Origin of the sequence: Photobacterium sp. DA100 (assembly GCF_029223585.1) — a bacterium.
Taxonomy (GTDB): Bacteria; Pseudomonadota; Gammaproteobacteria; order Enterobacterales; family Vibrionaceae; genus Photobacterium.
Genome location: NZ_CP119423.1, coordinates 1,841,553 through 1,899,223, shown reverse-complemented (window position 1 = coordinate 1,899,223; position 57,671 = coordinate 1,841,553). Strand labels below are relative to the sequence as shown.

General features: G+C 46.7%; 50 protein-coding genes (2 of these 50 cut by a window edge). 23 read left to right on the top strand and 27 right to left on the bottom strand.

The genetic code is table 11. The annotated features are described in order from the left end of the window. The 3 genes from PTW35_RS08855 to pepN all read right to left on the bottom strand — a co-directional run. Positions 1-4,490 carry the 5' portion of an NAD-glutamate dehydrogenase gene (locus PTW35_RS08855; RefSeq protein WP_281027362.1) on the bottom strand. The gene continues 340 nt to the left of window position 1, outside the view, so 4,490 of the gene's 4,830 nt are visible here — the first part of the coding sequence; the start codon lies at positions 4,488-4,490; its stop codon lies off the left edge, out of view. A gap of 419 nt (positions 4,491-4,909) precedes the next feature. After that, on the bottom strand, positions 4,910-5,131 hold the full coding sequence (locus tag PTW35_RS08850; RefSeq protein ID WP_281027361.1) for a DUF2835 domain-containing protein: 222 nt from the start codon (positions 5,129-5,131) through the stop codon (positions 4,910-4,912). A gap of 70 nt (positions 5,132-5,201) precedes the next feature. Then, positions 5,202-7,823, bottom strand: a complete 2,622-nt coding sequence (gene pepN / locus PTW35_RS08845; protein WP_281027360.1) for an aminopeptidase N — start codon at positions 7,821-7,823, stop codon at positions 5,202-5,204. Positions 7,824-8,256: 433 nt separating this feature from the next. Between pepN and pncB the strand changes: the two genes are divergently transcribed. After that, complete coding sequence (gene pncB / locus PTW35_RS08840) at positions 8,257-9,456, top strand: nicotinate phosphoribosyltransferase (protein ID WP_281027359.1); 1,200 nt, start codon at positions 8,257-8,259, stop codon at positions 9,454-9,456. Between the two features lie 95 nt (positions 9,457-9,551). Here the strand turns inward: pncB and PTW35_RS08835 are convergent, their stop codons facing one another. The 4 genes from PTW35_RS08835 to PTW35_RS08820 all read right to left on the bottom strand — a co-directional run bounded on the left by PTW35_RS08835 (position 9,552) and on the right by PTW35_RS08820 (position 13,643). Further along, complete coding sequence (locus PTW35_RS08835) at positions 9,552-10,214, bottom strand: lipocalin family protein (protein WP_281027358.1); 663 nt, start codon at positions 10,212-10,214, stop codon at positions 9,552-9,554. A 205-nt stretch (positions 10,215-10,419) separates the two neighbouring features. Then, a complete protein-coding gene (gene prc / locus PTW35_RS08830) occupies positions 10,420-12,420 on the bottom strand; it encodes a carboxy terminal-processing peptidase (RefSeq protein WP_281027357.1) in 2,001 nt (666 codons plus the stop codon). Between the two features lie 17 nt (positions 12,421-12,437). After that, on the bottom strand, positions 12,438-13,082 hold the full coding sequence (proQ, locus tag PTW35_RS08825) for an RNA chaperone ProQ (RefSeq protein ID WP_281027356.1): 645 nt from the start codon (positions 13,080-13,082) through the stop codon (positions 12,438-12,440). Between the two features lie 108 nt (positions 13,083-13,190). Further along, entirely contained in the window at positions 13,191-13,643 is a 453-nt protein-coding gene (locus PTW35_RS08820; RefSeq protein WP_281027473.1) for a GAF domain-containing protein, read from the bottom strand. 88 nt (positions 13,644-13,731) lie between these two features. On the opposite strand from PTW35_RS08820, the gene PTW35_RS08815 reads away from it, so the two are divergent. The 5 genes from PTW35_RS08815 (at position 13,732) to PTW35_RS08795 (ending at position 22,037) form a co-directional block, all read left to right on the top strand. After that, positions 13,732-15,561 carry an ABC transporter ATP-binding protein gene (locus PTW35_RS08815; RefSeq protein WP_281027472.1) on the top strand — a complete coding sequence of 610 codons (1,830 nt, stop codon included), beginning with the start codon at positions 13,732-13,734 and terminating at the stop codon, positions 15,559-15,561. A 45-nt stretch (positions 15,562-15,606) separates the two neighbouring features. Then, positions 15,607-16,803: a paraquat-inducible protein A gene (locus PTW35_RS08810; RefSeq protein ID WP_281027355.1), complete on the top strand. Its 1,197-nt coding sequence runs from the start codon at positions 15,607-15,609 to the stop codon at positions 16,801-16,803. After that, a complete protein-coding gene (locus PTW35_RS08805; RefSeq protein WP_281027354.1) occupies positions 16,784-19,411 on the top strand; it encodes an MlaD family protein in 2,628 nt (875 codons plus the stop codon). The genes PTW35_RS08810 and PTW35_RS08805 overlap by 20 nt, the downstream gene beginning before the upstream one ends. 113 nt (positions 19,412-19,524) lie before the next feature. Beyond that, positions 19,525-20,955 (top strand): 16S rRNA (cytosine(1407)-C(5))-methyltransferase RsmF, encoded by a 1,431-nt coding sequence (rsmF, locus tag PTW35_RS08800; RefSeq protein WP_281027353.1) that lies wholly within the window; start codon positions 19,525-19,527, stop codon positions 20,953-20,955. A 494-nt stretch (positions 20,956-21,449) separates the two neighbouring features. Further along, a complete protein-coding gene (locus tag PTW35_RS08795; RefSeq protein ID WP_281027352.1) occupies positions 21,450-22,037 on the top strand; it encodes an FMN-dependent NADH-azoreductase in 588 nt (195 codons plus the stop codon). A gap of 86 nt (positions 22,038-22,123) precedes the next feature. Here the strand turns inward: PTW35_RS08795 and PTW35_RS08790 are convergent, their stop codons facing one another. Then, positions 22,124-23,383 carry a MipA/OmpV family protein gene (locus tag PTW35_RS08790; protein WP_281027471.1) on the bottom strand — a complete coding sequence of 420 codons (1,260 nt, stop codon included), beginning with the start codon at positions 23,381-23,383 and terminating at the stop codon, positions 22,124-22,126. A 279-nt stretch (positions 23,384-23,662) separates the two neighbouring features. Next, positions 23,663-23,971: a DUF496 family protein gene (locus tag PTW35_RS08785; protein ID WP_039461131.1), complete on the bottom strand. Its 309-nt coding sequence runs from the start codon at positions 23,969-23,971 to the stop codon at positions 23,663-23,665. 456 nt (positions 23,972-24,427) lie between these two features. On the opposite strand from PTW35_RS08785, the gene PTW35_RS08780 reads away from it, so the two are divergent. Together PTW35_RS08780 and PTW35_RS08775 are read left to right on the top strand one after the other, a co-directional pair. Further along, on the top strand, positions 24,428-24,637 hold the full coding sequence (locus PTW35_RS08780) for a cold-shock protein (protein ID WP_039461130.1): 210 nt from the start codon (positions 24,428-24,430) through the stop codon (positions 24,635-24,637). A 453-nt stretch (positions 24,638-25,090) separates the two neighbouring features. Continuing rightward, positions 25,091-25,300, top strand: coding sequence for a cold-shock protein (locus PTW35_RS08775; RefSeq protein ID WP_036830632.1), 210 nt, complete (start codon positions 25,091-25,093; stop codon positions 25,298-25,300). Between the two features lie 192 nt (positions 25,301-25,492). On the opposite strand, the gene PTW35_RS08770 is transcribed toward PTW35_RS08775, so the two are convergent. After that, positions 25,493-26,878, bottom strand: coding sequence for a short-chain fatty acid transporter (locus PTW35_RS08770; protein ID WP_281027351.1), 1,386 nt, complete (start codon positions 26,876-26,878; stop codon positions 25,493-25,495). A gap of 360 nt (positions 26,879-27,238) precedes the next feature. On the opposite strand from PTW35_RS08770, the gene PTW35_RS08765 reads away from it, so the two are divergent. Next, positions 27,239-28,249, top strand: a complete 1,011-nt coding sequence (locus PTW35_RS08765) for a DUF2860 family protein (protein ID WP_281027350.1) — start codon at positions 27,239-27,241, stop codon at positions 28,247-28,249. Between the two features lie 97 nt (positions 28,250-28,346). Here the strand turns inward: PTW35_RS08765 and PTW35_RS08760 are convergent, their stop codons facing one another. The 3 genes from PTW35_RS08760 to umuD form a co-directional block, all read right to left on the bottom strand. Then, entirely contained in the window at positions 28,347-29,726 is a 1,380-nt protein-coding gene (locus PTW35_RS08760) for a hypothetical protein (RefSeq protein ID WP_281027349.1), read from the bottom strand. 262 nt (positions 29,727-29,988) lie between these two features. Next, the gene (locus PTW35_RS08755) at positions 29,989-31,245 is read right to left on the bottom strand and encodes a Y-family DNA polymerase (RefSeq protein ID WP_281027348.1); all 1,257 of its coding nucleotides are present in this window, start codon (positions 31,243-31,245) and stop codon (positions 29,989-29,991) included. A 64-nt stretch (positions 31,246-31,309) separates the two neighbouring features. Next, positions 31,310-31,720, bottom strand: coding sequence for a translesion error-prone DNA polymerase V autoproteolytic subunit (umuD, locus tag PTW35_RS08750; RefSeq protein WP_039461121.1), 411 nt, complete (start codon positions 31,718-31,720; stop codon positions 31,310-31,312). A 347-nt stretch (positions 31,721-32,067) separates the two neighbouring features. Here umuD and PTW35_RS08745 point away from each other — a divergent pair, with 347 nt between their 5' ends. The 3 genes from PTW35_RS08745 (at position 32,068) to PTW35_RS08735 (ending at position 34,538) form a co-directional block, all read left to right on the top strand. After that, positions 32,068-32,505 (top strand): hypothetical protein, encoded by a 438-nt coding sequence (locus PTW35_RS08745; protein ID WP_281027347.1) that lies wholly within the window; start codon positions 32,068-32,070, stop codon positions 32,503-32,505. A 169-nt stretch (positions 32,506-32,674) separates the two neighbouring features. Continuing rightward, a complete protein-coding gene (locus PTW35_RS08740) occupies positions 32,675-34,006 on the top strand; it encodes a hypothetical protein (protein ID WP_281027346.1) in 1,332 nt (443 codons plus the stop codon). A gap of 64 nt (positions 34,007-34,070) precedes the next feature. Continuing rightward, positions 34,071-34,538: a hypothetical protein gene (locus tag PTW35_RS08735; protein WP_281027345.1), complete on the top strand. Its 468-nt coding sequence runs from the start codon at positions 34,071-34,073 to the stop codon at positions 34,536-34,538. 338 nt (positions 34,539-34,876) lie between these two features. Here the strand turns inward: PTW35_RS08735 and PTW35_RS08730 are convergent, their stop codons facing one another. From PTW35_RS08730 to PTW35_RS08695, 7 genes are all read right to left on the bottom strand, one after another. Beyond that, a complete protein-coding gene (locus PTW35_RS08730) occupies positions 34,877-35,314 on the bottom strand; it encodes a GNAT family N-acetyltransferase (protein WP_281027344.1) in 438 nt (145 codons plus the stop codon). A gap of 282 nt (positions 35,315-35,596) precedes the next feature. After that, positions 35,597-36,397, bottom strand: a complete 801-nt coding sequence (locus PTW35_RS08725; RefSeq protein ID WP_281027343.1) for a class I SAM-dependent methyltransferase — start codon at positions 36,395-36,397, stop codon at positions 35,597-35,599. A 114-nt stretch (positions 36,398-36,511) separates the two neighbouring features. Beyond that, positions 36,512-37,258: a hypothetical protein gene (locus PTW35_RS08720; protein WP_281027342.1), complete on the bottom strand. Its 747-nt coding sequence runs from the start codon at positions 37,256-37,258 to the stop codon at positions 36,512-36,514. After that, positions 37,255-37,710 carry a hypothetical protein gene (locus PTW35_RS08715; protein ID WP_281027341.1) on the bottom strand — a complete coding sequence of 152 codons (456 nt, stop codon included), beginning with the start codon at positions 37,708-37,710 and terminating at the stop codon, positions 37,255-37,257. The genes PTW35_RS08720 and PTW35_RS08715 overlap by 4 nt, the downstream gene beginning before the upstream one ends. Positions 37,711-37,878: 168 nt before the next feature. Then, on the bottom strand, positions 37,879-39,054 hold the full coding sequence (locus PTW35_RS08705; protein ID WP_281027340.1) for a hypothetical protein: 1,176 nt from the start codon (positions 39,052-39,054) through the stop codon (positions 37,879-37,881). Positions 39,055-39,270: 216 nt separating this feature from the next. Further along, positions 39,271-40,356 carry a hypothetical protein gene (locus tag PTW35_RS08700; protein ID WP_281027339.1) on the bottom strand — a complete coding sequence of 362 codons (1,086 nt, stop codon included), beginning with the start codon at positions 40,354-40,356 and terminating at the stop codon, positions 39,271-39,273. A 163-nt stretch (positions 40,357-40,519) separates the two neighbouring features. Further along, complete coding sequence (locus tag PTW35_RS08695; protein WP_281027338.1) at positions 40,520-41,023, bottom strand: hypothetical protein; 504 nt, start codon at positions 41,021-41,023, stop codon at positions 40,520-40,522. 460 nt (positions 41,024-41,483) lie between these two features. Between PTW35_RS08695 and sbcB the strand changes: the two genes are divergently transcribed. The 8 genes from sbcB to PTW35_RS08655 all read left to right on the top strand — a co-directional run bounded on the left by sbcB (position 41,484) and on the right by PTW35_RS08655 (position 49,442). Then, positions 41,484-42,905 (top strand): exodeoxyribonuclease I, encoded by a 1,422-nt coding sequence (gene sbcB, locus PTW35_RS08690; protein WP_281027337.1) that lies wholly within the window; start codon positions 41,484-41,486, stop codon positions 42,903-42,905. 213 nt (positions 42,906-43,118) lie between these two features. Beyond that, entirely contained in the window at positions 43,119-43,658 is a 540-nt protein-coding gene (locus PTW35_RS08685; protein ID WP_281027336.1) for a hypothetical protein, read from the top strand. Positions 43,659-43,745: 87 nt separating this feature from the next. Then, the gene (locus PTW35_RS08680; RefSeq protein WP_281027335.1) at positions 43,746-44,087 is read left to right on the top strand and encodes a CidA/LrgA family protein; all 342 of its coding nucleotides are present in this window, start codon (positions 43,746-43,748) and stop codon (positions 44,085-44,087) included. Further along, positions 44,084-44,764 (top strand): CidB/LrgB family autolysis modulator, encoded by a 681-nt coding sequence (locus PTW35_RS08675; protein WP_044623278.1) that lies wholly within the window; start codon positions 44,084-44,086, stop codon positions 44,762-44,764. The genes PTW35_RS08680 and PTW35_RS08675 overlap by 4 nt, the downstream gene beginning before the upstream one ends. A 189-nt stretch (positions 44,765-44,953) precedes the next feature. Then, positions 44,954-45,841 (top strand): cytidine deaminase, encoded by an 888-nt coding sequence (gene cdd / locus PTW35_RS08670; RefSeq protein WP_044623277.1) that lies wholly within the window; start codon positions 44,954-44,956, stop codon positions 45,839-45,841. Between the two features lie 119 nt (positions 45,842-45,960). Next, positions 45,961-47,292 (top strand): IS4 family transposase, encoded by a 1,332-nt coding sequence (locus PTW35_RS08665; RefSeq protein ID WP_281025016.1) that lies wholly within the window; start codon positions 45,961-45,963, stop codon positions 47,290-47,292. 122 nt (positions 47,293-47,414) lie between these two features. Further along, positions 47,415-48,305 (top strand): DMT family transporter, encoded by an 891-nt coding sequence (locus PTW35_RS08660; RefSeq protein WP_044623276.1) that lies wholly within the window; start codon positions 47,415-47,417, stop codon positions 48,303-48,305. 162 nt (positions 48,306-48,467) lie between these two features. Next, complete coding sequence (locus PTW35_RS08655) at positions 48,468-49,442, top strand: TAXI family TRAP transporter solute-binding subunit (RefSeq protein ID WP_281027334.1); 975 nt, start codon at positions 48,468-48,470, stop codon at positions 49,440-49,442. A 94-nt stretch (positions 49,443-49,536) separates the two neighbouring features. Here PTW35_RS08655 and PTW35_RS08650 read toward each other — a convergent pair whose 3' ends face one another. Continuing rightward, positions 49,537-49,941, bottom strand: coding sequence for a hypothetical protein (locus tag PTW35_RS08650; protein ID WP_044624475.1), 405 nt, complete (start codon positions 49,939-49,941; stop codon positions 49,537-49,539). Between the two features lie 324 nt (positions 49,942-50,265). Between PTW35_RS08650 and purT the strand changes: the two genes are divergently transcribed. Beyond that, the gene (purT, locus tag PTW35_RS08645) at positions 50,266-51,441 is read left to right on the top strand and encodes a formate-dependent phosphoribosylglycinamide formyltransferase (protein WP_044623274.1); all 1,176 of its coding nucleotides are present in this window, start codon (positions 50,266-50,268) and stop codon (positions 51,439-51,441) included. 73 nt (positions 51,442-51,514) lie between these two features. On the opposite strand, the gene PTW35_RS08640 is transcribed toward purT, so the two are convergent. Beyond that, positions 51,515-52,159 carry a thiopurine S-methyltransferase gene (locus PTW35_RS08640; RefSeq protein WP_281027333.1) on the bottom strand — a complete coding sequence of 215 codons (645 nt, stop codon included), beginning with the start codon at positions 52,157-52,159 and terminating at the stop codon, positions 51,515-51,517. Positions 52,160-52,659: 500 nt separating this feature from the next. Beyond that, positions 52,660-52,953: a hypothetical protein gene (locus PTW35_RS08635; RefSeq protein WP_039461086.1), complete on the bottom strand. Its 294-nt coding sequence runs from the start codon at positions 52,951-52,953 to the stop codon at positions 52,660-52,662. A 231-nt stretch (positions 52,954-53,184) separates the two neighbouring features. Here PTW35_RS08635 and PTW35_RS08630 point away from each other — a divergent pair, with 231 nt between their 5' ends. Then, positions 53,185-53,580: a nitrous oxide-stimulated promoter family protein gene (locus tag PTW35_RS08630; RefSeq protein ID WP_281027332.1), complete on the top strand. Its 396-nt coding sequence runs from the start codon at positions 53,185-53,187 to the stop codon at positions 53,578-53,580. A gap of 4 nt (positions 53,581-53,584) precedes the next feature. Here the strand turns inward: PTW35_RS08630 and PTW35_RS08625 are convergent, their stop codons facing one another. From PTW35_RS08625 to PTW35_RS08615, 3 genes are all read right to left on the bottom strand, one after another. Next, the gene (locus PTW35_RS08625) at positions 53,585-53,938 is read right to left on the bottom strand and encodes a spore gernimation protein (RefSeq protein WP_281027470.1); all 354 of its coding nucleotides are present in this window, start codon (positions 53,936-53,938) and stop codon (positions 53,585-53,587) included. A gap of 181 nt (positions 53,939-54,119) precedes the next feature. Beyond that, entirely contained in the window at positions 54,120-55,628 is a 1,509-nt protein-coding gene (locus tag PTW35_RS08620; protein ID WP_039461074.1) for a peptide MFS transporter, read from the bottom strand. Positions 55,629-55,983: 355 nt separating this feature from the next. Continuing rightward, complete coding sequence (locus PTW35_RS08615) at positions 55,984-56,493, bottom strand: GNAT family N-acetyltransferase (protein ID WP_281027331.1); 510 nt, start codon at positions 56,491-56,493, stop codon at positions 55,984-55,986. Positions 56,494-56,705: 212 nt separating this feature from the next. Between PTW35_RS08615 and pdxY the strand changes: the two genes are divergently transcribed. Further along, positions 56,706-57,560, top strand: coding sequence for a pyridoxal kinase PdxY (pdxY, locus tag PTW35_RS08610; RefSeq protein ID WP_281027330.1), 855 nt, complete (start codon positions 56,706-56,708; stop codon positions 57,558-57,560). An 84-nt stretch (positions 57,561-57,644) separates the two neighbouring features. Here pdxY and PTW35_RS08605 read toward each other — a convergent pair whose 3' ends face one another. Continuing rightward, on the bottom strand, positions 57,645-57,671 hold the end of the coding sequence (locus PTW35_RS08605) for an EAL domain-containing protein (protein ID WP_281027329.1). 2,277 nt of this gene lie beyond the right edge of the window; 27 of the gene's 2,304 nt are visible here — the last part of the coding sequence; its start codon lies beyond the right edge, outside the window; its stop codon occupies positions 57,645-57,647.

Genomic DNA, 57,671 nt, shown 5'->3' with positions numbered 1-57,671 from the left:
TAAACACGGGCGATAAAATCTAGATCTTTATCCGCACCTGTTGCAATCTGGGCAATATCCATTGCCGAGTAGAGGCTGCTCAAGCGTGCAATATTGTGTGCCAAATCATCAGGGATCCCCTGCTTGATCATCTCCTCAGCCTGCTCGTTATGCTCCTGGACCTCTTCCGTGACAAGGTAACGCTCTAAGTTCTCACGCAAATTGTTCACAATCGGCTGATAGAAAGCAATCAACTGCTCGATACCCAGCTTTCTGTCGCGGTTACGCAAGATCCAACGAGTCGCGCGGCGAAGCATGCGGCGACAGCGGTAAAGCACTTCATACTGCACTTCCGCCGGGATTACATTGTCCAGCGAACGAACCTGGTTAAAGTACTGTTCGAAGTTAAACACTTCCCGTCCAACAGAGTATGCCGAAGAAATTTCTGCAACCGTTGCGCCAGTCTCTTCCTGCAGACGAGTGACAAAGTTGCATCCCATTTCATTGGACATTTGGTTGGCCAACGAAGTCGCTATCAGTTCCTTGCGCAGCGGATGGAGCTCCATATGGCTTCGGTAGCGCTCTTGCAGCTCTTTCGGAAAGTATGCCGGCAATAGTCGAGCATGGTAAGGATCATCGGCAACTTCTTCGGTTACCAACTCTTCTTTCAATACCATCTTGCCGTATGCCACCAGCACTGCGAGTTCCGGACGGGTTAACCCCATTCGGGACTTTTCACGTTCTGCCAACGTATCGTCATCGGGCAAGTACTCCAGCATACGATCCAACTTACCATTTTTCTCCAGGTGGTGGATAAAGCGGATCTGCTCCTTGAGCAGTTGCACTTGTTGCTGCTGGGTCACCGAAATGGACTCGCTCTGGCAATACGCATCATCAAGGACGATATCACCAACTTCATCCTCCATACTCTCAAGCAGTTCATTTCGCTGCTTGTAAGTAAGATCGCCACTGGCGACCAGTGAGTTGAGCAGGATCTTGATATTGACTTCGTTATCCGAACAATCCACACCGCCAACGTTATCGATGAAGTCGGTATTGACCAAACCGCCTTTCTTCGAAAACTCAACCCGGCCTAGTTGGGTCATGCCCAAGTTACCGCCTTCGCCAACAACACGGGCGCGAAGCTCGCTACCGTTGATACGAAGCGCGTCATTCGCACGGTCGCCAACATCGGTGTGGGTTTCTGATTCGGATTTCACGTAAGTACCGATACCGCCGTTCCATAGGAGATCTACTTCCATTTTCAGGATCAAGCGGATCACCTCGTTTGGTGTCAGGCTCTGTTTGCGAGTACCGAGTAATTTCTGGATCTGCGGAGTAAGTTTGATCGACTTGCTACGGCGGGAGAAAATGCCCCCTCCCTCAGAAATCAGTTTGGCATCATAGTCTTCCCAACTGGAGCGAGGCAGATTGAACAACCGTTCACGTTCTTTCCAGCCGGATTCTGCATCTGGATTCGGATCCAAGAAAATATGCATATGGTTAAAAGCTGCGACCAAACGAATATGCTTAGACAGCAGCATACCGTTACCAAACACGTCCCCTGCCATATCACCGATACCGGCGCAGGTGAAGTCCGTGGTCTGGCAGTTGATACCCAACTCGCGGAAATGGCGTTTTACCGACTCCCAACCACCTTTGGCTGTAATACCCATTTTCTTGTGGTCGTAACCGTTTGAACCACCAGAGGCAAAGGCATCACCCAGCCAGAAGTTGTAATCCTCAGAGACTGAGTTGGCCAAATCGGAGAATGTCGCGGTACCTTTATCCGCCGCAACGACCAAATACGGATCATCTTCATCATGACGTACGACATTGGCTGGTGGGCTCAATTCGCCATCAATAATGTTATCTGTCACATCCAGCAAGGCGCGAATAAAGCGCTTGTAACAACGCTGACCTTCAGCCCAAATCTCTTCACGTGTTGTCAGTTGAGGCTGACGCTTACAGACAAACCCACCTTTTGCCCCTACCGGAACAATAACCGTGTTTTTAACCTGCTGTGCCTTCACTAGACCAAGGATCTCTGTCCGGAAGTCTTCCTGACGATCCGACCATCGCAAGCCACCACGAGCGACCTTACCACCACGTAGGTGAACACCCTCAATATCCGGTGCATACACAAAGATCTCGAAGAACGGTACCGGTGCGGGGATTTCTGGGATTTCCGATGGACGCAGCTTGAGCGACAGCCATGGCTTTGGCTGGCCATTGGTATCGAGCTGATAATAATTTGTCCGCTGCGTCGCAAGGATCATCTCCATATAACGGCGAATGATCCTATCGTCATCCAGGCTTTCTACATGCTCGAGCTTGTCATTCAGTTTGGCGATCAGTCCCTTCTCCGCACTTTCCGAATATTTCCGGCATGGATCGAACCGCAGGGAGAACAAATCGACCAAAGATCTCGCAAGATCACTATGACCAGACAGCGTTTCTTCAATATAGTGCTGACTGAATGGGAAACCGACTTGGCGCATGTAACGGGCAAAACTACGCAAAATGGTAATTTCACGCCCGGTTAATCCTGCACACAGAACCAGACGGTTGAAGCCATCACTCTCTAATTCGCCATGCCATATGGCCGAGAACGCTTCCTGGAAACGATCGCGTGCCTCACCCAGATCTATCCCCGTGCAGGCGTTGTGCAACATAGCAAAATCCAGGATCCAGTAAACCGTACCGCTTTTGGTGATCACTTGGTAAGGCGACTCACCAATTACCCTCAAGCCCAGGTTCTCCAGCATCGGCATGACATCAGAAAGATGAATAGGCTCATCGCGGTGGAATAGCTTCAGTTTTACGAAGCGTGAATCATTGGCTTCTTCCTGAGGGCGGTAGAACAGCATACCCAGCTTGTTGTCCTCACTCAGGCTTTCAAGCTGTTCGATATCAGCGACGGCAGAGCCCGGCAACATCTGTTCTTTGTATGAGCGCGGGAAGGCTCGTTCGTAGTTTTTCGCCAGCGATGTCCCTTGGCTTTCACCAAAGTTAGCGATCAGCGAAGCGCTTAAACGATCATCCCACGAAGCAGCTGCTTCCACCAGGTTGTGTTCGATAGCTTTGATATCCACATCGAAATTATTATTTTCTACTCGCACGATATAATGAGTTCTCGCCAGTGGACTTTCTGAGAAGAAGGTGGTGAATTCCACATCCTGCTCTGAGGCAAAGTAATCTTTCAAGACTTCCTGGGTCTTGCTACGAAGCTCGGTGTTGTAACGTTCTTTGGTTACATACACCATGCAAGAGAAGAAGCGGCCGAAAGGATCGCGGCGAACAAATAAGCGCAGCAAGTCACGGTCTTGCATTCGGACAACACCACAACCTACGTCCAGCATTTCCTTTTCGTTAGCCTGAATCAGCTCATCGCGCGGATATGTTTCAAGTAGATTGTTCAGAGCCTTCCATGAATGCGAACCCGCCGGATAACGGCTTTCTTCCAAAATACGCGTAACCTTGTTACTGATCAGCGGAATGTTCATGGTCGACTGATGGTAGGCCGTTGAGGCATAAAGACCGGTAAACCGGTGTTCACCGATAACATTGCCGTCTTTGTCAAAACGTTTTATCCCAATGTAATCGGTGTAGGCCGGCCGATGGATTTTCGACTTACCGTTGCTTTTAGTGAGAATCAGCAACTCGGGCTTACGGGCTTCAAAGCGAGCAGACTCAGGAAGCTGTGACAGGCGGAGAGTTCTGACTTTATCTTTTTTACATAGCAGCCCTAGCCCTTGCTCATCGCAAGGTCGCAATTCGTAATCCCCTTCTACAGGCACAAGATCATACTTGTGATACCCCATAAAGGTGAAATTGTGATGGGTTACCCAATCCAAAAATGCAATTGCTTCTTCTCGGTGTTCTTTGTTAACAGGGAGATCGGCTTTCTTGAGATCTTTAACAATCGCCTGCATTTTGGCTTGCATCGGCTGCCAATCATTAACGACCAAATCAACATCTTGAAGTACTTGTTCTAGTTCTTGTTTTAATGCTTCAAGCTCTTTCTTGTCGTTAAGACGATCAACCTCAATATGGAACAGTGTCTGTAAGTCGCCGTCCTTACCGCACGCCTCGGTGATGGCGCCTTGCGCATTTCGCTTAAAGAAATACGGGCCATTAAGCATCATGTGGCTGGTGATCCCCAGCCGGGTCAAGGTCATCCGAACCGAATCAACAAGGAACGGACGGTCCGGGGTAATGATCTCAACAACTGTATGCGGTGACTGCCAACCGTAGCGGCTAAGCGTCGGGTTATAGACACGAACAGAGATTTGGTCTGGCTTATTTTGTACTAGGTGGTGCCATAGACTCAGTACAGCACCATAAAGGTCAGATTCATTCCGTTGAAGCAGATCATCATCTGCCAGTTGTCCTAACAATCGCTGAGCAAACACTTCTACTAATGACTGCTGGGGTGTCTCAATCTTGTCCTGGATTAAGTTATACACTTTCTCAAGCAGTACCGGCACTATAGGGTCAGGTGCGGTCATAGCAATGCTCCATCGTTATATATTATCAATCAAGTATAGAGTTTTTATAAAACATCCAATGGTAGGTTATTGGGGGAACATACCGTCGGAAGACGCTATCCTGCGTGACTGCTATTGTAGGGGTTTTTGTTGCGAGATGGTTACGCTAATTACTCTGTGTATGCCGGAAAAAATCGAATATGTGACTAATGTAGATATTTTGGTTGGGCGGATTATCTGAGGTTGGTGAAATTAGCATCAAGATGACGCCAGTATGCTGTAAATTGGTATAACCATTTATTTTTAAGGTTATTTTCCTTAACTCCTTGGATTATTATTTCTAATGGAATCCTACTCAAAAGAGGTATACCCCACATTTCTGCAACGTCACTTCTTTCTTCATGTCAGCAATCATATGTTACAAATTAATCATTTTCCGATTACATAATTTGCTCTATGGCTTGCAGCCTGTTTGATTCAGAAACCGTCACCCGAAATCGCCCCCGTATCCCAAGCTGGCTCAAAAAAGGACGTAACCGAGAGGCCGGTAGTTGAAGACGCAGGCCGTTATCTGTCATCACCAACACATTACTGGCAGCCCCCGAATAATGCCGAAGAAATTGCTGGTAACTAATGTGCATCGAGAAGGTATAAGCTTTCATATCAAAAAGTTCGGTTATAGATAAAACGAGGGGCAAGCATGCTTGCCCCCTTTCTTCATACGTTCTTAACTTAAAGTTCTAGTGCTTTCTGTACTTTTTCGAACAAGTCTTTGGCTAGGTTTTCAAGCTGGGACAGTTTCTCTAACTCGGCACGCATCAATGCCTGACGCTGCTGATCGTACTGTCGGTACTTGAGGAACGGTTCAATCAATCGAGACGCTACCTGCGGGTTACTGGTGTTCAATACCGTCAGGATTTCCGTCAGGAACTGGTAGCCAGAGCCATCTTTGGCGTGGAAGCGCACCGGGTTGTTTGCACAGAAACTAGCAACCAAACTACGGGTTCGGTTCGGGTTCTTAATATCAAACGCTTTATGGTTCATGGTTTCACGCACGTTTTCCAGTGCATTTTCCGCTGGGTTCTTGCCCTGCAGAATAAACCACTTGTCCATCACCAGACCGTCATGCGTCCACTTCTCACTGAAGTCCGCCATTTGCGTTGCGCGGCATGCCAACTCCGCATTGTTCGCCGCAGCCATCGCCGCCATGGTATCGGTCATGTTATCTGACGCTTCGTACTGTTTTGCCACTAGGTTATTGCCTTGCTCGGTCAATGCAAGGTAAGCCAAACAGGTATTGCGAAGCGAACGTTTTGCCATCGCTTCATGTTCAATGGTATATGCCGCTTGAGTAAGCGAATGGTAAATAGCACTGAACTCATCTTCCATAGCGAGAGCCAACGCTTTCTCAAGCTCAGCCATTACAGTATTGATGGCATCAACGTCGACGGTTTCATACCAACCCGCCACTTCGTTTTCACTTGGCAGAGTCAGCATTTCAGCAATGAAGGCAGGATCAAGTTTTTCATCAAGCAACACACCACGGAATGCATCAACCACGGCCTCAGGCAACTCAAACGACTCTCCCTTCTGGCAACGAGCTACATTTTGTTTGATGTATTTCGCCAATAGAATTTGGCCAGCATCCCAACGAGCAAACTCATTACGGGCATGAACCATCAAGAAAGTCAGCTCTGTATCCGAGTAGTCATACTCCAAAATCACCGGTGCCGAGAATTCGCGCAGCATAGAAATAACCGGCTGGTGTTCTATGCCATCAAACACAAACTCCTGCTCTGCTTCCGTTACGTCGAGGACATTATGGATTGGCTCGCCATTACACTGTAACGGAATCGCATTCCCCTGCGCATCATACAACTCGATATCAAACGGAATATGCAGTGGGTGTTTCTCTTCCTGACCCGGAGTTGGCGCAGTATGCTGCCTCACTGTTACACGGTAACGGTTTTCCTGTTCAAGATATTCTGTCTCTACCTGCACAACCGGGGTACCAGACTGGCTGTACCAACGGCGGAATCTTTCGAGGCTGATACCCGAGGCATCTTCCATCGCCTGGACAAAATCATCACAGGTTGCGGCAGTGCCATCATGGCGTTCGAAGTACAACTTCATGCCGGCCTGGAAGTTTTCCTCACCCAGCAAGGTGTGCATCATGCGGATGACTTCACTGCCCTTCTCATACACTGTCAGTGTATAGAAGTTATTCATTTCAATGACTTTTTCAGGACGGATTGGATGTGACATAGGCCCACGGTCCTCGGAGAACTGCGGTCCGCGCATTACACGTACGTTGTTAATGCGGTTCACTGGGCGTGAGCCGAGATCAGAGGAGAACTCCTGGTCACGGAACACAGTCAAACCTTCCTTCAGGCTCAACTGGAACCAGTCACGGCAAGTTACACGGTTGCCTGTCCAGTTATGGAAATACTCGTGACCGATCACCGCTTCGATACCTTGGTAGTCAGTATCTGTCGCCGTTTTCGCATTCGCCAAAACGTACTTTGAGTTAAAGACATTCAGGCCTTTGTTCTCCATCGCCCCCATGTTGAAGAAATCAACCGCGACAATCATGTAAATATCCAGATCGTACTCAAGGCCGAAGCGCTCTTCGTCCCATTTCATTGAGTTAATCAGAGATGTCATCGCGTACTCGGCACGATCCAGGTTGCCCTTATCGACAAAAATCTCAAGTGCTACATCACGACCACTTACGGTGGTGTACTTATCACGCAACACATCAAAATCCCCTGCCACTAACGCAAACAGGTAACTTGGTTTCGGGAATGGATCCTGCCACTGTACCCAGTGGCGGCCATTATCGAGCTCACCGCCGTCAACACGGTTACCGTTACTCAATAGATATGGATACTGTGCTTTGTCGGCAATCACTTTGGTCGTGAATCGCGCCAACACATCAGGACGGTCAAGGTAATAAGTAATACGGCGGAAGCCTTCTGCCTCACACTGGGTACAGTATGCACCGCCTGATTTATACAAACCTTCAAGCAACGTATTAGCTTCAGGGTTGATTTCAGTTTCAATCAGCATCTCGAACGAGGCTGGCAGTCCATTCACTGTCAACTTGCCTTCGCTCTGTTGGTAGTCTGTCCAGCTTTCACCATTGATCTCAATACGAACCAAGGTCAGCGCATCACCATCAAGCTCCATCGAGGTAGCACCGTCCACTTTTTGCTCGACCTTACTGATCGCCACAACCCGAGTAGCGGTATCATGCAAGTCAAACTCAAGGGAAAGATCGGTAATTGTAAATTCAGGTGCTTGGTAATCTGAACGGTACTTTGCCGTTGGCTGGATAGTTGGTTGTTCGGCCATGTTTATTCCTTATTTTTCCGCAGTATAGTTTCGCGGTATGTTTCCATTATTCTGTCTTAAGCCAAAGCAGACAAGCATATTACTTTGAATTGGCGAGATGTTTCTCAATTGCCTGCTTACACGGTTAATTAATGCACATCCAACCAATAATTTTGCTGGTTGTACTTTGAAGAGTAGCTTATCATCTTTACTATACTTAGCTTACGAGCAGTAATGTTTACTCAAATTCCGCTTTACAGCAAGATCACCGCTAACACAATGCGATAACAGAACACCACAAATAAACACTCAATGTCTTCTGTAGTCTTGTCGTTAGTGGCTTTTACGCGTATCTTACTGCCCCTAAATTTTTCAACGATCTGAAACATTTTGAGACAACCTAGCCTCAAAATAAGGTAAAATCTACGGATTGCATAAAACAACCAAATTAGTTATGAATCATTTTGGACACACAGGGATTATCGATTCCCTGCTTGATACAGATGCATACAAACTGCATATGCAGCAAGCCATCTTTCATCAATACCCCAATGTTGAGGCCGTTGCCGAGTTTCATTGCCGGAGCGACGAAGATCTACGTCCGTATAGCCAAGAGATTCAAGAGCATATCGAGCGACTAGCAAACCTCTCTTTCACTCAGGAAGAAATTGAGTACCTGTCTACACTCAGTTTTTTCAAGGCTGACTACCTTGAGTTCCTAAAGTCTTTCCAGCTCGACAGTAAACAAGTCCACATTGATACGTCTGGTGATCAACTGGCCATTACTATCAAGGGAAAATGGCTCGATATTATTCTGTGGGAAGTGCCACTACTGGCTATCATCTGTGAAATTCGCTGCCAGCGCTGCTACCCAGATTCGACGGCTGACGATGCCTTGGCTTCGCTGAAGATCAAGCTGGCGGACTTTTATCAACGTGCCAACGACGAAGGTATCAATATTGACGCATTCTCACTGGTCGACTTTGGTACACGCCGCCGCTTCTCACGCCATGTACACCATGAGGTAGTTGATTACCTGAAAGACCATATGCCAGAGCTCAAGGGCACGTCTAACTACCACCTGGCACGTACCCGTGGCCTGACGCCTGTCGGTACCCAGGCCCATGAATGGTTCCAGGCTCACCAACAACTGTCTGGCGAACTGGCAGACTCGCAACAGCTGGCACTAAACCGCTGGCTGCAGGAATACCCCGATACACTGGGAATCGCCCTCACCGACTGCATCAACATGGATGCCTTCCTGCGTGACTTTGACCTGCGCTTGTCTGAGCGTTTCATCGGCCTGCGTCACGACAGCGGTGATCCAATTGCCTGGGGTGAAAAAGCCATTGCCCATTACCAGTCACTCGGGATTGATCCAAAAACCAAATCTCTGGTCTTCTCCGATAGCCTGACGCTGGACAAGGCACTGACGATCTACAAGCACTTTGCCCACCGTATTAATATCAGTTTTGGTATTGGTACCCAGCTGACGTGCGATCTACCCGGCGTCAAAACACTTAATGTGGTTTTGAAACTGACCGAATGCGAAGGCCGACCGGTAGCGAAGATTTCTGACGAGCCGGGCAAAAGTATTTGCCGCGATGAAGATTACCTGTCTCAGCTGCGACAGGCATTTAAAGTCGTGAGTTGATCTGAACAGTCAGTAGTCCATTAAAAAAGCGAGGCAATTGCCTCGCTTTCTTATTGTTTATCCAGTGTTGATGATCCTTCTACGCCAACAACCCATCACTCCCTTCTCATTACCGCTTCCATTCCAAACTGCTTGTTTGTCAATGTAAGGGTATTGCTTCCCAAGCTGAACTGGCTGTCTTGCTGACCGTCTTCGTAGATAAGAACGATACGGTCATCTTCGATAAAGTAGATCCCGCGATGCTCTTTTTTCTTGCCATTTTTACCCGACACTTCTGCCGAGAACAAAAAATCCGGACGCAGAGACAAGGCAATTTCAGAGACAACCTCGCCAACATCCTGACCTGATATTTGTGAAGAACGCCAGTTACCCGGTAGATTCTCCGGTGCCAGCTTGGTAAAACGGGCACCGTCAAGCAGGAACTGATTGTAGCTCAACATATAGCTGTGCTGCTGCTCGGGCTGGCCATGGGTAAGAAAAGTTACCGTGGTTTCATCGATGTCGTATGTCCCATCCCACTCTTCTACATTGCCGTTAGTTTGCAGAAGGCGGATAACAAAGCGGTAGTTTGACTTAAATTTGATGTTCATCGCACGGTAGTTTGCCCCTTCGCTCTCAACCCCCGCGTCTGTATTACTAAACCAGTACCAATCACCGAGAAGAAGCGGATAATCAAATTCCGTCAAATCTGTAGCTCGAGAACTGACAGAAAATGTCGTAAAAAACAGGGTTACAGCAAGAATCACATATTTCAGCATAGCATTCCCCTAACACCAGAATTGATCACCTACCTTTAACCCTAGCCTGCAATTAGCCCATAGATTGAAAAAATTGAGAATTAACAGTGCTATTTCTTTGGCTGTCTCATTAATGAAACAAGTCTATCCAACGGATTTCTATAAAAAAACGGCACCTCTAAGAGGTGCCGTTGGTGTCGATAAAGGTTTTGCTGCTGTTGCCGGATCAGCTTTGTGATTTTGCTAGATCAGATGTGATGGCAACCGCTTCTTTCAGATAAGCATCAGGAGCTTCGTAGTCCTTAGGCACATCATCCAATTTAGCGAAAGGCTTTTTGCCCGCAACCTTCTGACGCTGATTCAACCTTGTCAGTCGCTCCGCATCTTCCTTGTCTTGCTCGGCAATACGCTTGCTCTTGTTAAGGGAGATCGTATTGATGTCTTTCTCTAGACGGTACTTGGCAATATCATCCTGAATAAAGCCAAACTCCATATCTTTACTGATACGCTTGTCATGCTTTGCTTTCAGTGAAGGCAGTAGCGCCGAGAAATTGTAGAGTTTCTGGTACTCCGCCGCCTTGATACTATCCCAAGGCAAAGCGTTGTCTTCGACACTTTCACCGGTTTCAGAAGGATCAACCGCCGTCGGGAATGCCAAATCCGGTACTACACCTAAGTTCTGAGTACTACCACCGTTAATACGGTAGAACTTCTGGATAGTGTACTGAACATGCCCCAATGGCTTATCAAACAAATCATAAATATGGTTCAGGGAACGGTGCTGCTGAACAGTACCCTTACCAAATGATTGCTCGCCAAGAATCACCGCACGCCCGTAATCCTGCATCGCGGCAGCGAAAATTTCCGATGCTGATGCACTGTAGCGGTTAACCAGTACGGTTAGCGGGCCGTCAAAGTAAACACGATCATCAGAATCGCCATTCACCTTCACTCGTCCATAACTATCACGAACCTGTACAACTGGACCACTGTTAATAAACAAGCCAGTCAGTGCTGTCGCTTCGGTAAGTGCACCACCACCATTGTTACGCAAGTCGATGACAACACCGTCAACCTGCTGGTCGTTGAGTTTTGCCAACTCTTTCTTGGTGTCCTCAGACAAGCCAACATAGAAACTTGGAATTTCAATCACCCCAATTTTCTTGCCGCTCGACAGTTCAACCGAAGATTTTACAGCGCGGTCTTCCAGGCGAATTTTGTCACGGACAATAGTGACATCGTAACTTTTGGCGTTATTCCCCTCTGGAAGGATCTCCAGAACCACTTTACTGCCTTTAGGGCCTTTAATCAGCTGAACAACATCATCCAGTCGCCAGCCGATCACGTCGACCATTTCCTTGCCGTCTTGCGCGACACCGATGATCCTGTCACCTGCGGCAAGTTTTTTCGACGCAGAAGCCGGACCACCAGCTACCAAAGAGCGAATAACTGTATAGTCATCAACCACTTGCAGAACAGCACCAATACCTTCCAAGGAAAGGTTCATTTCTGACTGGAACTGCTCGGCGTTACGCGGTGACAAATAACTAGTATGGGGGTCAACCTCACGAGCAAAGGCATTCATATAAATCTGGAATACATCTTCGCTATGGGTCTGGGTAAGACGCTTAAGTGCGTTGTTATAACGCTTGCCTAGTGTCTCTTTAATTTCATCCCACTCTTTACCCGCAAGCTTCAGATTAAGTGCATCGTATTTAACTCGCTGACGCCAAATTTCATTTAGCTCGTTGCGATCTTTCGGCCAGTCCATTTCTGAACGGTCGAGCACCATATCTTCATCAGCGTCAAACGTGATTTCACGATCAAGCAGTGTCAGCGCGTATTGGTAGCGGTCGTAACGACGCTTAAGCAGGGTATTGAAAATGTCGAAAGCCGCTGATGTATCACCCCTTTTCAGTTGATCATCTAGCTGGTTTTCCCATTTTTCAAATTGCCTAATATCGGAAGCAGTAAGGAAGCTTTTGTTGAAGTCCAGCATCTCAATGTATCGAGTGAAGACACTGGAAGAAAATTCATCATCAAGTGAAAACTGCTTGTAATGCGAACGAGTGAAGCGAGATGCTACCCGTTTGCTCGCAGTCGCATGCTGTTTTTCAGGCTCCAGCTGCGGAAGATCACTTAACGTGTATGTGGCCTCTAGGGCTTGTGCTGAAGCTGCTAGCATCATGCCAGCAGCAATCAGTGAGAAACGGAATCGACCTTTCATGCGTCGAGCATTCTCCTTTACGAACGCAGGTGCTCCGCTTTAACTACCATGGTCAAACCATTTGATAGGCGAACACGCACATCGTCCTTATTAATTTCAACGATAGTTGCCGGCATGTTTCCGTTGCCCATATTAACACTAACGTTCTTGCCAACGACGACTTCATCAGCAGTCAGTGCACGGGTCGTTTCTGCAGGCTTTTTATTTAGCTTAGTCGTTTTTTGTTTTGTGTTCTTTGGTTTAGCAGATTTTGGACGAATTTTTTTCGCCTTAGCTTCACCATCCTTGCTAGCAACTGCTTTCGCTTCTGCTTGCTCTTTACGACGCGCACGTACTTTAGCCTTGCTTTCTTCAAGTGCTTGTTTAGCGTGATCTACGTGTTCTTGTTCTAACACACCACACTCGTTGCCATCAAGGTCAACGCGGTTTGCACCCGCTTTTACACCGTGAAGATAACGCCAGGAAGAAGTGTATTGACGCAGAGCGGTACGCAGTTGAGTTTTACTGACTTTAGGGTCTTCGCTTAGACGCTCAGCCAGATCTTGGAAGATACCAATCTTAAGTGGCTTCGCTTCACCTTCAACAGTAAAACATTTTGGGAAACGCTCAGCAATGTAGGCAATGACTTCTTTACTGTTCGTTAGCTTTTCAGAGTTTTCCATGGACTTTCCTGACAAAAGCGAGTTTCCTCGCCGTTAGTACTTTAATCAAAAAGAAATTGTTCCGCTATTATAGTTACCTAACGCTGAAAAACCACCGAAAGCATGCAATTAGAGCCTTTTTTGTAGTTCTTCTAACAAAGAAACTAGTCCATCTTCGTCGGATTGACTAAATCTTGATAAGATTGGGCTATCAATATCCAATACACCGAACAATTCCCCCTTCACCGAGAACGGAATAACAATCTCCGAATTGCTTGCAGCATCACAGGCAATGTGCCCTTCGAACTGGTGCACATCGGCAACCCGCTGAACACGATTCTCGGCAATGGCTGTTCCGCAGACGCCTCGACCGACTGGAATCCTGACACAAGCCGGTTTCCCCTGGAAAGGTCCCAATACCAATTGGTCCCCTTTCAAGATATAAAAGCCCACCCAGTTAATATCTTCTAACTCCATGGCCAGTAACGCACTAATATTAGACATATTAGCAATGAGATCAGACTCACCCTCGATCAACGCGATAGCTTGTTTCGTCAGCGTTTGATAATTCTCTGATCTAATTTCCATGGCTTACTCCTTTTTGAGCCGTTAGAATGGCTTTTTATCAATAATGGGAATCATTATCATTGTGAGCAACGATTCAAACCAAATGATTAACTGGTCTTGGCTGTTAAAGCAAGCAAAACATCATCGTCCCCGCTTGATTGCCGCGAATTTTATTGCGCTCATCGCGACCCTTATTAGTGTCCCTATCCCACTGCTAATGCCTTTGATGGTCGATGAGATCCTGCTCGACAAGCCCGCTGGCGGTATCGAATTCCTTAACCACTTTCTGCCTCAGTCGCTGCACCAGCCTACCGCCTATATCCTGCTGGTTCTGTTGTTCGTTGTCTTGATGCGCGTGGGGAGCCAAGCGCTCAATATCCTGCAAAGCCGCCAATTCACCCTCGTGGCCAAAGATATCACCTACAACATGCGACAGCATCTGATCGATAAACTTGGTCGTATCAGCATGCGACAGTACGAAGAGCGTGGTAGCGGTGGCATTACCTCCCACCTTATTACGGATGTCGAAACCATCGATAAATTCGTTGGCGATACCCTAAGTCGCTTCCTGATCGGTTTCCTGACCGTTCTTGGCACCGCCGCAATCTTACTGTGGTTGAACTGGCAACTCGGCCTATTCATCCTTCTGGTCAACCCGATAGTCGTTTACGCCTCCAAACTAATGGGAAACCGGGTAAAGACCCTGAAGAAAAAAGAAAACCAGGCGTTCGAGCGGTTCCAGCAACGTCTGGTGGAAACCCTTGATGGTATCTACCAACTGCGAGCTGCCAACCGCGAGCGGGATTTCCTTAACCAGCTGAAGTCCAATGCCAACGATATCCGCCATGACGCGGATAAATATGCGTGGCAGTCGGAAGCCGCTGGCCGTATCTCCTTCTTGCTGTTTCTGGTTGGCTTCGAATTGTTCCGCGCCATGGCGATGATTATGGTGCTGTTTACTGATCTGACCGTAGGCCAGATGTTTGCCGTATTCGGCTACCTATGGTTCATGCTGGGTCCGGTACAGGAACTGCTGGGGATCCAGTTTGCCTGGTACAGCGCCTCGGCAGCTATGCAGCGCCTCAATGGCCTGATTGCAATCGAAGAAGAAGTTCGCCCAGTACAGAAAATCAATCCCTTCCAGGACGATCACCGTCTCGATATAGAAGTAAAGAATATTCACTTTGCCTATGACGAGGATAAGGAAGTACTGGGCGGGATGAGCCTGACCATTCCTGCCGGTAAGCGGGTAGCACTAGTGGGCTCTTCCGGCGGTGGCAAATCAACATTGATCCAGCTGTTGCTGGGGATCTACCAGAAGGATGCCGGTGAGATATTGGTCAATGGTTATCCGATTGAAGACGTCAGCTATGAAGCACTCCGTAACAAAATGGCAGTGGTCCTACAACACCCTGTATTATTTAATGATACTATGCGCCACAACCTCACCTTAGGAGGGGATTACAGCGACGATCAACTATGGCAGGCGCTAGAAATCGCACAAATGATGGATGTCACCCAGCGCCTGACCGAGGGGTTGGATACCGAGATTGGTCGCCAGGGGATCAAGCTCTCAGGCGGCCAGCGCCAGCGGCTCGCCATTGCGCGAATGGTGCTAACCAACCCTGAGTTTGTCATTTTGGACGAAGCGACATCAGCATTGGACACTGCCACGGAGGCGGCGCTGCATACTGCGCTAAACCAGTTCTTGGCCGGCCGGACCACGCTGATTGTTGCTCACCGTTTATCTGCGGTTAAACAAGCTGATGTAATCTACGTGCTTGAAGACGGACAGGTCAGCCAAAGCGGTACGCACCTCGAGCTGGTTAACGAAGAAGGCTTGTACCAAACCCTGTATGGCTCGGTACAGTCAGCCGAAAGCCAAACCGATTCGGTGGCACAAGTATCTGTAGCCAGAATGAACCTAAAATAATAATATAGTGTTCATTTAAAGCTTTTATTAAAGGAATAAACGTTAATGACCACAGCGAGACTATGCCCCGGTTGCGATTTGCCTTTGCTTCCGAAGGTCGCTGAACAGGGACAAAGTGCGTATTGTCCACGCTGCAACACCCGCTTGTACCGAGGTGGTCATTTTCGTTTTTCCAGTGAGCTAGCGATTGCCTTCGCCTGCCTTATCCTTTTTATTCCGGCTCATTTATTTCCGCTGATCACGATACGCCTGTTCGGAGTGATGATCCCTGCTACCCTGACGTCGGGTACTTTCTCGCTAGCGCCAAATTTCCCGGCCGTTGCGGCCCTTATTTTGTTCTGTAGCTCCATCGCGCCTTTGCTTGTCTGTGGCTCGGTACTGGGGGCACAGGTAGGGCTCAGATTCCGCCGCATAAAACTTTTTCGCCGTTCACTATGGATAATCGAACACCTCAAACACTGGGCCATGTTTGATGTCTTTTTAGTGAGCCTTGGGATCTCCTGTTTCAAGGTCCAGGACTACGCTGACATTTTTGTCGGTCCGGGACTATATTCACTGGTATTGTTGCAGTTGCTGACCGCCCTGCTCCTTACCCGCATCAGCATCAACCGCTACTGGGAAGCCTGGCAACCAGAAACTGAACACAAGAAATTCAGTCATGCTCGCCATTGCCATCACTGCCACATGACCCAAGATGATCATGAATACTGTGTGCGTTGCGATACCCCGCTCCACAAGCGAATGCCGCAGTCCATCCAAAAAACATGGGCATACCTTATCGCGGCAACAGTGTTTATCTTCCCTGCTAACCTGTATCCGATTTCTATTTTCCTGAATAATGGTAAACGTGTCGAAGATACCATCTTCTCTGGTGTCGCCTCATTGGTAAACTCCGATATGATCGGCATTGCCATCATTATTTTTGTTGCCAGTATTGTCGTGCCGGTCGCCAAAATCCTTGGCTTGGCCTTTATCCTTCTGACTATCCAGTTCAAACGCAGCGTCAACCACCTGCAGCGCATGAAGCTATACCGTTTCATCCAATGGATTGGCAAATGGTCGATGATGGATCTGTTTGTTATCTCGATCATGGTCGCCCTGATAGACCGTGATCAATTACTCGATTTTACCCCCGGCCCGGGCGCCATTGCCTTTGGTGTCGTGGTGGTGCTTACAATGCTTGCCGCTGAAAGCTTGGATTCTCGTCTGATATGGGACAACTATGAACAACGGACCAAATAATCAACAACCTAAACCGGTCAATGTAAAACGCGATCGTGGGATTTCCCCCCTCTGGATCCTCCCGATGCTTGCCTTGGTTCTCGCAGGTTGGCTTGTCTTCAAAGCCGTCAATGAAGCCGGAGAGCGGATTAAAATTCACTTCAATGATGCTGCCGGCTTGGTCGCCGGACGAACAACCATCCGTTATCAGGGGCTTGAAGTGGGTATTGTTCGTGACGTTAACCTATCCAATGATCTGAAAAGCATTTATGTCGAAGCGGATATCTATCCTGAAGCGGTCCAAATCCTCCGCTCGGGCACCCGCTTCTGGCTGGTTAAGCCAAAAGCATCTATTACCGGGATCTCCGGCCTAGATGCCCTCGTCTCTGGTAACTACATCGCTTTGCAGCCGGGCGAAGGCAAATTTACCAATGAATTCGATGCGCTCGACAGCCAGCCGGCGGACACCCCTGTCGGGGAAGGCCTGAAAATCCAACTGCGCGCGCCTAATCTGGGCTCCATCAATATCGGCTCCCAAGTCCTCTACAAGAAAATACCGGTTGGTGAGGTATACAATCACAGCCTCGATCAGGACAACAAGCAAGTGATCATTGATGTATTGATCAAACCGCAATACGCGGACTTGGTGACGAATAAAAGCCGTTTTTGGAATGTCAGTGGCATGAGCGCCAATATCGGCTTCAACGGTGTCGACGTGCAGTTCGAAAGCCTTTCCGCAATGATAAGCGGAGCCATTGCTTTTGATTCGCCGGATAAAGGACTGCCAATCGAGCCTGATCACCTTTTCCGCCTGTATCCCGACCTCAACACTGCTGGACGCGGTATTGCGATTACGATTGACCTGCCGGAGAACAGCAACATCAGCGCAAGTGGCGCCCCGATTGTCTACCGCAGCCTGCAGATTGGTCAGATTTCCGATATCCGCCTTGATAAAGAGCGCGGGACAATTGTCGCCCACGCCGCCATTGAGCCGATGATGAGTGATCTACTGACCACTGGGTCCAAAATGTTGCTGGAAGAAGCCGAACTCTCTTTGAACGGCGTTAAAAACATTGGCAACCTTCTTCGCGGCAACTTCCTGACCCTGATCCCAGGACCGGGAGAGACCAGCCGCCAGTTCATCGCCATCAACCAAGACGAACTGCAAGAGCAGCAGCCTGGCGTGGCCTCGTTCGCCCTCTACGCAGATGACAGCTACGGCATTAAACGTGGTACCAAGCTCAAGCACCGTGGTTTGGAAGTCGGCCGGGTAAAATCCGTGAAGCTAGATGGCAATACCGTCCGCTTTGATGTGATTGTCCGCCCGGAATACACCAAGCTCATTCGCTCTGGCAGCCGGTTTTATCTTGATGGCGGTATCGAGGCGAATTTAAGCAGCAAAGGCTTGGATCTATCAGTCCCACCGGCGGATCAGTTGATCAGTCAGAGCATCAGCTTTACCAGCAGTGGCAGCAGCAAAGTACTCGACCAATACCCACTGTACAAAAGCCGCCAGTTGGCCACGCTTGCCGCGGAACAGGCGCATGGCTTTACGACTGTCGAACTGTTTGCCGACGAGCTTCCCCCGGTAGACAAAGGCAGCCCGGTGCTATACCGCAACATGGCTGTCGGTGAAGTCCACAGCTATGCACTCTCTCGCGACGGCGTCAGTATCAAAATAAAAATAGATAACAAATACCGCCACCTGATCACCGCAGATACTGTTTTTTGGAATCGTTCCGGGGTGGAAATACAGGCCGGTCTTGATGGTGTCCATGTCAAGGCCGATCCTATTAGCACCTTGATCAAGGGCGGCATTGCCTTTGACGAAATCCAAGGGGTTACCAACCGCCTTGGAAACCGCTACAAACTTTATGACAGCTACCTAGAAGCCAAAAATTTTGGTCTGGTTGTCACAATGATTGCAGAAGATGCCAAAACAATAAAAGTGACGACCCCAATTCGCTATCAGGGAGTCAGCGTGGGTAAGGTGATTGAAACTGAGCCCGATTTCAACACCGGCAAAGTGATTGTCAAAGCCCGCCTGTATCCGAAGTATGCCGAGATACTCGCCAAAACAGATAGCCACTTCTGGATTGTCACACCTCAAATTAGTATTACTGGCGCCAAGGATCTTGATACGCTGCTGAGTAGCTATATTGCTGTTACACCGGGCAAAGGCACCTACTCGCAGAATTTCACACTGGGTTCAACCAGGCAGGTAAACAGCGGGCTGACGGTGATCCTCGAATCAGAAAAACGCAACTCAGTGACTGAAGGCACGCCGCTGCTGTACCGTGATATTCAAGTGGGCGAAGTGGTGAAGGTCAGCCTTGGTGAGTTGGCTGACAGAGTCATTATCGAGGCGCAGGTCGAAAAGAACTTCAGCCACCTCGTGCGTAAGGATAGCGTCTTTTGGAATGTATCGGGTATTGACGTCACGATCGGTTTGACGGGTGCTTCGGTACAGAGCGGTACCGTTGATAGCTTGATCCGTGGCGGGATCGCTTTTGCCACGCCTGAGGCTCAGCCACTGGCACCAGTCGCCAAGAGTGATAGCCGCTTCTTGCTACACGATACGGCCAAACCAGAATGGAAAAATTGGCGTACAGCCATTCCAAGGCACTAAAAAACCGGTAAAACGACAATCACTGGAAAGGAGCAGCAATGCTCCTTTCTTTTTACCTCGCTAACCACAAATGATAAACTTCCGCCCCACTGCTAGATAATCGAGACATTCCCTTGCATCCTAATATCCATATTCCAGACGCATTCATTGAGCAAATTCGTCAAATCATGCCAGAGCACCTGAGCATGGATGAGTTCATCGCTATCTGTAAAACGCCATTGCGTCGCAGTATTCGTGTCAACACCTTGAAGATCAGTGTGGAAGACTTCCTTGCCCGTGTGGCTGACAAAGGCTGGACACTCACACCGGTGCCATGGTGCGATACAGGATTCTGGATTGAGCGTGAAGATGAAGAGTCCGTCTCTCTGGGCAACACTGCCGAGCACATGGCGGGCCTATTCTATATCCAAGAAGCCAGTTCAATGATGCCGGTGGTGGCACTGCTCAAAGACAACGACAAGCTTGATTGCGTGCTGGATATGGCCTCGGCACCGGGCTCGAAGACGACCCAGATTGCCTGTGCCATGAATAACCAGGGTGCCTTGGTGGCCAATGAGCTGGCCGCCAGCCGTATCAAGGTACTGCACTCCAACCTGCAGCGCTGCGGCGTGTTCAACGCAGCCCTGACCCACTTCGACGGCTGTGTCTTCGGTGGCTGGGCACCTGAATCTTTCGACTCTATTTTGCTCGATGCGCCATGCTCTGGTGAAGGGGCTATCCGAAAAGACGACGATGCCATGGCAAACTGGAGTCTTGAGTCCGTCGAAGACATTGCCGCAGTACAGCGTGATTTGATCATCAGTGGCTTCCAGGCGCTCAAGCCAGGCGGTGTGATGGTCTACTCTACCTGTACCTTGAACCTGAGTGAAAACCAGAAGGTCTGCCAACATCTTAAAGAGACCTTTGGCGATGCGGTAGAGTTCGAATCTTTGGCTGACTTGTTCGATGGCGCGGATAAGGCGCTTACCGAAGAAGGCTTCTTGCACGTCTACCCGCAGATTTTCGACAGCGAGGGCTTCTTTGTCGCGCGTATTCGCAAACTCGCTGCCGTTGAATCTCCTGCGGTCAAAAAGCGCAAGGGTAAATTCCCGTTCAGCCCAGCCAGCAGCAAAGATAGCGAAGCGATTTCCCAGGCATTCAAGCAAGATCTGGATCTGGACATTCCTGCCGACAGCGAAATTTGGCTTCGCGATAAAGAGGTATGGCTGTTCCCATCGAAGCTGCGTGATCTCCTGAGTGAAATCCGCTTCCAGCGTATCGGTATCAAGCTGGCTGAACAGCACAAAAAAGGTTACCGCTGGCAACATGAAGCCATCATGACTCTGGCAACAGGCCAGGAAAAAACAGCCGTTGCACTTGATGCGGCGCAGGCAAAAGAGTGGTTCATGGGACGTGATATCCGTCCAGATGACCTCTCGGGCAAGGGTGAGCTCATTGTCACTTACCGTGACTTCCCTATCGGTATTGGTAAATGGGTCGGTAACCGCATTAAAAATGGCTTGCCTCGCGAGCTGGTAAGAGACACCAACTTATTTGACATTTAATATCGCGTTCTAAGCAAGTAATTTATGGTTTTAAAGACTAGCATTAAGTTACTGCAACAGATTCGCTCAATAGACAGGATATTTTTGTTAAGTATCAGAGATGAATGACATTCTTAGTGGTAAAACTGGCAAATCGTACTGCTTGAACTAACATTGATAGTGTAATTGATCTCCATTTACTAACCAGTTAGCGCAAGGCTCTCACGAGCCATTCCCCTAAGCCCGAAACAGGAGTCGTTTCGGGCTATTTTTTATCTTTCGCTCCCCCATCTGTCTTTGCCTGGCCTTTTTGATATAACTGTTCATACTCGCGCAAAATCATTGCCATCTCTTTATGGCATCAAATCTAACCATTACAAATCAATCAGTTGAGACCAATTATTACCATTCAGTTTTTTCGAATAACTTAACCGATTTTTTCCGCTATCTTCCATGCTTGACCATTTGTATAGTTACTCCCAAGCCAAACGGCAATGCATTTCAAGGAGCAAACTATGTCAAACGTTCTAGTACTAAAATCAAGCATCCTCGGTGACTACTCGCAATCAAACGGTCTTATCGATCACCTGGTTAATTCAATGAACACCAGTGCCATTATTGAGCGTGACTTAGCGGCTCAGCCACTGCCGGTTTTGGATGGCGAGATTGCTGGCGGCCTACGCGGTGGTGACAACCTGAGTGAAAAACAGCAAACGGCTCTGGCTCTTTCTGATCAGCTTATTGAAGAAATCAAAGCCAGCGATACCATTGTCATCGGCGCGCCAATGTACAATTTTTCTATTCCGACTCAGCTTAAGAACTGGTTCGACTTGATTGCCCGTGCAGGGGTGACCTTCAGCTACACTGAAAACGGCCCTGTCGGCCTGCTCACCGGCAAAAAAGTCATTGTAGTGACAACTCGTGGCGGTATGCACAAAGGTGGCGACACTGACATCATGGTACCTTACCTGAAAACCTTCCTGGGTTTTGTCGGCCTTAACAATGTTGAAGTGGTTTATAGCGAAGCATTGGCGATGGGCGAAGAAATGGCAGCCAAAGGTATTGCACAAGCCAAGCAAGAGCTAGATAGCCTGGCGCAATAATTGTGTACAGCCGTGCCTTCTCGCGGCACGGCTTGTTGTGCCTTACCCACTCTCGCTACTGGATTGAATATATGGGTAAGGCTTTTTTAGAAATCAAATTGCACGTAGACCGTATTGTAATTACTACCCCCTTTGATACGGCCGAACTGGGAGGCACTTTCAAAGATAGCTGAGCGGTGATGCAAGCTGTAACCAAACCATACACTATCTAACGGTTTATGGTTGAAAACATCTCCAAGGTTGACGTCAAAAGAGAAATCTAAATAGTTAAGCAGCTTGCTTGGCTCATACCCCTTGCGATCCATCTCCGACTGCTCGATATAGGTAATGCGGTTGACGTAAGACAGGCCCTCTGCCACACCAAAACGCCACTGTACCGGCCATGTGAAGGTGTAATAGGCTTTGATGGCCATGACATATTCTTGCGTTGAGCTTTGAACATCGGAACTCCAGTGCCAAACAAAACCAGGCGTCAGGTAAATATCCAACGGAAAGCCGAACAGCTCATCGGTTAGCGGATGGCCGTAGAAGAATGACGTCAGCTGATTGTTGAATTCATCTTTTACTCTATTTCCAGAGAATATCTCGCCAATATTCGACGGTGTTGCCCAGCCATGGGCGACGCGCAAATAAGGCTTGTTACCAATACTCGATTTTCTCGGTTTCTTGACATCATTAAAGAAACCAAAGCCTAAATAACCTTCCCCCTGCCAGTTATCGCTAACCAAAGCAGAATCGCGCGTATTGCTGTCAAAATAGCGAGCATACACTCCACCCAATAGGTACAAATTTGACGTGACGTGGTAACTAAATGCCGACCCTACCCGCAAATCAACACCTGAAGAAATATCCTCAAAGTTCAGCCCATAGTAGTAACTGTTATAATCACTGTCTTTCCAAAGTAGCGATGCTTTGGGCAGGATGCGCCAATCATCGAACTGGTAATCGCCACCGATAGAAAACTGCGAGCTGAACCTACCATCAGGATCCGACAACAATTCAAAGTCGGTGTAGTAGTTTTCATCCCAGCGGTACTTGTACTGCAACCCGAAATCCGCTGTGTCGCCGCCTATCTCATTCTGAAAAGAAGATGGAATGTCGATAAAGTGCATTCGAATGAGGGCATTAACTTCCCAGTCTTGCTCACGGTAAAGGTTGAGCCCACCTTCTGTCCCATTGATGAACAGGCGGTTCCCCTGGTAGAACATCATCGGAACAAAACTTGAGACCGTAGAATCCTCGACGACCGATTCTGTCGCATAGGGGATTGAGGCACTGCGCATAACCGCCGCGATACCCCACTTTTGTTCACCGTCTCTTTGCTGCCGTAAGTCATCCACCGAGATGAAACCTAAAGGCTTTGTATCTTCCGTGACCACAGGTTGTTGTTCTGTCTCGGCTGCCAAGGCAACCAATGGCAGACAAGCGATGAATCCAAAATGTTTAAACAAGCAATAACCCTCAAAAATAACCCGCAACTATAATAGTAGCTGTCTCATACCTATATATACCTGAATTTATCGACATTTTTGTCGTGCTAGAGTAAAAAAGTTGTCGTGCCGAGACAAAAAAGCACAAAAAAAGCCCGATCACATGATCGGGCCTTTATAAATCAGTCTTAACAATTACTGATGAGAAGCGATTTCTGCTTTCTTCAGCTCTTTCACACTCTTGCTTACTTCACGGCGCTCTTTAGAAAGTTCAGCACTGATGATGATGTGGTCGTCAACACGATCTTCGTAATCGCCTTTCATGTTTTCAACGATTTCGACGATCTGATCGTGTGTCATATCAGCTTTGATATAGTCGAGTAGGTTTTCCAATAATTCAACACGCTTACGGTTGTCGCGAATTTTACGGTCGTTGTCCAGGATTTCACGCTTTAGCTTGTTCTTACGACGAGTTTGACGAACTAGCTCTAGGATAGTGTTCATTGTTTGTCCTTATATGAATCTACAAAACCTAACTGCCTCCCGTTATAGCAGAAACCGGTATTGCCACTCAAGTCACATTTTGAGCAGTTAAACCAAAACCGGCTGCTTCCTTGACTTATTTCAGTTTCACTCAAGAGAGAGCACTTATACATCACAAAATGATGAAAGCTAAAAGTAAGATTTAGTTAAACTTGTGAGACTATTTCAGCAGAGGTTCAGGTTGCCGAAAATCCTGTGAAAGTCGCCACAAAATTCTCATTTTTTTATTTGCAATTAGCTCAATGCTGCCTAATCTTTGAATTGACCAGTAGTGTTTGGCGTTGAAACAACAGTGACTCTGACTCGCTTCATCTAGCAATACTATTTTGCAAGTCCAACTGGAGCAAAAAGATTCAATTGTCACCTTGGTTAAATAGTATTGGCACATGTACAGATGTAAGTTATTCAGGAGACAACATGTCTAAAGCAACAGGTACCGTTAAGTGGTTCAATGAAGAAAAGGGTTTCGGTTTCATCACACAGGACAACGGCGGTGCTGATGTATTCGTTCATTTCCGTGCGATCACTGGAGACGGCTTCAAGACACTCGCGGAAGGTCAAAAAGTAAGCTTTGAAACAGAGCAAGGCCCTAAAGGTTTACAAGCGGCGAACGTAGAGAAAATTTAATCTCTTATTCACACTTGGATAAAAGGGCTGCTTAGGCCCTTTTTTACTTTCTAGATTAATACTTTACTCCTCTAAAAACACGTTAAACCACAGTAACTGCTCTATTTTCGACCTTTCACTCTAATGTGCCGACAAATTAGTCAAAAAAGCGATAACCTTTTGTTTAACCTTGTCAATGCAGTGGTTTTGCCGCCATCTAAATCACACTTTTCAATATAAATAATTAAATTTTCAAGTAATTGCTTGCCACCCACCCTCTCGTGTGGCCTAATGTGCTTGGCCTGAAATGCAGACCTATTTATGCAACAAATTGAAATAGAAAACTTCGTTACACCGCTTCATCGAGCGACGTTGTCCTGAAGAGCTCAACATTCTTTTGTCCATAAGTAATTCATTATGATGGCTTAAGTACGCAACAAGCGTTAATTAATTATTTTATTCAGGAGACATCACATGTCTAAAGCAACTGGTATCGTTAAGTGGTTCAACGACGAGAAAGGTTTTGGTTTCATCACTCAAGACAACGGCGGTGCTGACGTATTCGTTCACTTCCGTGCTATCGCTGGTGAAGGTTTCAAATCTCTAGCTGAAGGCCAGAAAGTATCTTTCGACATCGAACAAGGTCAGAAAGGTCCTCAAGCTGCTAACGTTGAGCGCATCTAATTCGCGTTAACGTGAAGAATACTAAAAGGGTGCCCTCGGGCGCCCTTTTTTATTTTCTTATCCCCTCACCTCTATATCTCGTCCTGCCTGCTGAAGCATTTGATACCAAGGCCAATATCAATCAGCCTTGTATTTCTTGATAATCAGCGTCATCAACCTCAAGAGTTCGACGGGTACAGACCGTGGGGCTACCTAGAGCAGCAGTAAACCACAGCCGATAATCGCACCTGAAGCAAACAATGAAATAATACAGAAACCCATAATATCTTTGGCATTTAGTCCCGCGATACTGAGAGCAGGCAAAGCCCAGAAAGGCTGAATCATATTAGTCCAGGCATCGCCCCACGCAATCGCCATGGCTGTCTTGGCTGCTGGGACACCAAGCTCTGCGCCTGCTGGCATCATAATGGGAGCCTGAACGGCCCATTGGCCCCCACCAGATGGCACAAAGAAATTAACGATCCCTGCACTGATGAAGGTAAACAGCGGGAACGTGTGTTCGTTTGAGATACTGACAAACATATCTGACATCGCCCCAGCCAACGAGATGCCCTCTGGGCCTTTAGCAACCATCATTCCCATGATTCCGGCGTAGAAAGGGAACTGCAGTAAAATCCCGGCGGTATTTTTGGTACCTTCGGCTACCGCTTTCAATAATCGTTTAGGCGTTCCATGTAACAGAATGGCAGTAAACAAGAAGATGAAATTCACAATGTTAAGGTTAAGCGCAAAACCGTTCTCGCTGAAATACATCACAATGTAGCTAAATCCCAACAATGCCAGCAAGCGGTTAACCCAAGGTGATTGCTCTAGCTTCTCAGCTGGTGTTAAATCTGTGCTTTTTTCCTCTTCCGGGCTCTCATCCAGTGACAAAAGGGCCGGTGAAATAGTCACAACCTGATCCGCTGACGGGTGCATAGAGCGATTCAACAAAGGAATGGTGATCAGCATGGCCAAAAGAATAACAATGTTCATGCTCGAGAAAAGCGTTTCCGCGGTTGAAACCGGTGACAATACCGCACCGGCGGTCACTGCCTCCAAGTTACTTCCCGAGGCAAGCGCTAATGGCACCGAGCCAGAAAGCCCAGCATGCCAGAACAGGAAACCGGTATAAGCCGATGCAATAAGGAGTCGGTAATCGACGCCTTTGACCTTGGCAGCAAGTTCACGGGCAAAAATAGCCCCGACGACTAGGCCGAACCCCCAGTTAATCCAGCAAGCAATCGCGGAAACGACAGTGACAATCAAAATAGCATGGCCCGGCGTTTTGGCTGTCATCGCAAGGTACGACAAGGTTCGCCGGAAAACGGGGGCCGATGCCATGGCATGCCCGGTCACAACCACGAGAGCCATCTGCATGGCAAAGGTTAGCAATGACCAAAATCCGCCGGAAAACGCATTGACCATTTGGAGCGGGCTTTGTTGGGTGACAGGCATTGCAATAAGGAAGACAGCAAAGGTTAGCAACGCCGCAAATAAGAACGGATCGGGCAGATAGCGCTGTACCAATGCGGTACACACCCTTGATAAGCGCTGGATGAAAGTTGTTTTCTGATAGGATAGAGTTTCAGTAGCCATTTTCTTCTCCTTTAGAATATGTCTACAACGTCATTGGATATAATTGAGTTATTTCTCATCCACCATTGAAGCTTAACCCTAGCTAAATTGACACTTGTAAAAACAGGAAGTCGATTTGCAAATACTGGAAAAATACACTTGATATTTCTGGCTTGGCTAACGGTATCGATCGTTATTCCTTGTTATGGCTTGCCTTCCCTAGCAGCCAAGATATTAGCCGGATGGTCAAAAAGACTGCTTTATCATGTTCAGTTTTGAGCCTGATTTATTAAATATAAGAAAAACTCCCCCGGCATTTTACAATTTTGAGAAGTTCTCCTAATTTTTTAACACGACTTAAAACCAAATTGGGGCTTCAATATGATTCGGCCGTTACTGCCATTCGTGATAACAACCGCCTTTATTTCCAATGCCTATGCGATAGAGCCGATCCCCAAAGAAAGTGGCTTTTCTGGCTTTATCAATGTCGGAGCTGGCGGTGTGAGTGTGGAGTCAAATAATCTCGCCAAGTTTGGCTCGGTCGATTTAAGTAACAACACCCTAAGTTCAATCAATGCAAAACCCGACAGCGAAGATTCAGCCATTCCTATTATTGCCGCCGAGCTCGCCTATACCTTTGCTGATAGCCGTACACAAATTTTCATTGGTAACCAACTGGAAGACTATATCCGTTTCGACTTCTCTACCCTTGCTGGAGTCAGACAAGAAATTGGCAAGGCTGGCGTATTGGGTGCAAGCTTCCTTTACACCCCACTGGCTACAGAAGTGTGGGCAGATCCTTTCCTCACCGGTTCCCCAAGAACAAAAACGGATCGTTCTGCCAATGGTTACCGGTTGATTTGGGCTCGTATGTACGGTACAGAGCTAGAACTAAGGTATTCCTACCGAGATGTCGATATTGATGACGAACTAAGTGGGGTCTCTCTGGGTTTGGATAGCCAAGAGCGAGCTTTACTGAACCGCAACGGGGATGTTCACCGCTTCACCGTACAATACACCTTCAACTGGGATACCCCCAGACATCGCTTAGTACCTTCCTTCTCGGTGATCGACCACCAGAGCGATGGCGACGCGATGGCTTATGATGCCTATTCCCTAGGGGCAAACTATATCTACTCCATAAACCGCTGGCGCCTAGTCACTAACGTCTATCTCTCTGAGCTTTCATTTGACGAAGTCCACCCTGTCTATGATAGAAAAATAGATAGTAGCCAGCTGGGCGCGAGCTTCACTGCGTTTTATGCCAGCCCCTTTGGTTGGAAGAACTGGCTGGCAAACGGTACTGTCGCCTGGTTCGACGACGATAGTGATATCGATTTCTATGATGCATCGGTCAGCTTGTTCAGTGTTGGCCTGCTCTATCGCTTCTAACTGCCTCATCATGAAATGGGAATGACGCCAGGCAACGATTTTTAATCGTGACCTGGCGTTGACCGTGAAGCGGGGTTTTCTAACAAGGAAACCGAAACTACGAAGCGTTTTCCTCACGTATTAATATGCCGTTGCTCTCAAACTGCCCATACAGACGCTCGACCACCTGCCAGGCCTCTTCGCCGTGTGCTTGCCTGATATAGTTTTCGACATCTGCACGGATTGTGTCGGCAAAAAACGATGCCGCGAACATCCCTTGGTCAAGGCCGATGATCTTATTGGTGACTTCTCCTTTATCGTTCACCGCATCAAACCAGCCTACCGGGCTGACAATCTGCGGATGGCGGCGCTCAACATCGCGTAGCAACTCGATGGCATGATCACGGTTAATCATTGCATACAAAGCGCTGGCATGCGGGGTACCCACCGGCTCTTGAAAACTCCGTCGGCCACGCTGGTACGCTTCTGCCATTCCGTCAACTCCATATTCGCTGTAACGGCTATCTATCGTTGCTGACGATGACAGGAAAGGTATGCCGTATTCAGTGCTGTACTCGATCTGCACTGTTGCCATGTCGTCAAACATCTGCGGTACCGGCACCATTGACTGCTCATCAAACCAAACCGATGGCAACATGCCCTGGAAGTAGGCCCCGTTCCAGGTCAGCATCGGGTTGATCACCTCCCCATCCCGCGTCATATACTCGCCGGTGTAGAGCCTCATATTGGTAAAAGTAGCTTCGGGGATCGGCTCCTCATCACCATAAGTCAGCACAGCAGCCCAAAGCGGTGCCAGTCGGCTCTCGTTTGCCTTACGGTCGATCTTGTATTTGGCGTAGCCCCGCTGGCCGTCGCCTCTATCTTGCCATGCTGCACGCAGCAGCTCGCGGTTATTGTTCTCACGGTCGTAGAGGCCATACCAACCCTGTTTACTTTCCATGATCAACGCATCGGCGCGCTGAGCCAGCTTTGCTAACTCGGGATCTTCATGCTGCCAATATGCGCCCGCTACCGCCGCCAGCGACGATACCAAGTTAGCTGCATCAACGGCAGACGCCACCGACCGGCTATTGAGAGACAGCTCCCCTGCGTCAACTTTATACATCCAGATAAACAGGCCATTCCATTTCGGGGCATTTTCCAGCTGGCTCAAGACCTCCCCTAGGCGCTGGCGCGCTTCTGCCGATCCCGCCCGCTCCATCTCGGTTAATACATTGAGGTACAGGCCAACTGTGGTGCTGTTCACCGCAGGGCGAGGCTCAATAACACCGTTATCCATCAAGCGAATAAAATCATATGGCATACCTGATTGGGAATCGACGCCGACGCCATCCCGGAAATACTGCAAATTGGTATGAAGCTGTTGAGCAAAGTTTTCAGGGTAATGATGCTCTCCTATATAAACGTCTGTAATCAATGGTGTACTTACATCTTCAACACTCGATGCACATCCACCAAGCATAAAAGTCCCTAACACCAGCGCTAATACCTTCTTCGTATAAATCAATACAGCCTCACTCTCATTAATAGAATCGTTTCAATAAAAACCTCTAAAATTTAACCTTGAACTATCGTACAGTCGAGACAAGCATCAATTTAACTTGTTAATAAATATTATATTTTGAATTAGATCACACCAGTAGAAACGATAAAACCAAACGAGAAACCCGACTTTTCACTGAAAAGTGCCCCCAAAGCTCCCTCTGAAGGCCATTTATCTTTAGTCGCGTCTGTGTCACTCAACACTTCACCCGCGGGATATCCCGCCACCGGGTGGTATATTGCGGTGTCAAAAACTCCCGTCGCATCGCCCATCTGGGATTGATACCCTGAGCCGCCAGGAACAGGCTGTCTCGGCCATAGCGCTGGTTAAGGCTATCAAAGACCTTCATCAATGCCGGATTGGTTGTTGATTCATCGAACAGATCACCCTGTGCATGTTCACCGCTGACCAAATCGATCAGCCCGACCCCGATTTTGTAATAACGTACCCCCGGCGCATAAAGTCGATCGAGCAGTGACGCGACCGCTTTGGTAATAGCCGCACTGTCATCGGTTGGATAGGCAAAGCGGTAAACCTGTTTAAAGCTCTGTGGCCGTTCGTCATAGGGCGAGTTCGAAGCAAACACCATCATCACACGCACCAGAGAACGTTGCTTTCTCAGCTTCTCTGCCGCAATACCGGCATGCTTGCACAGAGCTTGGCACAGGCTGTCGGGGCACGTGATACGCTCGCCGACACTGCGGGTAGAGAAGATCTGTTTCTTGTCAGCCCTTGCCTGATCCCACCCCTTGCACACCTCGCCATTAAGCTCGCGCACGGTGCGTTCAACCTCGACATTGAATGACTTCCTCGCTAGCCCCGGCTTCATCGCGGCGAGCTGCAATGCAGTATTGATCCCCATGAACTCCAGCCGCTTGGCAATCCGTCGGCCAATCCCCCAGAGCTCAGAGGTTTTCATCTGCGCCAATATCGCCTGTCGTTGGGCTTTGGTGGCTATCACACACACACCTTGGTAACCCTGAATCTTCTTTGCCGCATGATTGGCTACCTTGGCAAGGGTCAAGGTCGTGCCGATACCGACACAGACCGGCAGCCGGCACTCCCGCCACACCGCCCGCCTTAACAGCTGCGCATGGTGGGATAAATCGGGTATCGCTTGCTGGCACTGGTGGAATGCCAGAAAGGACTCATCAATGGAATACACATGCTGTTCGGGGGCAAAACGGCCAATCACCTCCATCATCTTGGCAGACAGATCGCCATAGAGTTCATAGTTCGACGAACAAGCAATCACGCCTTTGGCCTCGCACAAACCGCGCATTTCAAAATAGGCTTTGAACTTCTCGACCCCGGCCTCTTTTGCCAGCCGATTGGCCGCGACAATACAACCGTCGTTGTTCGACAGGACCACCATCGGCCTGTTCCGCCAGTCAGGCCGAAATACCTGCTCGGCCGAGCAATAGAATGAATTGGCATCTACCAGGGCGAACATGGTGGCCTCCTTCCCAGTGCTATCAAGCTTCTACTCACTAACGCCAAAACCATCTGCCCCGCCCCTAACGATTATCAGCAAAAATCTGACTCTGGCGGTGGCAGCGAATCGAGCGTGTTACCACCCCCTCCAATGTGAATTGATCGTGCTGCGAGACATACACGGGCATATACCCGGAGGCCGCAGAGAGCAGACGGCGTCGTTTGGTGTCAATGAGCTTACAGACAAACTCACCATTGAGGTTCGCCACCACCACATCATGATCCTTCACCGTGATATGACGGTCGACAATCAGCACATCGCCATCATAGATGCCCACACCTTCCATGCTCCGGCCTTGCGCCAAACCGATATAAGTCGCACTCGGGTGCTCTACCAGCAGTTCATCCAGCGACAGCGGAAGCTGCAGGTAATCCGTCGCAGGACTCTCGAACCCGGAGATCCCCGCACTGGCATAAAATGGAATAAAGTTCATAATTCACGAGATACTGTTTATTTATACAGTATTATTGTTATCCCAGACTCAGCACGGGTCAAGATGCACCTTGATCAATAGCTGCTTTTGTAAGCATGCGTGCGCTACAACACTGCAGACATCCCCGCCTAAGCCAAACAGTCGCAACCCTTTGCAACAACCCCAGTGGCCAAGCACCGCCGACGATATATTATCCCCGCTGTAATAACATGTAATACGATTTCACTAGGCAAAGCCTATTATTTCCCATGTAACATTTAATACTAATTCGCTGCCATATTGAGGTTGAGCTATCAAACCAATTATTGATAGCTCACACTGATTAAAAATAATAAAGGGAATACATTATGAACAAAATTATCAAACTGAGTTACGAAGGCAAAGATTTCGGCTACATGGGAATGAAGAAAAATGGCAACATGCATGTATTCTATGGTGGAGCTGATAAGTCAGATGCCGTTGAATTTAAGCAAGTTGAATACCCTAAACGATCTAATGCTTATTATTATGAAGTGGTGAAAGTTAACAAACACTATTTAGACATCAAAGCAACCAGCTCCGTTTTATTTGCCGACAAACCAAGTATTTCTTTGGCAATGTCATCAATCGTAGCCTGGGAAGAAGTTGATGGCGAGTTACACGCTATTATTAGTGGTAAAGATACCACAAAAGCCGTAAGCCGAAGCGCCGCCGACCCTGATAGTACGACACTGTACGGCAACTTAACCTTTGGTGACGGAAATGCCTGTAAAGTTAAGATCTTAAATGCAGAAAAGGTCAGCTAACATCAAACCGGATCAAGTGTCAATTGAATCGTGTGGGTTTTCAGGATAATCCCTGACAAACCCATATGATTAAATTCATAGCTGTATATTAATAAGCCCAAGAAAAAAGATGACCTATCTTTTATATATTCAAACTTTTATTGAATTTGTTATATTGAGGGAGTAACCAATGTTTACAGGGAAAGGAAACTCATCAAGAAATATATCCATACTGTTTTTTATTTTATGTAGTTTTATATTTATAGAAAAATCAGCAGCCAAGGATAAAATATCAGATATTAGCGATTTAAACCTAAATGATATTGCATACCTTTGGCCAACACCAAAGAGCCAAGACGATGTTAATGCATTAATTAGTGCTGATTTTTTAATAAATGATGGCGAATTATGGCCTGAAGAAAAATTCAATGATGTCATTTACTTTGCAGAAAATAAAGTCAATGGTAAAGATGCTAGCGGAAATATCGTCAAAATCTCTTTTGTCAGCGGCGTTGGCGTATTTGAAGGCCAATTAAGAAAAAGAAAAAACTGGAAAGTGGTTGGGTTTCGGGTAGATCCCTCAGCCCCGAGTGCATCTCCCGAGAGCATTGAACAATGGGGCAGCATCCCACAAATTCGCCTCGTGCTACAGCCGGTGACAGTAAACGAATCCGGTGTTGTTACCATTCATGATATGACGGCCCACCTCCCCTTCAATTTCGTCCTCAACACCACATGGCCCTTCCAGCCAGATAAAATCGCCTTTGAAAAGATCCTCAACGATTTACTCACCCTGAAAAAATCACAACAACAAATGCAGGCGTCTAGTCAGCGGGAAGGTCCACTAAACGTCAATAGCAACCTATTGACTAAGAGCTTTGCAGATCAAGTAAAAGCATTCCTGCATGACAACTTGTCCGCCAACAGACTTGAGTTCATCTCTTTCATGGGGACGGCAAATTCAGATCAATGGATTTTCTTCAACTTAGCCAGCAATGCCCTGTCACCCAATTCACAGCTGCTGCATGTAAAGCCAAGCTCTACCAGTGGATTCGTGGGTAATCGGATTGGCAACAACGTCAACCAGAACTTTGATAACTGTAATGGCATTAGTACCGCAGTGCTATTCAACAACGGTATTGATACTGAACTTGGCAATACTGTGCAGTGTGTTGACTCTGCTGCTACAAGCCCGGCTCTACCAAAACTACAAGATATTCCCAATATTATCGCCAACCCAGTCAACAGCAATGTAATGAATACAGACTGTGTCAGCTGTCATACCGAGTCGACACGCAGAAGCATTCTAAAACTGACCACGGTTAGCGCTGATCAGTTCCAGCTACCCGAACTCGAACCTTACGTCATGGACGACTTATTACCCAAAGACAAATGGAATGTAAGAAACTTTGGATGGTTCACTAAAGATGTACTCACGGATCCAAAACCAATTATCAGTACGAGAGCAGCGAATGAAACGGCTAGCTCACTGAAATTTATCAAAGAGCACTACGCGAATTAGAGGCTAAGCCTTATTCATTCTAAACCCATGCCATAGCGGCAAAATCTACGACAAGGAAAAGGTTATGACTGAGCAAGTATCACACCCATTAACTTTGGTGATGAACATTAAATCACCAGCAGATGCGCAACAGCTAAAAGAAATCCTAGATGGATTTGAAAACATGCCAGAAGGCAAAAACCCCATCAATGTCGCGCTAACAAAGATTGGTACCGTACACTTTGCCCGTTTCGTGTTTTTAAGTGAGCTACAACTCGCGGTAATCACCAGTTACGATGGCGAGTTTGCCCGTTATATCCAAGATTTCACGAACGAGATTGGCGATATATTTAATACCCTTCTCTCCCACATGGCAGATGCCCCACCACTACCGGTACAGAATAATCTCAAGGAATTTATGCTGTACGTACAAAACAATGATCGCTCATACGTAAACGGCGAACTGCAACCGCTTTATAGTGCTTATCCATCGTTAACCGTAGCTGATATTCTCAGCAATGCTGAGAAAAGTGCTCTGCAAAAAGCAGGATAACGACTTTCAGGTATAGCGGTTTGATGTCGCTATACCTGTATTTTTCATCTCGGGGTATCAATTTTTCTACTTCCCTTGCTCCACTAACGCTATTGACCCGTTAATACCTATCTGTTTTTGCCAGTTAGCAAACACATCCTGGCTATTTTATATTAGCCACCTTTAACTATGCGAAATCAGACATTTCGTGACGCCGTCACAGTTTAAATCTGATGGTCAACAGGAGCTAAGTACCCGCTCAATCGCAGCGTAAACAATAAAGCCTCAAGCGAAGGCAGCGTGAACTCTAAGCTTTGAAAGAAAAGTGCCGGACGTTATCTGCTGAGTTGAGCAAGATATTAAAGTGATTTTTCCATGAAGAGTAACCGCTGGCCATCATAAATACTGGTTTTAAAAGGCTTGTATCCCAGCTTTCTATAAATGTGCAATCCACGCACGTTCGACTCAAAGACATCTAGCCAAACTCTCGAGCACCCTAGTTCTTTAGAACAGAATCGCTCCATCGCTTTGATTGCTAACTGACCCAATCCACGACCTTTGGATAAAATCACGATCCGTCGAAACTCGACGGCTTCACTACTCTCCTGATGCAATATAATAAAGCCAACCAGTTCATCATTATGAAACACTGATAGGTAAATTGGCTCGTTGCTGCCAATTAACTCTCGATGCTTCTCAAGAGAATATGGGATAATAAATTCTTCGGTCCCACTTAACCGCTCTATCTCAAAGAAGAAGTCAGCGTCTTCAACCTTTGATCTTTCCAACTTCAACATTTAACTCTCCTAATGTTTAATCCCTGATATAAGGAGTGGCACGCCCAAGTCACAATGCCTACTAAACTCCATTCCAAAATAAGCCAAGTCTAACGTAATGAGGTTAAGCAGTTTATTTACCGATTAACTTTCGATAAAGCGCACGTAAATCGACTCCATAAACTTAACGCCCAATTAAGTAGTGAGCAACGCTACCACCTAACCTAAACATTACACCGCAAACACTAAACCCAACTTGAACTGAAAATGCTAAGCATTGGGAATGCTGCCTTAAACGCTTTGTTAACTACACTTTTTCGCAATAACTAAACCATGGTTACTACTACCAAGCAATGATTGCTCGAAACAAGTTGAAAGATGATACTTGAACCATGCTTGATACTGTTGTTCATTGAGTTGATTGACTTCCTGACCAATAAAACGAACGTATCCATCAGTTGCAATATGACTTTCAACACTAAAACCTGCTTGAACAGCTAAATCTTCAATTTCTAAAGGCTTAGCAAAATAACCCGTTCTAAAAAATGGATCTACATCGGGAGACGTAACTAAGCCACTTTCATTCAATTCACTTAGAACTTCAGGAGAAACTAAACTCTTGGACATTTTTGCAAGCAAACCTGCTACAAAGAAACGGCTAATATACGCAATCGCTACCACACCATTTGGCTTTAATATGCGGTTGGCTTCTTTTAAAACAGCTTCTCGATCAGACCTTGATTGAATGTGATAAAGCGGTCCTAAAATTAAAACAATGTCTTGAGTGGCGTTTTCAATAAAGCTCACGTTAGTTGCATTTGCTTCGTAAACAGCTAAGTCTAAATATTGGCTCTTAGCATTACTATTAAGTTGCTCAACTAATTCAGGAACTAACTCTACTGCTGTTACATGCATACCTTGCTGAGCATAGTGAAGCGAATAGCGTCCAGTCGCGGCACCAAGTTCAGTTAAATGACTTGCTGAGTTAATATAAGGCTCCAACACACTTAGTGTTGTATCAAACTCAATACGCGTTATATTTTGACATAGAAGACGCTTCTCTTCGTCAAAGTTTGCGTAGTAATTCATATATTCTTCTTGCACGACTTCCTCCTGTGCAGTTAACGCCGAACATAAATTGCGCCACGATAAACCAACCAAGCGCACCAAACTCCATACCAGAACCGTCAAGTTTAACAAGTCACCTTGATTGCTTTGTTAAGTGCTCTTATTTATCACGACACTGTGCAAGAATTGGTCAATCAGTTCTGAATTTAAAACCAACCCCAATGAATTTGGTAAACCTGCGGATACAACACCTAAAAACATGACCCGATTCCCACCTAGGACAATGCCACCATTTTCACTATACATTCCTTGGCTAGCAATAAATACAGGACTACCACTTACTCCAGGCATGATATTACTGTCGATCAAGAATGCTTTCTTATCATTATAATTTGACCAAACCGGTGTAGAGGTTGAAGCTCCACGTACAAGTGGCAGTAATTTACTTAAGTTTTTTTGATAGCCGATATATTTTACATTTTCAACCGCTGACAATTGGTTGATTTGTTCTAATGATGGGACTAAATCTGAAGTAATCGCCCGTATAAATATCGGTGTCGAAGTGTTTTCTAATTGGTTAATTAAGTGACCAATTGGAATCGCAACTAAGTCAAGTTCAGGTGAAGAATACCTTTTAGCGGTGGGCAAATTCAACTCAACAGTAACTTTATTTGTTTTAGAAGGGAGGTTGCCTTCTCTAACGAAAAACTCACTGTATATTCTCTTTGCGCGTTCGATTACATGATAGTTGGTAATCAAAAACGGAATATTTTGTTTATTCTCATCATAGAACATATAGAAAAATGCTGTAGCCTCGACATTAGTTCCATCGACATTTTCAACCGAAATTGGTGCTGTTGAGTATAATAATTGAGTGTAGATATCATTAATGTTCATTGTTTAACCTTAACATCAACAGTTTCTGCTGGATTTGGTAATTCATCAAGTATTTCTTCAGCTAAATCACTAGCTGCTTTATGGCTGTCCTTTCTCTTTATAAAATACCACACTCCACAAACTGAGCTTACAACAGGAGTTATTACATACGGAAACAAAGCATCTTTGTTTAATTGAACATTTGAGAAGTAAGCACTCGCAATAACACCTATTCCGACAGAACAAATACTCAGTAGTATTTCACCATAGGTAAAACTATGATTTTTAATTTTATTAAGTTTTTCTCTACACTTATTTAATGTGCTTGCTCTAGTTTGGACAAAAAAATCTTTCTTATCAGCTACTGGTTGTTTGACAGCGACATCTTCTCGAACAGTCAAGGCTTCAAATGCGTCAACCCCAGTATCAGTCTGCGTCACAACATTAGCATTGCTGTCTGCAACATTACTCATTTTTCATTTTTCATCCTCATAACTTAAATTATTTCAATAATCTAAGAGCACTTAGCCCTGTTAAGGTGTGAGCAACGGAATACCGATGCCGCCGCATACCACCTTAAACACTAAACGCAACGCATAGTAAAAATGCCACGCGTTGTAGAATCACTCTTCAACAGTTTGTTAAGCAGCTTTTTGGCGAATCAAATGCTCATAGTTAAACAGGCATTTAATTAATTGATGTAGTCGATGCATTTCACGGTATGACATGAGTATTTTTCTCATAAAATCAATGAAGTACATTGACTTTGCTTTCTCTTGCTTTATACCTTCTTTCTTGGGGTAATAAGTGATAACTTGAGTTGTATCATCATATTCCGCTTTGACATGTGCAATTGAGTTACGCAACTGGTTATTAATTGCATCTTCACCAATTTGGTACCAGCACTCATCTAAATGACTGACTTTAAATCCATAAGGTAAGTCTGCAAAGTGGCTGAGTGACTTCGGCGTTGCCTTGCCAACATCTTTGAACTTATTATGATCTTTACGATGAATAACGTTGTTAATCCCTGCGACCAAAATGAGCTGACGAGATAAAATTTCAGAGATATCTTTGTATAGATCTTTGTACTTATTAAAGTCATCTGTAGACACCCTAAAAGCTACCAACTCTTTATCGTAATCGGTGTCAAAGTCCAGAAATAGTGCTGGTCTAAATGCCAACTCTCCTGCCAAAATTTGCGGGTAAATTTCTATGCAATCGTGTTGTGTATTCTTTAAAAAATCGGTTCCAATAATCTCCTCAAAAAGTGCATCAAATGCCTCAGCATCAGAAGATAATGCATCATTAATACCTTTCATATGAATAGCAACAGACTCTGCGTTTTCAGATGGCATTGAAAAAGGGGCAAACACTTTCGCTATGACGCAATATAGGGCTAAGTTTACATCTTGAGGCTTTTCAGACCTTAGAGTTTCTCCAAACTCTTTTTTACATAACCGTCCAAATAAATTCACATTTTTTGAGTACAAACGTAGAACACGTTCTAATTCTTCAGTTTTCGAATGTAATATGTTCAAGCCATTCAATCTGGCATTGTGAATACCGAAGTTTTCATGCCCAATTCGGCCTATAGCTTTCAAAAATGGTGTATGACCCATTTGATATTCACCAAAAGTAACAGGAAAATCTAGGTGTAGATCGACAAATGGATACTCGTTGGTAAAAGGTCCCTCAAACTCAACTGCTTTAGCCCCTTTTACTTTTACGCCTTTTCCATTTTCAATATCAATATGGATGGCCTCGCCACAACTTGGGCAGCAAAACCTTATTGGTTGAACATCTCTGTTAGACATTCCGATTCTACAATCAACCAAACTTTCACAAGTTGTACATTCAAATCTTTGATTAAAATTCATTTCTTCTTACCAAATCACCTAGCTGCTTAGCCGCATAAAGGTGTGAGCAACGCTACCACGAAACCCAACCATACCACCGTAAACATAAAACCCAACGATGGAATGAAAAATGCCAAGCGTTGGGAATCACTCTTAAATGCTTTGTTATGTAAATTACCTGAAGAGTTCATCAACACAAACATTTTTGAGATCAAACATAGACATATGACCATTTATTGAATGTTCGTTAAGTGCATGAATATCGCCAGTATCGAACCTAAAAAACAAATTTCTCTGTTTATCTCCAGAGATAGTAACGTGAAATGACAGAACGAATTGAGTGATGTCAGACTTTGAGTTCATTAGAACTTTAGCAAAACTATACCCATACTTCGCAACCTCTTCTTTGAGCTGTTCTGGCGTAGTATTATTAATTTCAACATAGATATTGAAATGTGCTAGGTTTCCTTTAGAAGGGAATAAATACATTTTAAGCTCACCATCGAGAAAGCTCGATGGAGTCATTGGATCCAACTCATGATACCCATGATTTACAAGATATTCTTTGAGGTGCGAACGCTCTATTTCATAGCTTCTGTCATCCTCTTTCGGCTCATCAGTGTCCAGTTTATGCGTTAATTTAAACTCAGTGTCCGTGAATGAGAAAAACTCCGGAATAAACATTGTAAGCTTAAACAGGGTATAGCAAAGCACAAGTAAACAGGAATAAAACATTGCTACTTCACTGAGTTCTAGAGTCAGCCCATTTTTTGAAGAAAGCATATAAGGATACAAGACAACAAAGAAAGGTGGCACCAAATGCACAGCATTTCGTAATGTACCTCGATTACTTATATATCGAAAGTAGCGACGAATTGAACCGTATTGTCGAGGTACAAACTTGTGCGAGTTGAGAGTGATTATATACCCCTCTTCTCGCGCATAATCGAGTGTATTAACCAGAAAGAAAATGCAAAAGGCGAACTGAACAAATGCTGTCACCTGATTACTATCAGGTAAATACAGAACCAAAAAAGGAAGTAAAGTAAGATACGCCAACGAAAGCAAAACTTGCTTACCAAAATACAAATAAAGCAAGACATACATTCGTCGCGAATACTTGAAGGAGGTAAACCCACTTTGCAAAATGAATAGCATTGCTGCAAAACCAATACCAAGCAAAACTCCTGCTACAGAAACTAGCATTGCGTAAAACGACTGTATATTTACAGGTAGAGTTGGCTCTAGCAGACTGTCCAAGTTTAAATTACTCCAAATTATTGAGATTTACATAACGCCGGCAATAAGGTGTGCCCCACTGAACCAGCAAAGCGCACCAAACTCCATACCAAAACCGCCGAGTGTAACGCATCACCTTGATTGCTTTGTTATAAGTGAACACGCCTGACTTGTGAGGAATGCCCTATCTTTTTCTTTTTTGAGTACACTTGTTACAACGCTGCAATCCATTTACTGCTGGCCAATGTATAGGGTTCGTTAAAGGGTGCTGGAACATTTCCTCGTAGTATTTTTCAACCACTTCTAAATCAATATTGTTGATAGGTAATCCCTGTTCCATTTTGTGGATAATATTTTTGTTCGCTTTTTGGCGATATTCCTTAATTTTTGTGGGCCAGAGTTGCCCTCTAATGCAATGTTCACATATCTTAATTTTTTTCCCATTATGTTCATACAACATCTTTGCCACACGAGAAAAGTAAGCTGTATCGGCTACACGAACCATAGTCACTACAACTAAACCATGTTTTATCCGTTCATTTAGTGCTTCAGATTGCCTATACGAGACAATCGCTTCACTAGCTAGCCCCATTGGTACCAATAAACAATTCAAGGGAAGAGCCAATTGATTATCGCCAACAATTTTTGCACCAGCTTTAATCATCCAATCATTTGGAGATATAATCATTTCGTCTACCTCTCACTTATAACATTTTATTTCACGAACACCGTTCGTATATCTTCCGGGTACCGCTGAATAGACGAAGAAGATTAACGAAACGAGTTCATTTAAAATGCAGCCAGTAGCTAATCAAACCACTCTCGCTCAATCCTTCAGCACAACGTTCTGTATGTAACCATATGTTATTGATGGTGTAAATAGTTTAACTGACAATGATGTCTAGAAAATCTGTCAACCTTCCATCCGCCAATCTGGTGTTTTGGCCTGTCGAGCTCAATTCCATCATGAATTTACCTTTGCACCTTGCCTCTTTGCGGCGAGTTGCGGGATACTTAACTAATCTGAGTTTTTAAGTGTTGAACAGCTAAAAATATGTGTTGTATCAGTGCTTAAATTCCAACCAATTTTAAAAAGCTACCGTGAGAACTAACACTTAATATCAACACGGTGGCTTCTGGAAAACACTATGAATGAAACCAATGAGCCAACCCTGTTTTGGCTGGATTATGAAACCTTCGGTGCCAATCCGGCGCTAGATCGCCCGTGCCAGTTTGCCGGGGTGCGTACCGACATGGACATGAACATTATCGGTGAGCCGCTGGTGATCTACTGCAAGCCACCGGTGGACTACCTGCCTTCACCTGAAGCTTGCCTTATCACCGGGATCACACCGCAGGAAGCCCATGAGAAAGGCTTGCCTGAGCCTGAGTTCATTGCCCGTATTCACCAGGAGCTGTCGAAGCCCAATACCTGTGTGATCGGCTACAACAACGTACGCTTCGATGATGAAGTGACCCGCTATACCCTTTACCGCAATTTCTACGACCCATACGCCTGGAGCTGGCAAAACGGCAACTCACGCTGGGATTTGCTGGATATCATGCGTACGTGCTATGCGCTTCGTCCGGACGGCATGAACTGGCCGACCAATGAGGACGGCCTGCCGAGCTTTAAGCTGGAACACCTATCGGTTGCCAACGGTATTGAACACGCCAATGCGCACGATGCGATGGCCGATGTGTATGCCACTATTGAATTGGCAAAAATCGTTAAGCAGAACCAGCCAAAGCTGTTTGACTACTTCTTCAAGCTGCGTAATAAGCGTAAGCTGCAAGAGCTGGTAGATATCGTGGAAATGACCCCGCTGATGCATGTCTCTGGCATGTTCGGTGTCGAGTGCGGCAACACCAGCTGGATCGTACCGATGGCATGGCACCCTGATAACAAGAATGCGGTAATTACTGTGAACCTGGCCATGGATCCGACCCCGCTGATCGAGCTCCCTGCCGATGAGCTGCGCGAACGGCTCTACACCAAACGGGTTGATCTCGGCCCGGATGAACTGCCTGTTCCGCTGAAACTGGTGCACTTGAATAAATGCCCGGTCCTTGCGCCGGCGAAAACGCTACGCGCCGAAGATGCCGCCCGTATCGGTATCGACCGCGAAGCTTGCCTGAAGAACCTGGCGACCTTGAAAGCGCATCCGGAAATCCGTGAGAAGCTGTTGGCGATATACAGTGTCGAGCGAGAGTTTGAAAAACATGACAACGTCGACGCCATGCTGTACGACGGCTTTTTCTCCAACGCCGATCGCTCAACCATCGATATCATCCAGAAGACCCCTGAGGATGAACTGGGCAAGCTGGAACTAAACGTCAGCGACAAGCGCATCAAGCCGCTGCTGTTCCGCTACCGTGCCCGTAATTTCCCGATGACACTGGATTACCAAGAGCAACAGCGCTGGAAGCACCATTGCCAGGATTTCTTCGAAGAGAACCTTCCAGGGTATATTCAAAACCTCGAAGCCGTTGCCATGGAGCACCAATCGAGCGAGAAGAATATGAAGATCCTAAAAGCTGTCTACGATTACGTACAAACACTGGTGTAAATTAGGCACTTTGCTGTTGTTTGATTCTGTCACTAGCTGACTGAAATAAATGTAGAAAAAATTAGCCCCTTGCGCGCACGCCGCCAAGGGGCTTTTTATCGCCAATGATTCTTCGTTGTGAGATTGCGCAACACCGCATGAACACCAACACTAAATAGTGATGGATTTGAAATTGTCATTCATGGATTCGAACGATGAATTGTAGTGATTGATATGACAACACAATCTTTAACACGCTGCTTCCGCTTTCCCGAGGTCGACTTCGAGCCAGATGTACACCTGCTGGTATGGCGCGACAAAACGGAAACACCGCTCACTTTGCATGAGTCTCGATTACTCGAGGCACTGTGCTATTGTGCCGGCGAAGTGATCAGCCATGAGCAGTTGCATAACAAAACGTTCAGCCAGCTTGATCCCTATGAGGATGGCACCAATCAGCATTACGATCTCAACACCATTCTCAAGCCGTTGGCCGCAAAACTCGAGCGCCAGGGGAAAATGGCCATTCCCATTGAGGTTGTCCCACAATACGGCTTCAGGGTGCCGCTGCCCGAGAAAATGTGTCGACTCGTCCATGAACCTGACAAAGCCGAAAAGAAAGAAGCCCTGCCTTCACCAGAGCACGACAATCACGAGTTCAGATCTGCCACAGAAGAAATAGTCAAAACCAGTGTGGTGCACAAAATCTCTGTTGCTGTGTTGGCATTGATGGCTTTTGCCGTCATTGTCGCTTCATTTACCGGCTATTTATAAACCTCTTAAAACCGGCAACTAAGTGTGGCTTAGATCACATTTATTTTGTATGATAAATGAGTTTCTTCTACCACACCTGAAGGGCTCATGGCTTATCTACGATCTTTTTTCATCATATTTATCTGCCTGATGATAGGCAAAGGCATCCAACACCTTACAGGTTTAGCCATTCCCGGTAGCATTATCGGCATGCTGATTTTGTTCACCGCTCTCTCAATGGGCATTATCCCCGCCCACTGGGCAATGCAAGGCTGCCATTTGCTTATTCGCCATATGGCACTGCTGTTCGTTCCTGTTGGCGTCGGCCTAATGAACTACCTCGATCTTCTCACCAACAACACCCTTACCATTCTTCTCAGCACTATCGGCAGTAGCGTGGTGGTATTCGTGGTTATTGGCTTGGCAACACACTATAAGGAAAACCAATGATCTGGCTGCTGACTACCTTGGTCGTGTTCTACACGGCACGCTATATTTCAAAACATATCCAGCATCCGATTGTTAACCCGCTTCTGATCTGCCTGGTTGTGATCATCCCGCTACTCATGTGGCTGGAGGTACCTTATGAAACCTATTTTGAGCAGAACAAATGGATCAATGCCCTACTCGAGCCCGCAGTCGTTGCTTTGGCGTTCCCTCTGTATGAGCAACTTAGCCAGATCCGCCAAAAGTGGAAGGTGATTTTCTCTACCTGTTTAATCGGCAGCGTACTGTCGATGATCACCGGCGCCGGTATTGCCCTTGCGCTCGGCGCAGATGCGCAGCTGACGGCATCTATCCTGCCTAAATCGGTGACAACGCCTATTGCGATGGCGGTGGCCGAACAAGTTGGCGGACTCCCTTCGGTTGCCGCTATTATGGTAATTATCGCTGGCTTATTTGGCGCGGTACTGGGTTACCCCCTATTTCGTCTTATCGGCGTCAAAGCGCCAATTGCCAAGGGGCTTACCATGGGTACGGTATCCCATGCTTTGGGTACGGCAAAAGCCGCGGAGGAGAATTATCAGGAAGGGGCATTTAGCTCGTTGGCCCTGGTGATCTGTGGTGTGATCACCTCTATTTTGGCGCCAATATTGTTTCCGCTCATCATAGCTGTGTTTAGCTAAGCTGTGCTGGTAATCGAATACAAAACTAAATGACTGATAATAATCTATAATTTTTTTATAACCTGTGTGACCCGACTCGCATTAATGCAAACAATGAAACGATTCATTGTTAAGTGTGATCGAGATCACTCAATTATAGGATTAGCAAGCCTACAATGTTTCTCCATACACAAGACGGAGTGAAAACTCATGCACACTAAAGTAATGGATGCTTTAGGCGCTCTACCCACTGATCTAGCTTCTGCAATCAAACCTGTGCTAGAAGCCGAGAATTTCGATGCCACCTTAAGCCCTGAGGTGTTTGCTCAGTTAATGTCGAAAACCAACATGACTGACAGTGAATTGCGTGTAGCATTACTTCCGCTTGCGGCCGCTTATTCTGTTGCACCTATCTCTAATTTCTATGTTGGCGCGATTGTTCGTGGTCAATCTGGTACGCTTTATTTCGGTGCTAACATGGAATTTGTTGGTGCTTGCCTTTCCCAAACGATTCACGCAGAACAATCCGCCATCAGTCATGCTTGGGTGAAAGGCGAAACCGGCATTTCAGATATCACCATCAACTACAGCCCATGTGGCCACTGCCGCCAGTTCATGAACGAACTGACTACGGCCAAAGAACTCGTCGTTCAGTTGCCTGAGCGCGCTGCTAAGTCGCTACAGGAATACTTGCCTGAATCTTTCGGCCCGGCCGATCTGAATATTACCGATGCACTGCTGGCTAAAGTTGATAATGGCGTTACAACCGAAGCTACAGAAGCCCTTGTTCAACTAGCTTGCCAGGCTGCAAACCGTGCTCATGCGCCTTACACCAAGAACTTCAGTGGTGTGGCACTAAAAGCCAAAGACGGTAAAACGTTCATTGGTATGTATGCTGAAAACGCAGCATTCAACCCTAGCCTTCCTCCTCTTCAGGTTGCACTGGTTAACATGAATATGGCGGGCTATTCACTGGCTGACATTGAAGAAGCGGCACTGGTGGAAAAAGCTGACAGTACTATCAGCCACCTGTCTGATACGCAGACGACACTAGAAGCGCTGAATCCGGATATTCCGTTGTCTTATGTGGCAGCATAAGCGCATCGTATTAAAAAACCGCCTACGGGCTAACACCGATCAGTTAAGCCATTGATCAGTTGAATGATCCTACGGTTGAGTGAAAATACCCTCAGACATTAAGTATGAGGGTATTTTTTATGTTGGCACATTGGCTGATCGATGTTGATGATTTTGCTTCACCTGACTCACTCTCTTTGTTTCAAAAAGAGTTGCCTCTTGAGTGGATTCAACAAGCACTCGATGACACCAACAAGGCAAGTTTAAGGCGACGGAAGCTACCTGCTGAGCTTGTGGTCTGGCTTGTTGTTGGGATTGGTTTATACCGTGATAGACCGATTACCGATGTACTTGATAAGCTAGACCTTAAGCTTTCCAGTTCTCTAGGTGAGTCCATTGCTCCGAGTGCGATCCCCCAAGCAAGAAAACGGTTAACAGCTAAGCCTCTCGAAGCCCTATTTACATTAACTTCACAGCATTGGGTACAAACAGAGGATAGTGAAGATACATGGTTCGGGTTAAAGCTTTTCTCTGTAGATGGCACGCAATTTAGGACCCACGATACCCCAGCCCTTGCAGAGCATTTTCAATACGTTAAGCACAGTAAAACTCGCCATACTGAATACCCAGTTGTAAGGCTATGTGCACTCTGCTCCCTCCGAAGTCGGCTAATCCATAATGTCGCTTTTGGTCCTAGCTACAAGGGTGAAGAAAGCTACGCCAAGCAACTCATTTCCTCTGCAACAGCCAACTCCCTTACTATTTTCGACCGATGCTATTTAGGTGCAGAGTTGATGATTAACTGGCAAAACCAACATGGTTCTAGCCACTGGATGACTCCCATTAAATCCAATACAAAGTACACAATCATAGAGCAGTTAGATGAAGACGGGCGTGACTTGATAGTAGAAATGAATGTTTCTCAACAAGCTCGCAAAAAAGATCCTCATCTGCCTGAAAAGTGGCAGGCTAGACTTGCGCTTTATCCAGAAAAAGATCAACCCAATCATATCAAAGGGGTTTTGACGTCCCTAACAGACAAAAAATATGACCTGCAATCCTTGCTTAATGTTTACTTCGAACGATGGGAAATCGAAAACAGTTACGGGGAGATAAAACACGACATGCTTGAGGATGAGATCCTACTTCGCAGTCAATCAATCGAAGGTGTTGAGCAGGAGATCTGGGGCACCTTAATTGCCTATAATCTAGTCCGGTTGGAAATAAGCCGAATAGCGAAAGAAGCTAAAGTGTCGCCTTTACGGATCAGTTTTATGATGGCTTTGAGGGATATCCAGGATGAATTAATGTGGTGTGCAATCGCATCGCCCGGCTCAATACCCAAGAAGTTAAGGGCAATGCGAGAGCGAGTAAAACGTTATATTTTGCCTGAGCGAAAAAAACGGCCCAAATCAAGGACCGTTCGTATCAGTAAAACTCGCTATGTGGTTCGCTCCAAGCATCTTAATTGATAGGAGTTAGCCTACGGGCGGTTTTTTTGTATTTGTGAACCCTTGGCGGGCAGAAAGCAGTTTTTTCTTTCTATGGGTAGGTGTATGATTTTCAAGTTATAAACTCAATAAAACATTAATTCATGTCTCATCAACACAACCCGATTCAAGGGGCAAGCTGGATGATTACTGCCGGCTTGGCTTTTGCGATAGTCAACAGCCTGGCACAGTATCTCAGCATGGTTCTCCACATTCCATCGACCACTGTTGCCCTATTCCAGTATTTCATTGCCTTGGTGGCCATTTTTCCCTGGCTAAGAACCCTCGGTCTCCGTAACGCACTTCGCACCCAATATTTCGGCCAGCACTGTTTTCGCGTCTTGCTAGCGGTTGTCGGTATTCAGCTTTGGCTCTGGGCCCTGGCCTACCCAGTGCCTATCTGGCAAGGGATCGCGCTGCTTATGACCTCTCCGCTCTTTGCTACGATTGGCGCAGGCATGTTCTTAAAAGAGAAGGTCGGCACTGCACGCTGGATCGCAACCCTTGCGGGCTTCAGCGGTGCCATGATAATTCTTGAGCCATGGTCAGATGGGTTCAGCTGGGCGACATTACTGCCCGTAGCCGCCGCCTTTTTCTGGGCGTGCTACTCATTGATGGTAAAGAAAATGTCGGCCAGCGAATCACCAACCACCATTGTGGTATACCTGCTGATCCTCATTACCCCGTATAACCTGTTCCTGGCCGTTCCGGAATTCACCCTGCCACAAACCGGGTTCACCTGGCTGCTGCTTGGCGCAGCTGGCTTGCTAACGGCACTGGCCCAATGGGCTATCGCGAAAGCTTATGCTGTCGCCGATGCCTCGTTTGTCCAACCGTTCGATCACGCGAAGCTACCCCTGAACGTGCTTGGCGGTTGGCTGGTATTTGGCTGGGTTCCGCCAGGAAGGCTGTGGCTTGGCGCTGCGATTATCATTACCTCCGTTGCCTTTATCACCCAATGGGAAAATAAAAAAGCTGCCCCCGCAGAAAGCTAACCCTGCTCTGCACTCAAGCCCCCAAGCCTGCATAACATCATTATGCGCTTGGGGTGTCTTATTCCCACGACAAGTCTCACATCGCCACCGTCTACACTCTCCCTAAACCAAGCCTTTTGAAGTTACTGGGGTATATAACCAACCATATATGAGGTTTACGGAATGTCTTGGCGTGCTTTAACTTTCTCATTTCTCTGCGGCGTTCTGCTATCGCTCTCCTTGCTGTCTCATGCCCAATCCTTTGTCACGATCGGTACTGGCGGTGTAACCGGCGTTTACTACCCGACAGGAGGCGCCATTTGCCGATTGGTCAACAATGGCAGGAGTCAACACGGTATAAGATGTTCGGTCGAATCTACCGGAGGATCGATTTTTAACATTAACAGCATCCGCACCGGTGAACTCGATCTGGGAATCGCCCAGTCAGACTGGCAGTATCACGCCTACAACGGTACCAGCAAGTTTAAAAACAGAGGCCCGTTCAAGTCACTGCGCTCGGTATTTTCCATCCATCCCGAACCCTTTACCGTGGTTGCCCGTGCCGACTCGGGCATCAAACGCTTTGAAGATCTCAAGGGCAAACGGGTGAACATCGGCAACCCGGGCTCGGGTCAACGCAATACGATGGAAATGCTGATGAAAGCCTATGGCTGGACGAAAAAAGACTTTGCCCAGGTTAGCGAATTAAAGGCGTCTTACCAGTCACACGCCCTGTGCGATAACAAAATCGATGCCATCGTCTATACCGTTGGCCACCCTAGCGGTGCAATCAAGGAAGCGACGACAGCCTGCGAGAGTGTGATTGTCGATGTCTCTGGCCCTGTGGTGGACCGATTGGTTGAGGAGAACAGTTTCTATCGCACGACAACCATACCGGGGAGAATGTATCGCGGTAACAACCACGACGTGCAAACCTTCGGGGTCGGTGCCACCCTTGTGTCATCAGCGGCAGTGGACGAGAGGATTGTCTACGAGATGGTGAAGTCGGTTTTCGAAAATTTCGATACCTTCAAAAAGCTCCATCCCGCTTTTTCCCTCCTAGAGAAAGAGGAGATGGTGTCGGATGGGCTCACCGCTCCACTCCATGATGGTGCGAGGAAGTATTACCTAGAGGCCGATTTAATCGAAAAAGAATAACCCTGCAACCAGTAATCCACCATACTCCCAACAGAACACCAAACAAAACGAGGAGCCGATATGGCTCCTCGCTAATTGCATCTTGGGATTTCGCTTAGAAGCGAATACGGAAGCCTAGCTGGCCTTCCAACTCAAGATCGACATCTTCAACCACGTAAAGTGTTGGGCCGACCTCGCCATAGAACTCAAAGCTGTCAACCGGCACTTGGAAACCAATCCCGCCGCGTACACCAAGCTTGTTGTATTTATTATCTACGTACTGAGCACCAACAAAGGTGTAAAGGTTATTCATACCTGGATCTTTGGTTAGCGAACCTAGGTTAAAGGTTTTATCGAAAGCCAGACCAAAATCGTCGATACCTAGCGAGAAGCGCAAATCATGGTGCTTATACTGGATACCAGACATAGGGCTACCAAAGAAGATGCCGACAGCTTGTGACGCCTGAGCTGAAAATGGAACCGCCATCATCAGTCCGAGAGCTAGCAGATATTTTTTCATGATGTAATCAATGTCGTTGCCAAACAAAACTGCGGCTAATCTAACGGTAAAACGGGGCAAATTCGAGCCTAAAGCAGACTAATGACATAACTTTGACAATCATGACAGAATATTGCTGAGATTTCGTTGTCTCCTCCCGCCCGGCCAAGGCGAGCAAAAAGCCACCAGTTCGCATCAACAACAAACACTATGCTTGATAACGAGTTAGCCAATAGAAAACGATTTTATGCTATCGCTAAAAAACCACGCGCAAACGTTTGCGTTGATGGGTGATTGCTGTATGATCCGCACTAGTTTCACGTCACCTCCAGTAAAGGAATTCCAATGTTAGGATCTGCCACCCGCTTAAACGCAACGCGTGTACTTCTTCTTGGCTCTGGCGAGCTTGGCAAAGAAGTCGCCATTGAATGCCAACGCCTTGGTCTGGAAGTTATTGCCGTTGACCGTTATGCCGATGCACCGGCAATGCAAGTTGCCCATCGCAGCCATGTTATTGACATGTTAGATGGTGAGGCCCTGAAGCAGTTGATTGCCGATGAGAAACCCGATTACGTTGTTCCTGAAATCGAAGCGATTGCCACTGATACCCTGGTTGAGCTGGAAGCCGACGGCCTGAATGTCGTACCGACCGCCAACGCAACCAAGCTAACCATGAACCGTGAGGGTATCCGTCGCCTGGCCGCAGAAGAACTTGGCCTGACGACTTCCCCTTACCGTTTTGCCGACAACTATGACGATTTCAAAGCTGCGGTAGAGCACGTCGGTATTCCTTGTGTCGTGAAACCTGTAATGAGTTCGTCTGGCAAAGGCCAAAGTGTTATCAAGTCGCAGCAAGACGTAGAGAAAGCCTGGAGCTATGCCCAGGAAGGTGGTCGCACCGGTGCCGGACGCGTTATTGTCGAGGGTTTTATCGACTTTGATTATGAAATTACCCTACTGACGGTACGCGCTGTCGACGGAACCCACTTCTGTGCGCCAATCGGCCACCGCCAGGAAGATGGTGACTATCGCGAATCATGGCAGCCGCAGGTCATGTCAGCAGAAGCTATCAAGGCAGCTGAGTACGCCGCCGGGAAAGTGGTAAACGCTCTGGGCGGCTACGGTATCTTCGGCGTGGAGTTGTTCGTCAAAGGCGACCAAGTGATCTTCAATGAAGTCTCCCCTCGCCCACACGATACCGGCATGGTCACGCTGATCTCTCAGGAGCTGTCTGAATTTGCCCTGCACGTCAGAGCTTTCCTTGGTATGCCAATCAACACCATTCAACAGTACGGTCCGTCGGCTTCCGCGGTCGTGCTGGGAGAAGGCGTATCCAACAACATCCGCTTCGATAACCTTGCTACTGCGCTTGCTCGCCCGAACACGCAAGCTCGCCTGTTTGGTAAGCCAGAAATCAATGGCCGCCGTCGCCTCGGGGTCGCCCTGACCCGCCGTAATAGCATTGAGAGCGCCGTTGAAGATGCCATCGCCACTGCCGCTGATATCAAAGTCGTTTACTGATATCTTTCGCTAGCGCAGACCGATCAAAAAAGGAGCCTACGGCTCCTTTTTGTCGTCTATGCTCACCAGGGCTTTATGCCACAGTGATCACCCATGTCTCTTCGGCAAAGCGGGTTAAACCACGCTTACGGCGAGGGTGAGACTCATCAGCTTCGTCACGCGCCAAGTGGCGGATATCGCACCCGGCAAACAGGGCCTCAATTTCCTCCTTGACCACCGAGAATGGAGGACCGTCCATTTCATGCTGCGGGTAATCAAGAGTAATTAACAGAATACGCCCACCCGGCTTGACCATGGACAACAGCTTCTGGGTATAGCTCTGGCGCATTTCCTGCGGCATCGCGATCAGCGCAGCGCGATCGTAGACAATATCGACCGGCTCGACTTTAGCCATAAAGAAGTCACCACAATGGATGGTGATTTCATCAAACTCGTAAATAGACTGGCCATTGCCCATCGGGATAACAAGCGGCGTGTAGAAGTGCTCGGCAAAGTATGCGCGAACGGCAATTTCACTCAGCTCGATACCAACCACTTTGTTGTGCTTAGTCGCAAGCCAGGTCAGGTCGACGGATTTACCGCACATCGGCACCAGCACCGCATCCTCACGGGTAGGCTTTACCTCCGACCAGTATTTTTCCAGCATTGGGTTGGTATCATCAAGATGAAAACCGATTCGGTTTTCGGCCCAACGGCTATGCCAAAATTCTGCATCCATTAATCATTTTCTCTTTTTTAGACCGACTGATTGGCTTTATATCAAACTTGCCATGATATAGCTAATCGAGCCGTATTAAACGCATGCTCGTAGAAGGCGCTGTAAGGCATTCAGGGAGGTGTTCCCTGTCACAATCAAGCGAAGGTATTGCTTGATGATTTAACGCGGCAAAACGACGCACAGAAAACAATCACAGAGGATAAAAAACACACATCCAGTCCACTTGGATTATCACCCGCTAGGGTCACAAGGGCACGGATACAAAAAAAGATGCCGAAGCATCTTTTTTCGTTAGCTAGATTTCAAAGGCAAATCCAGCTAATACCAATCTGGTATAAATCCTTGTTCTTCTGTACTACGCCGGAAAAATGTTTGTCATCGCCTAGCGAGCAACCATTTTAAACAGTAATACCGAACAACGAGTTATGTAGCGTGGTATAAAATCTGTTCTTCAATTTTCTTTTATGAGAGTCATTGAATAAACGATAAATGCTACCGAATTAAGAAATTCGGAACAGCTTAATCGAGTCACGGCGAACAGTCACACCACGGAAAGTTACCGGCTCAAGCAGCGTCATCAGTTGCTTTGAAACGAAAAACTTACCGCCGTAGCTACGATCACCACCACGATTTACCCAATCTGCAAATTCATCTGCCAAGCTGAACATAGAGTTTCCAACAAGCAGAACCAACACTTTAGCGACTTCACTGTCATTCTGTTTATTAAACTCCGCGTCGCGAACCTTCTTGCGATATTCTTCGACGATTCTTTCTAGGCACTCAAATCTGCTCATATACACCACCACAAAAAAAGAGGTGCGGATACTACTGCTCATACTCGCCGAAATCAACCCACCCGGGGCCTATTCTTGGCAGAAATTTGTAATTTTTTCGTTCTCTTAACATGATCCAGGCCATTTATAAGGAAAATGACGATTTATGTCATATTTTTCACCTTGCCAATAAGTTACATTTAAAATATAACTTTATTTGTAGCGCCTTGATTTCAAGCAAGAGAAATGACCATGTGTGACCAAGAAATAGACACCTCGATCTTAATCGGCAGCCTGAGGACAGAGTATAAAACCCTTGAGGCAATGGTGAAGATCTACTGCAAGGATCATCATGGCACCAGAGCACTGTGCGACGAGTGCGCCGACTTTTTGCACTATGCGCTGACAAAGCTCGATCGCTGCCCATATGGCGAGGAAAAACCCACCTGCAAGCTATGCCCAATTCACTGCTACAAAGCAGAGTACAAGGAGCGCTCCCGCATCATTATGCGCTATAGCGGCCCCAAAATGTTACTCCGCCACCCTATCCTGGCTATTCGGCATCTTGTCGCCGGCAAAAAGCCGGTACCCGCCAAGCCAGCGCCTAACGCTTCTAACCGCCACAAGCGAAAATCACTAAACCGCTAGCCTGCTAGTTACGGTAGTAATCAACCACCTGAATAGTACTAGGTGGTTCATTGGCTGCCAGAGACAGTTGAAAACTATTGCCGCCATGCATCTCTACAGATGAACCACCGCGTCCCGTTACACTCACCCCCTCAATCTTATCGAAGGTTCGTGACTCGCTGTAATGCATGACAACGGTCAAGTCCACGTCTTGGTTGGCTGACAACTCGAACTGGCAAATACCGGTCAGGCAATACACATCCAAGCTTCCGTCTTGGTAGTGCACATTTTCTACGTTCTTTATCGGCTGCGCCGTGATCTGCAGTTCTTCACCACACCCTGCCAGCATTGCCGCACCAACCATTGCGGCCAACATCATTCGTTTCACACACCCTCCGTTAACTTTTACCTTTCACACCATGAATATCACATCAATAATTACCAAAGTGCAAGCCGTGACTTGCCAAAGCTTATAGCCGCAAGCCATTAGCCACCAATAAAAAAGCGCCAGTTAAAACTGACGCCTTTTATCCTGTCTATAGCTTGGATGGTTCAGAGAATTAGTGCTGCGGTGTTAGAGACTTCGCCTCTTCTTCCTTTTCCAACTCTTCACCTTTGTTGATCAGTTTGGCAATCACTTTCGACAGGGCCAAAGTGACAAACGCCATCACAACCGCCAGTACCGCAAGGTTAAAGAAGTAGCTGGCATAAACATTCTCAATCAGCTCCTGGGTGAGCTCCACATCCTTTGGCAAGGCTATGCGGGTAGAGATAACCGCTGCCAAAATACCACTGAGTGACAACGCAACAGAACGCAGGCCGATAGAGAATGCAGACAGGTAACGTGGAACCATCTCAAAGATAAAGCCAGCACCCAGCGCACCGACAATCAATTCTGCCAATGACTGGAAGAAGTGCACCCACAAGATCCAATCAGCCGAAATCTTGCCATTGTCACCTACAAAATTCGTTGATAACCCTAACAGCGAGAAAGCAATGGCACTGAAGATGAATGCCGCAGAGAACTTAGTTGGAATTGATGGTGAGATACCTTTTTTCTCTAGCCAACCATAAATAAAAATTACCGGACCGCCCAATACAAAACACCATAGCGGGTTGAATGCTGCATTTGATTCAGGGCGAATTGGGATCAAACCAAATAGATGATCACCCATCAAGTTGATGGCATAGATGTTCATCGACGTTAACATCTGACCGTAGTAGAAATAGAACACGATCATGATGAAAATAAGGATCAACACTCCACACATTTTGTATTTGAAGGCTGTTGAGGCTCGGGTAATTTCGAAAATGAAATAGCCAATGGCACCAATACCTAATGCGTACAATAGGTATTTACCTTCATCGAGGTTCGAGAATACCCAGAATACCAAGCCCAACATCACTGCCGACCCAAGTACAAAAGCAGCCCATACCTTGATTGATACAGAACGACGGTCAATATCATTACCGACAGCCACAAAGCGGTGACGGAAAAGCACGAAAAGTACAAGAGTGATCGACATCAGCCCAGAGGCAATATAAAAGTTCCCTTGGTAGGCCAGGAAAGCCACCATAAAGGGGAAAAGGTATTTTGACGCGAACGAACCTAAGTTATTGATCGAATAATTGACTGTCAGGCCTTGCTGGAATGCATCACGGTTATCTGCAGCATAGGAATTCCCCAGTAAGACCGTTGGGCTGGTTGCGGAAAGGCCCCTTGCATAACCAATAAGCGCGATAGCAAAAATACTCAAAGGGACATTCAAAGTACTTGCACCGGTACCAAGTGTAAAGAAACCGATGGTATAGACGGTATAACCAATATATACCGCGCGGAATGAGCCAATATACCGGTCAGCGACAAAACCACCTACGGCTGAGAAAACAGGCCCAACAGCACCGAAGGCACCCATCATCATGATGGTTTCCGCCTCACTGTAATTGAGCTCATCAAGGAAAAACTTAGTAAGTAGAACGTAGGTGCCATAGAAAGCAGCGCCCCAAAGGAACTGCCTTAAGATAAGTACTCTGGCAATAAAAGGGAATCTAGAATTTGCGTCTTGCATATTATACTCCTTCAATATTATGCACTGCACAAACTAGCAATTTGCAACTATTAATTTCATGATCAAAAGCAACTTATTCAACAAATTACCTATGGCGTGCGCACTTTTTTGCATATCTGTGATATTGATATAAGAATGGTCACTAACATGTTGATTAAGAAAGAAATAAATAAACCATTGGTGTATTTTTTGTTCTCTATCTAAGTGCTTTTTGTATGATGAATATTACTTTCAGCTAACTAACAGCGCATTTATTGACCAAGATGCACTCAGGACAGTATTTTCATGTGGCGGAGTGGCTACAAAGAAAAAAAGCTAGCAATATGCTAGCTATTTTAATTCGGCGCCCAAAAGACTATGGCAACTGTTTATAAAACAAAAGCGTCGCGTCCAATTGACCTGCCGCACTCATCGCAAAGGCTGGTATTTCGCCAGCGAGTTGGAAGCCCAGCGCGGTATACAACTTCGCGGCGACATCGCCTTTGCGTGTATCTAATACCAATAGACTTCGGCCAAGTTTAACCGCCATCTTTTCCACACAGTCCATCAGGGCCCTTCCTACCCCGTTGCCTCTTTGCTGAGGTAAAACCATCAACTTTTCTATTTCTGCTCGATGGCTGCCATTTGCTTTCTGACACAGTGCCAGTTGGACCACACCAACAACTTTCTCGCCCTGTTTGGCAATAAATAGACGTCGCTCGCCTTTTGCTATCTCCTCTTCGACACTATGCCAATAAGAAATAGCTTCCACTTTTTTTAATGGGGGTAGAAATCCGATTGAGGCACCATCATTAACACATTCAATTAATAATTCGATGAGCCCTTGTTCAACCTCTGTGGTTGTATATATCTCCTGAACATCCATGCAACCTTCTCCCAATGCTATCCACTAGCTGTCCAATAGAATGGATAATAACCAATCTGACATGACATCGCGTTACTGACAAGCACAATCCTTACTTCCCACTGTAGCTTTATCGGCAAAGGGAGTATAACAACGGCTTATTAATTCATTGTGATACGTGGTCTATCACATTATCATCGGCATCGTACACATACCCCAACAGGATAAAAATAATGAAAGGTATTCTTTCTGTTCAGTCACATGTCGTTTATGGGCACGCAGGAAACAGCTCCGCCGTATTTCCCCTTCAACGTATGGGATTTGAAGTTTGGCCAATTCATACCGTCCAATTTTCAAACCACACCCAGTATAAAGAAGGCTGGACTGGACGAGCATTTGCTGCAGAAGATATCACCAGCCTAGTATCTGGCATGGCTGCCATTGGACAGCTAGAAAACTGCGAGGCTGTGCTCAGTGGCTATCAAGGCAGTGCAGAACAGTGCCTTGCCATCGTTGATACCGTCAAAAAAGTTAAAGCGGCCAACCCTAAGGCACTGTATGTTTGTGACCCTGTCATGGGTGCACCAGACAAAGGCTGTATCGTGGCCCCGGGGATTGCCGAGCACCTGATCAATACCTTGATGCCTATGGCTGACATTATTGTGCCTAACCAGTTCGAACTGAGCCAATTTGCGGGGATGAAGATAAATTCTCTGGAAGACGCGATTAAAGCTTGCCAAGTAGCACTTGAAAAAGGCCCTAAAATGGTTTTGGTCAAACACCTGCATAGCATTTCAAACGAGAGTTTCTCGATGATGCTAGCCACCCAGGAAGGCTGCTGGCTTGCCCAACGTCCTCACCTTGAGTTTGACAAGCAACCTGTTGGTGTCGGCGATCTTATTTCCGCCCTATTTACTGGCCAATACCTGGCAAAAGGTAATGCTGAGGCGGCATTCAGCCATTGCAATGACGCCTGCTATGCCGTGCTAAAAGAAACCTCGCAACGCGGGGAATGGGAACTGCAGACGATTGCCGCGCAGAACGAGATTGTCGCCCCTTGTGAGCACTTCCCTCTAGAAGCGCTATAACGGCCTATCCAACAACAATCAACGCAGTTATACCTCAGTTGACCTGCGTTGATTGTGATTAGAGCCGACAGTTTGGCGCCCGCCTCAGGCCACTGACTGCGGAACCCTAGA

What these genes read in the sequence shown, in the direction of transcription:
- PTW35_RS08850 (WP_281027361.1), bottom strand. Translation starts at nt 5,131, where the DNA reads ATGAAAGCTTATACCTTCTCGATGCACATTAGTTACCAGCAATTTCTT.
- pepN (WP_281027360.1), bottom strand. Translation starts at nt 7,823, where the DNA reads ATGGCCGAACAACCAACTATCCAGCCAACGGCAAAGTACCGTTCAGAT.
- pncB (WP_281027359.1), top strand. Translation starts at nt 8,257, where the DNA reads ATGAATCATTTTGGACACACAGGGATTATCGATTCCCTGCTTGATACA.
- PTW35_RS08835 (WP_281027358.1), bottom strand. Translation starts at nt 10,214, where the DNA reads ATGCTGAAATATGTGATTCTTGCTGTAACCCTGTTTTTTACGACATTT.
- prc (WP_281027357.1), bottom strand. Translation starts at nt 12,420, where the DNA reads ATGAAAGGTCGATTCCGTTTCTCACTGATTGCTGCTGGCATGATGCTA.
- proQ (WP_281027356.1), bottom strand. Translation starts at nt 13,082, where the DNA reads ATGGAAAACTCTGAAAAGCTAACGAACAGTAAAGAAGTCATTGCCTAC.
- PTW35_RS08815 (WP_281027472.1), top strand. Translation starts at nt 13,732, where the DNA reads ATGATTAACTGGTCTTGGCTGTTAAAGCAAGCAAAACATCATCGTCCC.
- PTW35_RS08810 (WP_281027355.1), top strand. Translation starts at nt 15,607, where the DNA reads ATGACCACAGCGAGACTATGCCCCGGTTGCGATTTGCCTTTGCTTCCG.
- PTW35_RS08805 (WP_281027354.1), top strand. Translation starts at nt 16,784, where the DNA reads ATGAACAACGGACCAAATAATCAACAACCTAAACCGGTCAATGTAAAA.
- PTW35_RS08795 (WP_281027352.1), top strand. Translation starts at nt 21,450, where the DNA reads ATGTCAAACGTTCTAGTACTAAAATCAAGCATCCTCGGTGACTACTCG.
- PTW35_RS08785 (WP_039461131.1), bottom strand. Translation starts at nt 23,971, where the DNA reads ATGAACACTATCCTAGAGCTAGTTCGTCAAACTCGTCGTAAGAACAAG.
- PTW35_RS08780 (WP_039461130.1), top strand. Translation starts at nt 24,428, where the DNA reads ATGTCTAAAGCAACAGGTACCGTTAAGTGGTTCAATGAAGAAAAGGGT.
- PTW35_RS08775 (WP_036830632.1), top strand. Translation starts at nt 25,091, where the DNA reads ATGTCTAAAGCAACTGGTATCGTTAAGTGGTTCAACGACGAGAAAGGT.
- PTW35_RS08770 (WP_281027351.1), bottom strand. Translation starts at nt 26,878, where the DNA reads ATGGCTACTGAAACTCTATCCTATCAGAAAACAACTTTCATCCAGCGC.
- PTW35_RS08765 (WP_281027350.1), top strand. Translation starts at nt 27,239, where the DNA reads ATGATTCGGCCGTTACTGCCATTCGTGATAACAACCGCCTTTATTTCC.
- PTW35_RS08755 (WP_281027348.1), bottom strand. Translation starts at nt 31,245, where the DNA reads ATGTTCGCCCTGGTAGATGCCAATTCATTCTATTGCTCGGCCGAGCAG.
- umuD (WP_039461121.1), bottom strand. Translation starts at nt 31,720, where the DNA reads ATGAACTTTATTCCATTTTATGCCAGTGCGGGGATCTCCGGGTTCGAG.
- PTW35_RS08745 (WP_281027347.1), top strand. Translation starts at nt 32,068, where the DNA reads ATGAACAAAATTATCAAACTGAGTTACGAAGGCAAAGATTTCGGCTAC.
- PTW35_RS08740 (WP_281027346.1), top strand. Translation starts at nt 32,675, where the DNA reads ATGTTTACAGGGAAAGGAAACTCATCAAGAAATATATCCATACTGTTT.
- PTW35_RS08735 (WP_281027345.1), top strand. Translation starts at nt 34,071, where the DNA reads ATGACTGAGCAAGTATCACACCCATTAACTTTGGTGATGAACATTAAA.
- PTW35_RS08730 (WP_281027344.1), bottom strand. Translation starts at nt 35,314, where the DNA reads ATGTTGAAGTTGGAAAGATCAAAGGTTGAAGACGCTGACTTCTTCTTT.
- PTW35_RS08720 (WP_281027342.1), bottom strand. Translation starts at nt 37,258, where the DNA reads ATGAACATTAATGATATCTACACTCAATTATTATACTCAACAGCACCA.
- PTW35_RS08715 (WP_281027341.1), bottom strand. Translation starts at nt 37,710, where the DNA reads ATGAGTAATGTTGCAGACAGCAATGCTAATGTTGTGACGCAGACTGAT.
- PTW35_RS08705 (WP_281027340.1), bottom strand. Translation starts at nt 39,054, where the DNA reads ATGTCTAACAGAGATGTTCAACCAATAAGGTTTTGCTGCCCAAGTTGT.
- PTW35_RS08695 (WP_281027338.1), bottom strand. Translation starts at nt 41,023, where the DNA reads ATGATTATATCTCCAAATGATTGGATGATTAAAGCTGGTGCAAAAATT.
- sbcB (WP_281027337.1), top strand. Translation starts at nt 41,484, where the DNA reads ATGAATGAAACCAATGAGCCAACCCTGTTTTGGCTGGATTATGAAACC.
- PTW35_RS08685 (WP_281027336.1), top strand. Translation starts at nt 43,119, where the DNA reads ATGACAACACAATCTTTAACACGCTGCTTCCGCTTTCCCGAGGTCGAC.
- PTW35_RS08680 (WP_281027335.1), top strand. Translation starts at nt 43,746, where the DNA reads ATGGCTTATCTACGATCTTTTTTCATCATATTTATCTGCCTGATGATA.
- PTW35_RS08675 (WP_044623278.1), top strand. Translation starts at nt 44,084, where the DNA reads ATGATCTGGCTGCTGACTACCTTGGTCGTGTTCTACACGGCACGCTAT.
- cdd (WP_044623277.1), top strand. Translation starts at nt 44,954, where the DNA reads ATGCACACTAAAGTAATGGATGCTTTAGGCGCTCTACCCACTGATCTA.
- PTW35_RS08665 (WP_281025016.1), top strand. Translation starts at nt 45,961, where the DNA reads ATGTTGGCACATTGGCTGATCGATGTTGATGATTTTGCTTCACCTGAC.
- PTW35_RS08660 (WP_044623276.1), top strand. Translation starts at nt 47,415, where the DNA reads ATGTCTCATCAACACAACCCGATTCAAGGGGCAAGCTGGATGATTACT.
- PTW35_RS08655 (WP_281027334.1), top strand. Translation starts at nt 48,468, where the DNA reads ATGTCTTGGCGTGCTTTAACTTTCTCATTTCTCTGCGGCGTTCTGCTA.
- PTW35_RS08650 (WP_044624475.1), bottom strand. Translation starts at nt 49,941, where the DNA reads ATGAAAAAATATCTGCTAGCTCTCGGACTGATGATGGCGGTTCCATTT.
- purT (WP_044623274.1), top strand. Translation starts at nt 50,266, where the DNA reads ATGTTAGGATCTGCCACCCGCTTAAACGCAACGCGTGTACTTCTTCTT.
- PTW35_RS08640 (WP_281027333.1), bottom strand. Translation starts at nt 52,159, where the DNA reads ATGGATGCAGAATTTTGGCATAGCCGTTGGGCCGAAAACCGAATCGGT.
- PTW35_RS08635 (WP_039461086.1), bottom strand. Translation starts at nt 52,953, where the DNA reads ATGAGCAGATTTGAGTGCCTAGAAAGAATCGTCGAAGAATATCGCAAG.
- PTW35_RS08630 (WP_281027332.1), top strand. Translation starts at nt 53,185, where the DNA reads ATGTGTGACCAAGAAATAGACACCTCGATCTTAATCGGCAGCCTGAGG.
- PTW35_RS08625 (WP_281027470.1), bottom strand. Translation starts at nt 53,938, where the DNA reads ATGATGTTGGCCGCAATGGTTGGTGCGGCAATGCTGGCAGGGTGTGGT.
- PTW35_RS08620 (WP_039461074.1), bottom strand. Translation starts at nt 55,628, where the DNA reads ATGCAAGACGCAAATTCTAGATTCCCTTTTATTGCCAGAGTACTTATC.
- PTW35_RS08615 (WP_281027331.1), bottom strand. Translation starts at nt 56,493, where the DNA reads ATGGATGTTCAGGAGATATATACAACCACAGAGGTTGAACAAGGGCTC.
- pdxY (WP_281027330.1), top strand. Translation starts at nt 56,706, where the DNA reads ATGAAAGGTATTCTTTCTGTTCAGTCACATGTCGTTTATGGGCACGCA.